This window comes from Pseudoalteromonas sp. P80D2 (genome assembly GCF_036680945.1).
In the GTDB taxonomy this organism is placed as follows: domain Bacteria; phylum Pseudomonadota; class Gammaproteobacteria; order Enterobacterales; family Alteromonadaceae; genus Pseudoalteromonas; species Pseudoalteromonas shioyasakiensis.
This window is the reverse complement of sequence record NZ_JAZDAR010000022.1, coordinates 1-57,671: the sequence shown is the minus strand read 5'-3', so window position 1 is coordinate 57,671 and position 57,671 is coordinate 1. Positions and strand designations below refer to the sequence as shown.

51 protein-coding genes and 1 pseudogene (1 of these 52 running past the window's edge) are annotated in these 57,671 nt (G+C 41.3%); 29 read left to right on the top strand and 23 right to left on the bottom strand.

The window, feature by feature from the left end; translation table 11 throughout:
* The 4 genes in view from VRK28_RS02860 to VRK28_RS02845 are tightly spaced (at most 34 nt apart) and all read right to left on the bottom strand, a layout consistent with a single transcriptional unit that may run on beyond the window.
* Positions 1-527: the 5' portion of a 3-keto-disaccharide hydrolase gene (locus VRK28_RS02860; RefSeq protein WP_253048733.1), read on the bottom strand. The gene continues 166 nt to the left of window position 1, outside the view; only the first 527 of its 693 coding nucleotides appear in the window; its start codon is at positions 525-527; the stop codon falls past the left edge of the window.
* Between the two features lie 24 nt (positions 528-551).
* Positions 552-1,772, bottom strand: coding sequence for an MFS transporter (locus VRK28_RS02855; protein WP_253048731.1), 1,221 nt, complete (start codon positions 1,770-1,772; stop codon positions 552-554).
* A 34-nt stretch (positions 1,773-1,806) separates the two neighbouring features.
* The gene (locus VRK28_RS02850; RefSeq protein WP_250660573.1) at positions 1,807-2,859 is read right to left on the bottom strand and encodes a sugar phosphate isomerase/epimerase family protein; all 1,053 of its coding nucleotides are present in this window, start codon (positions 2,857-2,859) and stop codon (positions 1,807-1,809) included.
* A 6-nt stretch (positions 2,860-2,865) separates the two neighbouring features.
* The gene (locus VRK28_RS02845) at positions 2,866-4,026 is read right to left on the bottom strand and encodes a Gfo/Idh/MocA family protein (RefSeq protein ID WP_253048729.1); all 1,161 of its coding nucleotides are present in this window, start codon (positions 4,024-4,026) and stop codon (positions 2,866-2,868) included.
* 162 nt (positions 4,027-4,188) lie between these two features.
* Between VRK28_RS02845 and VRK28_RS02840 the strand changes: the two genes are divergently transcribed.
* Positions 4,189-4,914: an AraC family transcriptional regulator gene (locus VRK28_RS02840; RefSeq protein WP_054552042.1), complete on the top strand. Its 726-nt coding sequence runs from the start codon at positions 4,189-4,191 to the stop codon at positions 4,912-4,914.
* On the opposite strand, the gene VRK28_RS02835 is transcribed toward VRK28_RS02840, so the two are convergent.
* Complete coding sequence (locus VRK28_RS02835; protein ID WP_253048727.1) at positions 4,911-5,771, bottom strand: BadF/BadG/BcrA/BcrD ATPase family protein; 861 nt, start codon at positions 5,769-5,771, stop codon at positions 4,911-4,913. The two genes, VRK28_RS02840 and VRK28_RS02835, sit on opposite strands and share 4 nt — an antisense overlap.
* A gap of 2 nt (positions 5,772-5,773) precedes the next feature.
* Entirely contained in the window at positions 5,774-6,502 is a 729-nt protein-coding gene (locus VRK28_RS02830; protein WP_130167599.1) for a copper homeostasis protein CutC, read from the bottom strand.
* A gap of 390 nt (positions 6,503-6,892) precedes the next feature.
* On the opposite strand from VRK28_RS02830, the gene VRK28_RS02825 reads away from it, so the two are divergent.
* Complete coding sequence (locus tag VRK28_RS02825) at positions 6,893-9,682, top strand: TonB-dependent receptor (RefSeq protein WP_332393223.1); 2,790 nt, start codon at positions 6,893-6,895, stop codon at positions 9,680-9,682.
* A gap of 73 nt (positions 9,683-9,755) precedes the next feature.
* Positions 9,756-10,172: a GNAT family N-acetyltransferase gene (locus VRK28_RS02820; protein WP_062565625.1), complete on the top strand. Its 417-nt coding sequence runs from the start codon at positions 9,756-9,758 to the stop codon at positions 10,170-10,172.
* Positions 10,173-10,211: 39 nt separating this feature from the next.
* Here the strand turns inward: VRK28_RS02820 and minE are convergent, their stop codons facing one another.
* Genes minE through minC form a run of 3 tightly spaced genes read right to left on the bottom strand, consistent with a single transcriptional unit; the run spans position 10,212 to position 11,996 of the window.
* Positions 10,212-10,475, bottom strand: coding sequence for a cell division topological specificity factor MinE (gene minE / locus VRK28_RS02815; protein ID WP_054552047.1), 264 nt, complete (start codon positions 10,473-10,475; stop codon positions 10,212-10,214).
* A gap of 1 nt (position 10,476) precedes the next feature.
* Positions 10,477-11,286, bottom strand: a complete 810-nt coding sequence (gene minD / locus VRK28_RS02810) for a septum site-determining protein MinD (protein ID WP_054552048.1) — start codon at positions 11,284-11,286, stop codon at positions 10,477-10,479.
* A 5-nt stretch (positions 11,287-11,291) separates the two neighbouring features.
* On the bottom strand, positions 11,292-11,996 hold the full coding sequence (gene minC / locus VRK28_RS02805) for a septum site-determining protein MinC (protein WP_054552049.1): 705 nt from the start codon (positions 11,994-11,996) through the stop codon (positions 11,292-11,294).
* Between the two features lie 156 nt (positions 11,997-12,152).
* Between minC and VRK28_RS02800 the strand changes: the two genes are divergently transcribed.
* On the top strand, positions 12,153-12,434 hold the full coding sequence (locus VRK28_RS02800) for a YcgL domain-containing protein (RefSeq protein WP_054552050.1): 282 nt from the start codon (positions 12,153-12,155) through the stop codon (positions 12,432-12,434).
* Positions 12,427-13,452, top strand: a complete 1,026-nt coding sequence (locus VRK28_RS02795) for a lytic murein transglycosylase (protein WP_062565624.1) — start codon at positions 12,427-12,429, stop codon at positions 13,450-13,452. The genes VRK28_RS02800 and VRK28_RS02795 overlap by 8 nt, the downstream gene beginning before the upstream one ends.
* A gap of 123 nt (positions 13,453-13,575) precedes the next feature.
* On the opposite strand, the gene VRK28_RS02790 is transcribed toward VRK28_RS02795, so the two are convergent.
* Both VRK28_RS02790 and VRK28_RS02785 read right to left on the bottom strand, forming a co-directional pair.
* Positions 13,576-13,989: a hypothetical protein gene (locus tag VRK28_RS02790; protein ID WP_062565623.1), complete on the bottom strand. Its 414-nt coding sequence runs from the start codon at positions 13,987-13,989 to the stop codon at positions 13,576-13,578.
* A gap of 297 nt (positions 13,990-14,286) precedes the next feature.
* Positions 14,287-14,844, bottom strand: coding sequence for a GbsR/MarR family transcriptional regulator (locus VRK28_RS02785; RefSeq protein WP_055021667.1), 558 nt, complete (start codon positions 14,842-14,844; stop codon positions 14,287-14,289).
* A gap of 250 nt (positions 14,845-15,094) precedes the next feature.
* Between VRK28_RS02785 and adhP the strand changes: the two genes are divergently transcribed.
* A complete protein-coding gene (gene adhP, locus VRK28_RS02780) occupies positions 15,095-16,105 on the top strand; it encodes an alcohol dehydrogenase AdhP (protein WP_054563854.1) in 1,011 nt (336 codons plus the stop codon).
* Between the two features lie 616 nt (positions 16,106-16,721).
* Here adhP and VRK28_RS02775 read toward each other — a convergent pair.
* From VRK28_RS02775 to VRK28_RS02750, 6 genes are all read right to left on the bottom strand, one after another.
* A complete protein-coding gene (locus tag VRK28_RS02775) occupies positions 16,722-17,624 on the bottom strand; it encodes a hypothetical protein (protein WP_062565622.1) in 903 nt (300 codons plus the stop codon).
* 128 nt (positions 17,625-17,752) lie between these two features.
* A complete protein-coding gene (locus VRK28_RS02770; RefSeq protein WP_062565621.1) occupies positions 17,753-17,953 on the bottom strand; it encodes a hypothetical protein in 201 nt (66 codons plus the stop codon).
* 25 nt (positions 17,954-17,978) lie between these two features.
* Positions 17,979-18,194 carry a hypothetical protein gene (locus VRK28_RS02765; RefSeq protein ID WP_062565620.1) on the bottom strand — a complete coding sequence of 72 codons (216 nt, stop codon included), beginning with the start codon at positions 18,192-18,194 and terminating at the stop codon, positions 17,979-17,981.
* Positions 18,195-18,468: 274 nt separating this feature from the next.
* Complete coding sequence (locus VRK28_RS02760) at positions 18,469-18,969, bottom strand: hypothetical protein (protein WP_062565619.1); 501 nt, start codon at positions 18,967-18,969, stop codon at positions 18,469-18,471.
* A gap of 405 nt (positions 18,970-19,374) precedes the next feature.
* The gene (locus VRK28_RS02755; RefSeq protein WP_253048721.1) at positions 19,375-21,786 is read right to left on the bottom strand and encodes a TonB-dependent receptor; all 2,412 of its coding nucleotides are present in this window, start codon (positions 21,784-21,786) and stop codon (positions 19,375-19,377) included.
* 196 nt (positions 21,787-21,982) lie between these two features.
* On the bottom strand, positions 21,983-23,251 hold the full coding sequence (locus VRK28_RS02750; protein ID WP_062565617.1) for a Xaa-Pro dipeptidase: 1,269 nt from the start codon (positions 23,249-23,251) through the stop codon (positions 21,983-21,985).
* A gap of 147 nt (positions 23,252-23,398) precedes the next feature.
* Here VRK28_RS02750 and VRK28_RS02745 point away from each other — a divergent pair, with 147 nt between their 5' ends.
* The 3 genes from VRK28_RS02745 to VRK28_RS02735 all read left to right on the top strand — a co-directional run bounded on the left by VRK28_RS02745 (position 23,399) and on the right by VRK28_RS02735 (position 26,309).
* Positions 23,399-25,222, top strand: coding sequence for a DUF885 domain-containing protein (locus VRK28_RS02745; protein WP_062565616.1), 1,824 nt, complete (start codon positions 23,399-23,401; stop codon positions 25,220-25,222).
* A 65-nt stretch (positions 25,223-25,287) separates the two neighbouring features.
* Positions 25,288-25,785, top strand: coding sequence for a YcgN family cysteine cluster protein (locus VRK28_RS02740; protein WP_054552059.1), 498 nt, complete (start codon positions 25,288-25,290; stop codon positions 25,783-25,785).
* Positions 25,785-26,309, top strand: a complete 525-nt coding sequence (locus VRK28_RS02735; protein ID WP_062565615.1) for an RNA methyltransferase — start codon at positions 25,785-25,787, stop codon at positions 26,307-26,309. The genes VRK28_RS02740 and VRK28_RS02735 overlap by 1 nt, the downstream gene beginning before the upstream one ends.
* Before the next feature lie 26 nt (positions 26,310-26,335).
* Here the strand turns inward: VRK28_RS02735 and VRK28_RS02730 are convergent, their stop codons facing one another.
* From VRK28_RS02730 to VRK28_RS02715, 4 genes are all read right to left on the bottom strand, one after another.
* On the bottom strand, positions 26,336-28,072 hold the full coding sequence (locus VRK28_RS02730) for a hypothetical protein (protein ID WP_062565614.1): 1,737 nt from the start codon (positions 28,070-28,072) through the stop codon (positions 26,336-26,338).
* Between the two features lie 75 nt (positions 28,073-28,147).
* Positions 28,148-28,915 (bottom strand): hypothetical protein, encoded by a 768-nt coding sequence (locus VRK28_RS02725; RefSeq protein ID WP_062565613.1) that lies wholly within the window; start codon positions 28,913-28,915, stop codon positions 28,148-28,150.
* Between the two features lie 288 nt (positions 28,916-29,203).
* The gene (locus VRK28_RS02720) at positions 29,204-30,157 is read right to left on the bottom strand and encodes a carbohydrate kinase family protein (RefSeq protein ID WP_062565612.1); all 954 of its coding nucleotides are present in this window, start codon (positions 30,155-30,157) and stop codon (positions 29,204-29,206) included.
* Positions 30,157-31,374, bottom strand: coding sequence for an AGE family epimerase/isomerase (locus VRK28_RS02715; protein WP_062565611.1), 1,218 nt, complete (start codon positions 31,372-31,374; stop codon positions 30,157-30,159). The genes VRK28_RS02720 and VRK28_RS02715 overlap by 1 nt, the downstream gene beginning before the upstream one ends.
* A 137-nt stretch (positions 31,375-31,511) precedes the next feature.
* Here VRK28_RS02715 and fucP point away from each other — a divergent pair, with 137 nt between their 5' ends.
* The 4 genes from fucP (at position 31,512) to VRK28_RS02695 (ending at position 36,724) form a co-directional block, all read left to right on the top strand.
* Positions 31,512-32,783 (top strand): L-fucose:H+ symporter permease, encoded by a 1,272-nt coding sequence (gene fucP / locus VRK28_RS02710; protein ID WP_062565610.1) that lies wholly within the window; start codon positions 31,512-31,514, stop codon positions 32,781-32,783.
* Between the two features lie 346 nt (positions 32,784-33,129).
* Positions 33,130-35,019, top strand: coding sequence for a methyl-accepting chemotaxis protein (locus VRK28_RS02705; protein WP_062565609.1), 1,890 nt, complete (start codon positions 33,130-33,132; stop codon positions 35,017-35,019).
* Positions 35,020-35,038: 19 nt separating this feature from the next.
* Positions 35,039-36,118 (top strand): diguanylate cyclase, encoded by a 1,080-nt coding sequence (locus tag VRK28_RS02700; RefSeq protein ID WP_240701533.1) that lies wholly within the window; start codon positions 35,039-35,041, stop codon positions 36,116-36,118.
* Positions 36,119-36,724, top strand: a complete 606-nt coding sequence (locus VRK28_RS02695) for a DsbA family protein (RefSeq protein WP_062565607.1) — start codon at positions 36,119-36,121, stop codon at positions 36,722-36,724.
* Between the two features lie 125 nt (positions 36,725-36,849).
* Here the strand turns inward: VRK28_RS02695 and VRK28_RS02690 are convergent, their stop codons facing one another.
* Positions 36,850-37,335, bottom strand: a complete 486-nt coding sequence (locus VRK28_RS02690; RefSeq protein WP_062565606.1) for a GNAT family N-acetyltransferase — start codon at positions 37,333-37,335, stop codon at positions 36,850-36,852.
* Positions 37,336-37,639: 304 nt separating this feature from the next.
* Here VRK28_RS02690 and VRK28_RS02685 point away from each other — a divergent pair, with 304 nt between their 5' ends.
* The 16 genes from VRK28_RS02685 (at position 37,640) to VRK28_RS02610 (ending at position 57,287) form a co-directional block, all read left to right on the top strand.
* Positions 37,640-38,392 carry a DUF3450 domain-containing protein gene (locus tag VRK28_RS02685; RefSeq protein ID WP_062565605.1) on the top strand — a complete coding sequence of 251 codons (753 nt, stop codon included), beginning with the start codon at positions 37,640-37,642 and terminating at the stop codon, positions 38,390-38,392.
* A gap of 10 nt (positions 38,393-38,402) precedes the next feature.
* A complete protein-coding gene (locus VRK28_RS02680; RefSeq protein ID WP_054552069.1) occupies positions 38,403-39,770 on the top strand; it encodes a MotA/TolQ/ExbB proton channel family protein in 1,368 nt (455 codons plus the stop codon).
* Between the two features lie 3 nt (positions 39,771-39,773).
* The gene (locus tag VRK28_RS02675) at positions 39,774-40,301 is read left to right on the top strand and encodes a MotA/TolQ/ExbB proton channel family protein (RefSeq protein WP_054552070.1); all 528 of its coding nucleotides are present in this window, start codon (positions 39,774-39,776) and stop codon (positions 40,299-40,301) included.
* A 45-nt stretch (positions 40,302-40,346) separates the two neighbouring features.
* Positions 40,347-40,760 carry an ExbD/TolR family protein gene (locus VRK28_RS02670; RefSeq protein WP_036971869.1) on the top strand — a complete coding sequence of 138 codons (414 nt, stop codon included), beginning with the start codon at positions 40,347-40,349 and terminating at the stop codon, positions 40,758-40,760.
* A 12-nt stretch (positions 40,761-40,772) separates the two neighbouring features.
* Positions 40,773-41,378, top strand: coding sequence for an energy transducer TonB (locus VRK28_RS02665; protein ID WP_054552071.1), 606 nt, complete (start codon positions 40,773-40,775; stop codon positions 41,376-41,378).
* Positions 41,379-41,395: 17 nt separating this feature from the next.
* On the top strand, positions 41,396-42,703 hold the full coding sequence (locus VRK28_RS02660) for a tetratricopeptide repeat protein (protein ID WP_062565604.1): 1,308 nt from the start codon (positions 41,396-41,398) through the stop codon (positions 42,701-42,703).
* A gap of 290 nt (positions 42,704-42,993) precedes the next feature.
* Positions 42,994-45,747, top strand: coding sequence for a hypothetical protein (locus tag VRK28_RS02655; RefSeq protein ID WP_062565603.1), 2,754 nt, complete (start codon positions 42,994-42,996; stop codon positions 45,745-45,747).
* 78 nt (positions 45,748-45,825) lie between these two features.
* A complete protein-coding gene (locus VRK28_RS02650; RefSeq protein WP_062565602.1) occupies positions 45,826-48,459 on the top strand; it encodes a TonB-dependent receptor domain-containing protein in 2,634 nt (877 codons plus the stop codon).
* A gap of 159 nt (positions 48,460-48,618) precedes the next feature.
* Positions 48,619-48,942, top strand: a complete 324-nt coding sequence (locus VRK28_RS02645) for a hypothetical protein (RefSeq protein ID WP_130167573.1) — start codon at positions 48,619-48,621, stop codon at positions 48,940-48,942.
* A gap of 370 nt (positions 48,943-49,312) precedes the next feature.
* Entirely contained in the window at positions 49,313-50,209 is an 897-nt protein-coding gene (gene yegS, locus VRK28_RS02640) for a lipid kinase YegS (protein WP_332393216.1), read from the top strand.
* A 119-nt stretch (positions 50,210-50,328) separates the two neighbouring features.
* The gene (asd, locus tag VRK28_RS02635) at positions 50,329-51,471 is read left to right on the top strand and encodes an aspartate-semialdehyde dehydrogenase (protein ID WP_062565599.1); all 1,143 of its coding nucleotides are present in this window, start codon (positions 50,329-50,331) and stop codon (positions 51,469-51,471) included.
* Positions 51,472-51,532: 61 nt separating this feature from the next.
* Positions 51,533-52,144 carry an FMN-binding negative transcriptional regulator gene (locus tag VRK28_RS02630; protein WP_332393215.1) on the top strand — a complete coding sequence of 204 codons (612 nt, stop codon included), beginning with the start codon at positions 51,533-51,535 and terminating at the stop codon, positions 52,142-52,144.
* A 285-nt stretch (positions 52,145-52,429) separates the two neighbouring features.
* Positions 52,430-54,388 carry a methyl-accepting chemotaxis protein gene (locus tag VRK28_RS02625; protein ID WP_062565597.1) on the top strand — a complete coding sequence of 653 codons (1,959 nt, stop codon included), beginning with the start codon at positions 52,430-52,432 and terminating at the stop codon, positions 54,386-54,388.
* A 159-nt stretch (positions 54,389-54,547) separates the two neighbouring features.
* A complete protein-coding gene (locus VRK28_RS02620) occupies positions 54,548-56,086 on the top strand; it encodes an EAL domain-containing protein (protein ID WP_082710908.1) in 1,539 nt (512 codons plus the stop codon).
* A 63-nt stretch (positions 56,087-56,149) separates the two neighbouring features.
* Complete coding sequence (locus VRK28_RS02615; protein WP_062565595.1) at positions 56,150-56,584, top strand: GNAT family N-acetyltransferase; 435 nt, start codon at positions 56,150-56,152, stop codon at positions 56,582-56,584.
* A 322-nt stretch (positions 56,585-56,906) separates the two neighbouring features.
* Entirely contained in the window at positions 56,907-57,287 is a 381-nt protein-coding gene (locus VRK28_RS02610) for a VOC family protein (protein ID WP_062565593.1), read from the top strand.
* A 74-nt stretch (positions 57,288-57,361) separates the two neighbouring features.
* Here VRK28_RS02610 and VRK28_RS02605 read toward each other — a convergent pair.
* A pseudogene (locus tag VRK28_RS02605) lies at positions 57,362-57,671 on the bottom strand (hypothetical protein); the annotation flags it as partial.

The following is a 57,671-nucleotide window of genomic DNA, read 5'->3' as shown; positions in this document are numbered from 1 at the left end:
ATACCGTTTTGCCAAACTTGTAAGTGGTTGTCTTGCATTTTTATACGCACGTGGTTCCAGCTATTTGCTGGCTTGTGCGCCGCAACTGGTGCAGCAAATAAATCGTAAATCGAACCTGCTAAGTGCGAGTCAATTTCGGTATCTGGGTGTTCTTCGTTATCGATAATTTGAATTTCAGGTGCATGAGAGTAAATCATCTGTCCGGTTTCATCAGCCAATACAAAAATACCGCTATTACCTTTGGTAGAGATTTTCCAATCGATCTTTAATTCAAAGTTTTGGTACTGCTTTTTAGTAAGCAGGTCGCCACCACCTTTGGTTAATGTCATAGCGCCATCTTCAACGACCCATGCAGGATTTAAAGATTCGCTTTTAAAATTACGCCACTGCGACATATCTTTGCCGTCAAACAACAACTGCCAGCCAGCTTGCTTTTCTTGTTGTGTAAGCTGATTGTCAGCCGCATTAGCGAGTGCACAGCTACTAACGGTGAGCATTAAAGTCAGTGCTTTAAGAGATTTAAACATAGTGTTCCTCGACGATTTACTTGCTTAAGACGCACATTTTTCGGTGCGTTTGTTGTTATTAATTACTAAATGCAACCCAATGAATGCGACGATTAAAATAATTGGGAAGATCAGTAGGTTTTGTAATACAGCCTGTCCGGCTAAAATTTCAATTTGTTCTGCGCTTGCGCCACTTGCTTCTGCTGATGAGCGTGCCGTATCTATCCAGCTACCAATTACAGGGTTCCAGATGCTCATAGCAAACATGCCTGCACCGCCCATTAACGACATACCCAGCGCCCCTGACTTTGGAATGTATTCAGCAACGCAGCCAAGCATGGTTGGCCAAAAGTAGGTAACGCCAAGTGCAAATAATATGGCTGCCATATAAATCATGCTGCCCTCGGCTTGGCTCATCATGAAGATACCTAAGCTTGCACAAATGGCAGAGCCAAGTAATACACCGGTAGGGTTGAGCTTATGCACAATAGGGCCTGCAAAGAAGCGACCAACCGCCATTAGGCCAGTGATCAAGGCTAATACCACCATAGGAGATGCACCCGATGAACCTAAAATACGCTCAATCCATTGTTGTGTGCCAAATTCAGTGGTTGCGGTAAACGTCATGCAGGCCATTAAAAAGATGTATAACGGCGTAAATAAGTGGCGAATATTGCTGCTGGTAGAGTGAGTGCGTGTATCAAAGCGTGGGAATTGTGCTTTGATCAGCATAGCGCCATAGATAACCGTAGGAACTAAAATTAACGCCACTTGCCATTGCCAGTTTAAACCCGATCCCGACATAAAATTCGACGCAAGTGCGCCTATCACAATGCCTCCAGGGAACCAAACATGAAAACGGTTTAGCATAGTGGTGGTGTTTTTAGGGTACATTTCTGCAATCAGTGGATTACAGCCCGCTTCAACAGCCCCGTTGGCAAAACCAATTAAAAAGGTAGAAACCAGTAAGCCCCAAAAACCATCAGCAGTGATAGTTAAAACAAGACCAAGTAAATGACAAATAAACGCTAAAGCCACTAATTTCTTAGCGCCAATGGCATTATAAATAATACCGCCGACCATAGTCGCAACGGGAAAACCTAAAAATGCCATGGCATTAACCCAACCTAATTCGGTGTCGGTTAAGCCAAACTCACTGCCAAGTTGACCCAAAATACCAGCACGAATGGCAAAGGTCATAGAGGTCACAATCAGTGCTATACAGCAAAGCCGAAAGACTATGCGGTTATAATTATTGTTGTCCATATTGTGTGTCCTGTGTGTTCAATTGTTGTCGGTTTTATAAACCTAAAATTCGATTATTACGCTCAGTGTTTGTTGCGCCACTGGCAAAATCGTCAAAGGCTTTGTCTGTTGGGTTTATTATGTGTGCTTTAATAAACTCAGCGCCTTCTCTTGCCCCATCTTCTGGGTGCTTTAAGCAACATTCCCATTCAAGTACAGCCCAACCATCAAAACCATATTGAGTTAACTTGCTGAAGATTTGCTTAAAATCTACTTGGCCATCACCTAAAGAACGAAAACGCCCCGGTCGGTCTTGCCAGTTCTGAAATCCGCCATAAACACCTGAGCGGCCATTTGCGATAAATTCGGCATCTTTGACATGAAACGCCTTAATGCGCGAATGATAGATATCGATAAACGCTAAATAGTCGAGCTGTTGCAATACAAAATGGCTCGGATCATAAAGAATATTCACGCGTGGGTGATTATTGGTTGCCGCTAAAAAGCGCTCAAATGTCACACCATCATGTAGGTCTTCACCCGGATGCAATTCATAACACACGTCCACGCCATACTCGTCAAAGCAATCTAAAATGGGTAACCAGCGCTTAGCAAGTTCACTAAAGCCTTGTTCAACAAGCCCTTGTGGACGCTGTGGCCACGGGTAAAAGGTATGCCATAAAAAAGAACCCGAGAATGTCGCATGGGTTGTTAAGCCAAGGTTTTTACTTGCTTTAGCAGCCATCATCAGTTGCTCTGTTGCCCACTTTGTTCGCGCTGCAGGGTTACCTTTTACATGCTCTGCGGCAAAGTTATCAAACATTTCATCGTACGCAGGGTGTACAGCAATTAACTGGCCTTGCAAATGTGTTGATAGCTCTGAAATTGTAAGTCCATACTCTGTGGCAATACCAGTGACTTCATCGCAGTAATGCTGGCTTTGAGCTGCTTTTTCTAAATCGAAAATTTCAGGGTTTGAGGTTGGCACTTGAATCGCTTTGTAACCTAAACCGCTTGCCCATTCACATAAACCTTGAAAGCTATTGAACGGGGCTTGCTCTGAAATAAACTGCGCCAAAAATATTGCTGGCCCTTTGATTTTATTCATTCTTTATTATCCAATCTGTAATTTGTGCCATTTAGTATCTTGTTTAGCTGAAGCAACAACATGCTCAATAAACGCCATACCACGCACAGCCTCATTGATGCCTGGCACATCAAATGCTGAATTTATTGCGTTATCGCCTTGCTTAAATGCATGAATTTGTGCTGCAAAATTGCTGTAAATGTTGGCAAATGCTTCAAGGTAACCTTCTGGGTGGCCGGCAGGGGCACGCAGGGCATTTTGCGTGTCAGGGTGTAATTCACCCACGCCTGCTCTAAGTAATGTTGCGGCTTGATTGTGGCCTCGTAGCCATAAGTTATTAGGCTCAAGTTGCGACCATTCAAGGCTGGCTTTATCGCCATAAATACGCAGGCGTAAGTTGTTTTCATCGCCAACAGCAATTTGGCTTGCCAGTAAAACGCCTTTACAGCCATTATTGAATCTAAGCAGCACAGTGCCATCATCATCGAGGGCTCGGCCTTCAACCACATGATTTAAATCGGCGCAAAGCTCGGTGATTTCGAGATCAGAGACATACTCGGCTAAGTTAGCTGCATGCACGCCAATATCGCCCATACAACAACTAATGCCAGCCTTACTGGTGTCTAGACGCCAGCTCGCTTGCTTTGAGCCCTCGTCTTCACTTTGAGATAACCAGCCTTGGGTGTACTCAACAATCACTTTACGTATTCTGCCTAGCTCGCCAGCTTTAACGCGATGCTTGGCTTCTTTGACCATAGGGTAACCAGTGTAAGTGTGGGTCAACCCATATAAAACTTGCTGTTTTGCAATAATGCTTTGTAATTGCTCTGCTTCTGCAAGAGTCAGCGTTGCAGGTTTATCTGATAACACATGAAAGCCGTGCTCAAGCGCCATTTTCGCGACCGGAAAATGCAAATGGTTTGGCGTGACAATAGCCACAAAATCGATACGCTCATCAGCAGGTAATTTTGCTTCTTCGGTAAATAGCGTTTGGTAACTGTCGTAGCAGCGGCTGCTATCAAGCCCAAGTAGTTCGCCAGTTGCTTTACATTTGTTTGCGTCTGAACTGAATGCACCTGCAACAAGCTCAATCATTCCGTCTAATCGCGCTGCAATTCGATGAATAGCGCCAATAAAGGCACCATCGCCACCGCCTACCATTGCCATGCGGATCTTAGCTTTGCTCATCTTAAGCGCTCCTAATTTAAATAGTGTTTGCTACTGTTAATATCATGTTATTGATAATAGGAAAGCTTAGCCAATAAGCGCTAATAAAAATTCGGTTGACAATGCAACAAAATCGGCGTTTAAAATATATAGGGCTGTTCTTTATTGAGACAAAATTAAGCGATGGATATTCAAGAAATAATAAAAAAAGCTGGCGTAAATCAGCTAATTGCTGCATTTGATTTACTGCCAGATATCCTCTTTTGGGTAAAAGACACAGATAGTAGAATCTTGCATTGTAATCAGCATTTTATTGAGCATCAGGGTTATAAAACACTGGAGCAAATATTGCTAAAAACAGACTTCGATTTTTCACCAAAACACCTCGCGTTTCAATACGTCAATGACGATAAACGGGTGATGGAAGGCTACATAGTAACCGACCGTTTAGAGCTTAACCAAACCCAACAAGGTGAGCTTGGTTGGTTTTCTACATCAAAGCATGCTTTAAAAGATCACGATGGCAATGTGATCGGCACTTACGGAGTGACCCGACATTTACAAAAAACCTCAAAAGCGCTTTCTCATGTAAGGGCAATTGAAGAGCCGGTAAAATTTATTCGCGAGCATTATCATCGTCAGATCAGCATTGATGAATTAGCAGAGCTTGCACACTTGTCGGTGAGCGCCTTAGAGCGTCGTTTTAAAAAGCACTTAGCAAAAACACCCAATCAATTTATTAACGAAGTGCGGCTAGAAAATGCCCGCAAGCTACTGATTGAAACGCAACTGCCCATTTCACAAGTGGCCTACCAGTGCGGGTTTTCTGAACCGAGTTACTTCAGTAAACAATTTCGGCGTTTGTTTGGTGAAATCCCTTCACAAATGCGCTCGCAATTAGGTGATTAAATTGCCTCTCTTGCCATTAAAATAGCCCCTTGCTCTGCACTGGCAAGGGCGCGGGTTAAATGCGCTTTACTGGCATCAGTTAAGTAAGGCGTGATAGCACTAGCAATACCGCCCATCAAAGTAACGTTTTCAATACCTTGCTTTTCAAAGTAAGCGATATAGCGGGTAATGTATGCGCACGCTTCATTGATTAATTGCTGGCAAAAAGCATCGTCAGAATGGCTAAAAACGAGCGGCGCAAATTTGGCAAGCTCAGCCGGGCGCGCTGATATTAAACGCTGACTTAACGCTTGGCTTGAGTGGCAGTTAAGTTGGGTGAGTAGGGCATCTATAGCCGCTGAACTATGCGCAACACCATCAAGTACTGCAAATGCTTTTCGGCAAAGTTGTAAGCCTAACCAACCACCACTGGCACCATCGCTCAGTAATAATCCGTAACCACCTAATTCGCTAAATTGGTTTTGTTGTTGGTAACCCGCACAAAAGCCCGTACCAAGAATAATCACTGCGCCATCATGGTGTTGATGTGCGCCTTTACAGGCAATTAGCATGTCTGTTGAGAGGGTAAACTTGGCAAAAGGATGCTCCCATTTGGTCATAGCTTGATAGGCAGAGTCGATATTAGCACCGGCAAGCCCTGCATGCGCATAAGTGTTTTTCAGCTCGCTTAAGGCAAGCCCTGCCTCATGAAAAGCAAGTTCAGTAGCGTGAAGTATTGACTCTTGGCTTTGTTGGCAGCTGGTGGCCACGTTTGCTGAGCCACTTATGGCTTCGCTAAGTAGTGAGCCATTTTCGTTTTCTAAACGAACTTTACACTTACTGCCACCGCCATCGATACCTAAAAAATACGTTGCCATGATTAATCCTTTGAAAGAAGCTTATTGATAGCCTCAGCGTTAATTGCACCGTTTTCGTTGTGCACACATGAGTGTACATGCACAGCTGCATTGGCTGAATGGTTTTTTATTAATTGCCAAAGAGCTTCAGCGTTTTCTATGGTCACACCACCCCCCATAACAATTTCTATCTGATTAGCGCTGTGCACTAAGTATGTGTTGAGCTGATTTAGGCCATCAACAGCACTTTGGCCGCTTTGCCACGGCGTGCCTGCTGTTAATACGCGGTCAACTCCTAAACTAATCAGTTTATCAAGTGCGCTTAACGGGTTTGTTAGGGTGTCGAATGCACGGTGAAAGGTCACCATCAGACCATGCTGTTTGGCTGTGGCAACTAAAGAGCGGGTCACTTCTAAATCAAGTTCGCCGTGTTTAACTGCCCCAAATACCACGCCATGCGCTCCCGCACTCGCTGCCATTGTTATTTGTTTTTGCATAACTTGGTGGCACTCAGCACAAACAATAAAATTACCTGCTTTGGGGCGTATCATCACCACTAACTCTGCACTATTAGTCAGGCTTTTTACAGCGCAATCAATCGCATTAACACTTGGTGTTAAGCCACCTAGGTGTAAATTACTGCACAATTCAAAGCGCTTTGCGCCTAAGTTACTAGCCATTGAAATGTTGTTAGCGAGCTGCTTAAAGCACCCTTCGTTTAGGCATACTTCAAGAAATTTACCATTTTTCATGGGCGTGTTTTTACCATATCTATTACACCTATTTTTTAGTCACTCAATTTCTGAGTCATCAATAAATACGCAATATGTTAAATTATTATTTATTATCAATATCTTAAATGTATTTTTGAGTTTGTTTTGCTGAGCCAGTTAACTCAGATTCGCTGAGCTTAACTATAATTCAGAAAGTATAAAAATGAATATAAAATATTCCTAACGCCGATTTTGTCATATCTCTCACCGAATTTTTATTATCACTTTTTGACCACTCACCCTATTCTGAGTTTGAGTTTAACAAGCTGTTAACTACCAATAATCAGTTTAAAAACCGACAACAATAAATCGTTTTTGCAGGGGCTAAAACCTCTTATACAAAAACAGAACACACAACTGGAGATAGGCATGGGCAAGCAAACTGTAATAAAAACAAAAGGGCAAGGAAGGCATTTTAAGCGTAATGCAATTTTGATTTCGCTACTGGCGGCAATCAATACAAGCTATGCAGCAGAGCAAGCAAATGATGATGTAGAAGTGATTGAAGTTCGAGGTATTCGTTCTTCAACCGCAGAAAACTTAGCAATAAAACGACTTTCAACGGCAACAGTTGATGCAATCACCGCAGAGGATATTGGTAAGTTTCCCGATAAAAACGTCGCTGACTCATTGCAACGTGTATCGGGCGTTTTGATTGACCGCGACGGTGGCGAAGGTAGCCGCGTGAGTATTCGTGGTACGTCACCAGATTGGACTCTCACCCAATTAAACGGTAACTATATTGCTTCATCAGGTTCAGGTACTCCTACCCGTAGTTTTAATTACACGTTATTGCCTTCAAGCATGATCAAAAGTGTAGAAGTGTACAAAAGTGCTGAAGCACGCATCGATGAAGGCGGTATTGGTGGTACAGTTATTTTACACACCCGTAAACCGCTCGAGATGGAAGCAAACTCAGGGGCGTTAAGTGCCGAGGTGACTTACGATGATGTGTCTGAGGACACAAAGCCGCAAGTTAACATGCTGTATTCATGGAAAAATGAAGACGAAAACTTTGGTGTATTGGCCGGTTTTACTCGTCAAGATCGCACCGTAACAACCATCACTAACAACGCATCACACTGGCGTTTTCACTCAGATACCGTTGAAGGCGCAGAGCGTCCAGCGCTGGTAGACCAAGCCACTGGCGAAGTTTACAACAATGTATGGGCGCCTCGTGCGATGAGTGTTAATAACTCAAACCAAGACCGTACACGCGATGGTTATCAAGTCGCTGTGCAGTGGGCACCGAGTGACAGACTTGATTTAAACTTTAACTATTTTGGTGCCAAGTTAGGCTACGACCAAACAGGGCAAAGCATTACCTTTGCCGAGTGGAATGATAACCACAACCCGTATTACGGCATTGTGCTTGATGGCGATACTGTGGTTGCCTACGGTAATGGCGATAATGGTTTACTTAATGATAATAACTGGGGTGATGCCGATGTAAATGGTGGTGTGGCTGTTCGCCGTGGTTTGTTATCACCGCAGTTAACAGGACGTGAGCGTTTTGGCGAGTCAAAATCAAACACCTATGATTTTGAAGGTACTTATTATGGCGACACTTACAGCATTACAGTAAAACTTGGTCATACTGAAGCTGAAGGCGGAACTTCAAAAGAAACCTACGCCAATATTGATGCACGTTTAGGCTCAGTAAACAGCTGGTTGTGGTCTATTGAAAACGGAAAACCAAGCTACGAAGTGTCGACTGATTTAGCCACCGATAAAGAAGCATACCAGTATTATGATTGGTTTGACTCTTACTCATCTGAAAATGAAGACTCAGAAGATTACATTCAAACAGATGTAAAATTTGACCTTGATGGCAACTTTTTCACCCGTGTGTATGTAGGTGCTAAATACCGCGACCACGAAATCAAAGGTATTCGTAACGACTTTCGTTGGGATGACGGTATAGCGGATAACGGTGGCTACCGCGGCTACTTACCAGGAACTGAGTGGTTCCATAATCCAGATTTTCACCCAGATGCACCAACATTGGTAAGCGACCATGTAGTTGATAACAGTGCAGGTGATACAGGTGCATTTAACTTCTTAGCATTTGATTTTGGAGCCCTTGATAACTACTTAAAAGAAAACTTTAGCCAAACAGTGGTGCCAACACTTTCGGGCACGTACGCCCTAGAAGAAAAAATTTGGTCCGTTTACACCCAAGCTGATTTTGAATGGCAAGACTTCCGCGGTAATGTCGGTGTGCGCTATGTTAATACAGAGCTTAGCACCTTGACCTACGATGATGTCATTGGTCAAGACGATGACGATACCGATCCAAATGAGCGCAGTAGCGATGGCAGTGAAGTACTACCAAGCTTTAACCTTGCATGGGATGCAACCGAAGATCTTGTGGTGCGCTTTGCAGCAGCACGCACCATGGCAAGAGTGAGCTATTCAGACTTAAGCCAAGCAGAGTCATACGGTCCTCCAGTTAATATTAACTCGCCAGATTCATGGACTGGCCGTGGTAATGGTACCTCGGTAAACACAGGCCTTGAACCTATGTTATCTGATCAATTCGATTTGGGTATTGAATGGTATTACGGCGATGGCTCTGCACTGGGTGCCACGTTATTCTCTAAAGATATTTCTAATTTACCAATTTCGACCGTAGAAATTGTAGAGCGTGAACACGATTGCTGTAACGGCCCAATAGAAGTCGAAATGAACACCAAAGTAGGTGGTGGTGATGCAAAGTCAGAAGGTTTAGAGCTGTTCTTCCAGCACTCATTTGATAATGGTTTTGGTATTTTAACTAACTATACCTACACAGATACCAGCACCAGCGAAGTCTCGACAGACGGGCAAAAAACAGAGGCCGAAATACCAGGTACCGCTAAGCACCAATATAATGTGTCGGTGTACTTTGAAAATGACGACTTTAGTGTTCGTGCGTCTTACAACTGGAAAGATGACCGTGCCAACGGTATTCACCAAGGCTACAACTTGTATACCAAAGATTATGGTCAGCTAGATGTGAATGCTTCGTATAACTTAACAGAGGATCTTTCGTTTACCGCGTCAGTGGTGAACCTAACAGAAGAAATAGAAGAAGGATATTGGAAACAAAGCAATCGTTTTACCTATAACCAATATTCAGGCCGCCGTTTTTACCTAGGCGCAAATTATAATTTCTAACCCAAGAGATGTTGTTTGTTGCAACCTAAAAAGGTACTTTTATTAAAGTACCTTTTTCTTTTTTAAGACAATAATGATTGAATTTGTAAAAACAACGGAGCAAGACAAAGCCTATTTACTCGACTTAAGATTAAATACCATGGTTGAGCACTTAGAAAATCAGGGGTTATTTTTATCACTTGAGCAGCATAAAGCAAGAGTAGCAGAGCACTTTGAATACAGTCATTTAGTGTTAAATGATGGGCAATGTGTAGGCGCAGCCAAATTCATCGTGAGTGACCAAGCAATCAGTTTATTACAGCTACAAATTGCACCTAAAGAGCAGGGCAAAGGGTTAGGCACTAAGGTGTTAGATGCACTCAAAGCGCAAACAGCAGAGATCAATTTAACGGTGCTAAAAGCGAATCCAGCTTATGGGCTATATCAGCGGGCAGGGTTTAAAACTCTAGGCGAAGACGACTATGAGTTTCATATGCAGTGGCAGAAATAAAAAAGGGCGCTGTTATAAAAACTAAGCGCCCAATTTTGACTATTTCTTTTCTTCGTCAGGTAAGGTGACGTTTAGCTCAAGTACGGCTAAGTCATCTTCGTTTTGGTCAAACTGCACCTGAACAGCATCAGTGTTTACATTCACGTATTTACGAATAACATCAAGGATGTCTTGTTTTAGCTGTGGTAGGTAATCTGGTGTACCACGCTGTGAACGTTCGTGCGCGACAATGATCTGCAATCGCTCTTTTGCTAATGACGCACTGCTTTTCTTTTCTGAGCGGAAGTAGTCAAGTAAAGACACATTAACCTCCAAAAATCCGTTTAAATAAGCCTTTTTTCTCTACGTCTAAGAAACGAAAATCAACAGTTTCGCCTAATAAACGATTGATTGCATCTGTGTATGCTTGGCCTGCATCCGATTCACCATCAAGGATAACCGGTTGACCAGAGTTCGATGCACTAAGTACAGCTTGTGATTCAGGAATAACGCCCAGTAGTTTAATCGCTAAGATTTCTTGTACGTCTTCTACCGAAAGCATTTCGCCTTTTTCAACACGCTCAGGATTATAGCGAGTTAATAGTAGATGTTCTTTTACGCTTTCTAGGCCTTCTTCAGCACGTTTTGATTTGCTGTGTAAAATGCCAAGAATACGGTCAGAGTCACGTACTGATGATACTTCTGGGTTCGTTGTTACAATCGCTTCATCAGCGAAGTACATTGCCATCATTGCACCAGCTTCGATACCCGCTGGAGAATCACACACAATGTAATCAAAATCTTTTTTCAGCTCGTTTAATACGCGCTCAACACCGTCACGGGTTAGGGCGTCTTTATCACGGGTTTGTGAGGCAGGTAAAATATGCAGCTTATCAACGCGCTTATCTTTAATAAGTGCTTGATTTAGGTTAGCTTCGCCATTGATTACGTTTACGAAATCATAAACAACACGGCGTTCACAACCCATGATAAGGTCAAGATTACGTAGACCAATATCAAAGTCGATAATAACGGTTTTAAAGCCCTTAAGCGCTAAACCTGTGCCAATCGCAGCACTCGATGTGGTTTTACCAACACCACCTTTACCAGAAGTAACGACAATCACTTTTGCCATGAGATTTATCCTTTAACCAAAGCTGAAATTTCTAATGAATCATTTTTTTGTTGGATTTGTACTGCGCTGCCCCAGTGTTCACCTTGTAGAGAGTCGCTGATCCAATAACTACCATTAATCGAAACAAGTTCTGCTTCTAATTTTTGGCAAAATATATTTGCTTCGTTGTAACCTTTAGCCCCTGCAATTGCACGGCCGCGAAGGGTGCCATAAATGTGCACGTTGCCATCGCTAATCACTTCGGCGCCATGACTTACAGCACCAATTACGATTAGGTCGCGGTCTTTTGCATACACTTGCTGGCCCGAACGTACAGTGCCATGAATAACTTGCGCAGGCAGGTGAACGGTTTTTTCAACGATAGATGTATTTGTTTGTTGTTTAGCGGTTGCACCCTTAACGTCTTGTGAATAATTTAACACCGACAGGCCCGCAGCTTTTGCGCTTTCGTTTTGCTCTTGAGAGCCATTACAAACCCCAACAGGGTTTAACGAAAGGCCGCTTAACATTGATTTTAAGAAAGAGAAATCAAGCGCTTCATCTTGTACGTCGCTTAAGTTGATTACGATAGGCGCACCGGCAAAGAACTTAGGTGCTTGGGCGATTTTCTCATCTAACTGCTTACTTAAAAGGGCTGTATCTGCTGAAAATAAATGTAAAACAGATAACGTAAAAAGGTTCCCTTTTAATTCAAAAATTTGTTCCGACATACACGCTCAATTGAATTGTCTGGATTAGCATTATTTAAGTATAAACACAGGCTGAACAAGGCATATACAGTAAAAATCTAATCTATTTTTTCTAACTTATTATATCACTCATGTTATAGTGTGCGCCTTCGTTAAGCAAGATATTATAGGGCCATAATGCTAACTGCGGTGTATAAAAGTATTAAAAAAGCGGATACATACCTTTTTGTAGAAAAAAGAGATGATTTCTCACGCGTACCTGAACCATTACTAGAAACGTTTGGTCAACCTAAGTACGTGATGATGATTAATCTAGCAAGCCGTGAAAAGTTAGGTGTGGCAGACTTAGACGCGGTTAAGCAAGCGTTAATTGACCAAGGGTTCTACTTGCAATTACCTCCGCCGGAAGAAAATCTGTTAACCCAATTTAAAAAAGACAAGGGAGTTGAGAGTGATTAAAAAACTTGCCGTCATTTTACTCAGTGCTTCACTAAGTACTTCAGTATTGGCAGAACAAAAAACACAAGCTGATTTTGACGTTTATGTTGCAGCATTAAAAAAAGAAGCACTTGAAAAAGGCTATGATGAAGCCTTAGTTGATCAAGCACTTGCAACAGCTAAATTCAAAAAGAAAGTGATCTCAGCTGATAAAAATCAGCCAGAAGTAAAAGAAACCCTCGAAACTTATTTACCAAAACGTGTGCCGCAATGGAAAATTGACCGCGCGCGTAAGCTATACAAAGAAAACCAAGAGGTTCTTGAAAAAGTAGCTAAAGAATACGGCGTTCAAGCACGCTTTATTGTTGCACTTTGGGGCCTTGAAAGTAACTTCGGTAAAATCCAAGGTGGTCACAGTGTAATTGCATCATTAGTTACACTTGCTTTTGATGGTCGCCGCGAAACCATGTACAAAAATCAACTTTGGGCAGCGCTTGATATCTTAAAAGAGGGCCACATTACCCTTGATAAGTTCAAAGGCTCGTGGGCTGGTGCAATGGGGCAAACCCAGTTTATGCCTACCTCATTTAACGCTTACGCTGTTGATTACAATGGTGATGGCCGCAAAGATATTTGGACCACAGAAGAAGACGCATTCGCTTCAATCGCCAATTACTTAAAGCAAGCAGGGTGGAACGATGATTTAACCTGGGGTCGCCAAGTTAAATTACCTGAAGGCTTTGATAACTCAAATATTCTTAAGCGTGGCACTAGAACACGCAGCCAATGGTTAGAGTATTGGAAAGATTCAGAGCGCAGCCTTGCTGATTGGCAAGCAATCGGTGTTCGTAAAATGGATGGTAGCGACTTACCAAACGTTGATGTTACTGCCGCAATGGTAATGCCAGATGACGTAAACGGCCGTATGTATCTAGCCTACGATAACTACAAAGCACTTATGCACTGGAATCGCTCGTATTACTTTGCAACCAGTGTTGGTTACTTATCAGATCGCATCGGTTACCCAGCGATTAAGTAATTGATTAATAAAAGTTAGCAAGGTCCAAGGGTAAAGCTACAAGTTTTACCCGAGCAACTTGCTAACTTATTCGGCGTTGAAACGCCTCCTACAAACTCGCAAACTTTCCCCTCGATACAATTTTTAAACCTTTACCTTGAGTGCTTGTTGCAGTGCATCAACGTCTTTACAGCCAAGGTATATGTTTTTTCCGTCAGTTAAAGTTATTTTAACGGCTTGTCCAACTGACGCATTGTATAACCAGCCATCATTTAGCATACGAATGCCAATTCCTTGATACCACTTTGTTTTGTAAGCTGAGGTCTCTGCAATCTGAGATAATTCAACATCTTTGCTAATAATCCCAAACCCAAAATACCAACGAAGCGTTTGCTCATTGATGACTATTGTTAGTGAAAAGAACAACAAAGTAACAAGCAGGTTTATCGATAATATAATTATTTTGAGGTCAGCCAGTTCAGGCGATAAAATTATAAAGACACTAATCACTAATAAAATAACAATTAACGAGTAATTTATTTCTGTCTGTTTATACATAGATTAATATCCTTTTAAGTCAGAACGTAAATAAACACTTAATTATTAGTATAGCAAAGGCAAGTGTAGTTATGATTGCCGCGTTCAAAACGCGCTAAAGCACGACCTACAAGAGAGCGCGCGAAACAAGTTTCACGCCTAAGATAGAAAACATTAGGCTCTAGGGTTTAGGCTCTGGGACGCGATATAAAATCGCTGCTTCATGTTCGGCGTTAAAACGCCTCCTACAAACTTTACTCTTGTAACTTGCAAACTTTACTCTTGTAACTCGAAACTTTCCCCTTGTAACTCGCTAACTTATTCCCCTTTCCCCGGCTTTTTCAAAATCTTGTCTTTAAAATCAAGCACTTTACCAATGCCAGAACCTAGTTTCATTAGGCTTTGAAGCTGCTCAGGGCTTAAGCGTTGTAGCTCTGCTGACCACTTGGTTACAGTTTCGAGTAGGTCGTGAATTTCTTGCATTTGCTGCTGAGCAAAGCGCTCATCATCAGTGTGGGCTTCTTCTAAAATGTTATCGCGAAGCAGGCTAAGGGTTGGGTCTATCTCGCGTTTTTTACGCTCTTCGAATACGCGGTTGGCCATATCCCAAATGCTGCCAGCAGGGCCGTAGTATTCTTTACGGTCACCGGGAATATGATGCACTTTAATTAAGCGCCAAGACTGTAGCTCTTTAATACCCATACTTACGTTTCCGCGCGAGATACTTAAGGTATCGGCAATTTCATTGGCGGTCATTGGCTCTTTAGTAATGGTTAATAATCCACACATTTGACCAATGGTGCGGTTAAAGCCCCAACGGCTACCCATTTCACCGCAGTGCATAACAAAAGCTAAGTTTTTTTCAGATAGGCTCATAATTTTTAGTATTCAAAAATTTCAGAAATTAAATGCTAGCACGCTCGGGGTATAACTAAAAGAAATAGCCACTATGCAATCTGCTACTACTAAAGTGTAGATACGCCATATTTTAAATTTAAACCATTGAATTTAAATAAAAGTTTAATTAAATGTCGCAGTGATTAGCTATTTGATGTGGATCAATAATAGTGACAGTTAATAAGTTTATCGTATAGGCTGAAATCTAATAATACCATGGAGGAACGTTATGAAAGCTGCAGTAAATAAAGAGTACAAGGGTAAATTAACTATCGAAGATATCCCATGCCCAGAGGTGGGAATTAACGATGTGCTAGTTAAAATTGCCGCATGTGGAGTGTGCCACACAGATTTACATGCTTGTCATGGAGATTGGCCAGTCAAACCAAAAATGCCATTAGTGCCGGGCCATGAAGGGGTGGGTACTATCGAAAAAGTAGGCGCAAACATTAAACACTTATCTGTAGGCGACCGTGTCGGTGTTCCTTGGTTATACAGCGCCTGTGGTCATTGTGAGTTTTGTTTAGAAGGTAAAGAAACTTTATGCCTTGAGCAGCACAACACAGGATATTCAGTCGATGGTGGTTACGCCGAGTACTGTGTAGCCCATGGTGATTACGTGGTGAAAATTCCTGAAGGATTAGGGTTTGCAGAAGCCGCACCACTATTTTGTGCTGGGGTTACTACCTATAAAGCGCTTAAAGTGACCGATGCAAAAGCGGGTGATTGGGTGGCAATTGTCGGTGTTGGTGGCCTAGGCCATTTAGCAGTGCAGTACGCAAAAGCAATGGGTTTTAATGTGATTGCCGTTGATACCGGCGAGAGCAAGTTGGCATTAGCCAAAGAGCTTGGCGCAGACATCACCATAGATTTTATGAAGCAAGTGCCTTCAGAAACCATTTTTGAGCAAGTGGGCGGGGCACATGGTGTTGTGTGTACAGCTGTATCAAAACCCGGTTTTGAGCAAGCTTATAAAAGCGTGCGCCGTGGCGGTAAATGCGTACTTGTAGGTTTACCACCCGAAGATATGCCATTGCCAATTTTCGATACCGTGTTAAATGGTGTGTCTGTTGTAGGCTCAATCGTTGGTACGCGTAAAGACTTACAAGAATGCTTAGACTTTGCTGCTAAAGGTAAAGTTAAGGCCATAATTGAAGAAAAACGCCTAGAAGATATCAACGATATATTTGACGACATGCTAAAAGGCGACATCACTGGCCGAATCGTAATGACGCTTTAAGCTAGGTTAATTAACTATTACTGTCAGGTTTGGTTGAGTGACTCAATTGAATCTGACAGTTTTTATAATGACAAATGAAGATCTTGTCTAGCATGTTACGTAACTGGAATTAGTAGATGCGCAAAGGTTTGCTTTGAACGATAATTCCGAGAAACTCGTTTTTGGACATTCATGAGTTTATGGTCAGGCATGGGTTATGCCCTTTAGTAATTGCTTCACATGGGTAACCACTGATTTGAGCAACCAAGGACTCAAGCTTATTTGACTAACTGTGATTTTCGGAATAGCTAATCTTAGTACTCCATTTTTTGATTTTGAAGGGGCACTAAATAAACGAAATTCACACTCATCACTGTATAGGGAGCGCTTTAAAAATGGCAAATCGTCTTTTGATAAGGATACACTATGCATTTCACTAATGGTTTTATATTTAAAAGGTTTGGCTGACACTCCATTAATCTTTCTATAGCAGCAATAAATTTTCTCACGGTCAAAGACTATACATGTTCCGTTAGAGCCAGAAGAAAATACCTTCCAATGATGATAGGTTTACGGGGCTTTCGTAAGACAGAGTGCATATACACCTTCAAGTTCACTAATTTAAATTGTTAGGACTTTATTTATTCCATTGATAATGTGAATGTATAGTTCCGTTTATATTAAAAAATCCAGAAGTAGCATTTACACTAGTTAAATCAATTTTAGAGAGGCCCGAATTACTATCTAAATAGCTTTCTTTATCAAACTCTAACAGCGTAAACTTTTTTATGTTATTTTTCGACCCCAAAAGCCATTTGAAAAAACTAGGCTTTTTATAGGACTGCTCCATAGCTTTATTATATTGATTAAGCTGGTGCTTCAATGTAGATTCTGAAGTGTCAATAACTACGACCTTTAAATTACGCATAATTGGCTCTTCATCTTTCATGTATAGATTCATAGTCAACTGTGTTGATGCAATAAAGTGAAAGGATAAATTTATCTCATTTTTAATATCCATAAATATTGGAAGTGCATCTTTGAGTAAGAAACCATCCTCAAAATTAACCGAAAGCTTAGGATTAATACTGTCGATATAAAGAGAGCTTATTTGGTGATTACCAGAATCATTATAGCTATATCTAATATTTTTCACCGTTGAAGATAACTTTACCCCCATATCTTGACTATTAACTACACGTAAGCTCCTATGAATTCGAGTCATAACTTCAATATCATTAACTGATTTAGAACCTTCATTAGTAACTTGAATCGGAAATGGTAGATATGAAATGGTATCTTTCCTTATCGGCCCTGCTATAAAGAGGTAGTCTAGGAAGCCACCATTTAAGTCTTTATCCAAGTTGAAAATAGAAAGCTTTATATCCCCTTTTTTAAATACACCTTGGGATTCTGCAATTTGTTTCTGATAGTTGTGAGTCTTCCTTGCGAAGTATATCGCAACAGCAATGGAAAGAACTCCGACACATGCTGAAAATATGGATATTAAATCCGAGTTTATGAAATCAAAATTTTGCATTCGTTGCCTTAAGCTATTTGAAAACTAAGTTAGCCCTACCTCCCCCTCTCACCAGAATTTGGAGAGCTTAGCGAATAAAATCTCTGAGATTAGTGATTTGTTAGCATTCTATTTGGAGAGGTCCGAAATTAAAAAAAAGCATTATTTGACTCAATTGCTGATTTAAAACTATCAGTGCCTGAGCCGTCACCAACCTCAGAGTTGATCAGTAAGATTACCTCATACCTTATGATATTGAGTTTAGATCCTATATCTTCATCTACAAACCACTTAAGTAATGCCGCTTTATCTTCGCCATATTCATTAGATTTAGCTTTGAAATTTATCATTAGCGTTACTAGCTGAGCGTTTTTTTTATTCTATTTTAACAGATACTAAATCTTTAGATACGACATGAAACTTATTTAGGGAGGCGATCATATTCTTGGTTGCTTCCATTAAATTAGAATGAAATGTTTCTTCTTTTACAGCGGGCTCAATCAAGTTAAGCAGAGCTGAACGGTACTCGCTAAAATATTTTATATACTCTAAAGTTGCATCTTTTTTGCGTGTTAAATTAAGGTCATCCAAGTGCTTTCACCTATTTAAAGCTACTGCCACAAAGCCACTAATCATGGCCATAAAAGTAACTGCGTATTGTGGGATAGAAAGGTCGGCTACTTGGCTTGATATAAAGCCAGCAATAAAGACCAGTATCAGAACGAATAATATTTTTTTGTCGACATTTTATTAAATACCCTAGTTAACTCGGAACTAAAAATAATGCTGACGCCCATTGAGAAGCAAAAAATCGTTGGTTAATATAAGCGAAGCAAGAGCGAGCCTAAAGCCAACTTTTTAAAAGTTAGTTATTGGTAATATTTGGATCAAGATTATTTATGAGTTCAGTCTGAGCTTTTTTATGTTCTTTATCTATTGTCTCGAAAGAAGTTGCTGCCAGTTTTAAATATTCAATTTGAAGATCAACAGTAAGTGGGTGCTGAAGTTTATAAATATGTTTTACACCTACTGATGAGATAAATTCGAATTCAGTCACCCCATCTAAATACTCAGATTCTTTCTCTAAATCGATATCAATATCAACACTGACCCCAGGTTGAATTTGTAAACTAGACTTTAAACTAATTTTTCTGTCTATTACTGATGATTTAGATGCGTACTTTACTTCAATGATATTTAAGGGCTTAGTACTTAGGTTTGTTAACGTTATTCTTAAATTCTTTGAGTTCAATAATAACCTATGTGTAAATGTAACATTCGCTCGAGCATCACGCTTTTGACTATACCACGTATAAAATGATAGTAGTAAGGCGAGCATTGAAACATAAATTGAATAATCTTTCATTTAAACCTCCGGTGTTTAATGTAACAACTAACATTCTTATAGCGAGCTAATTGCGCGCTTTTTACCTTAACTTAGCCCGCTGGTTAATTATTAACAAATTTGTCAACTAATTGCCAGTGTTAATAAAATCCAGCGTATCTTGCTTATCTTGGATGTATAAAACGCGCGATTGGGTCGTTTCCTTGACTATGTGAGCGATTGAAAATGAAAACTCAATCCCCTTATTTAAATTACATTGTAGGCTATATGTCCACTCGAAAGTATTCACTAAGAACTATTCTTGAACGCTCTAAGCCACCCTCTGAACATTTTCGTTTACTCATTTTGGCATATAAACGAGTTAGTACCGTAGTCGATTTGACACAAACCAGTCTTCTCTTCAAACTTTTTGCTATCAATTCACAATTAAAGTGTGTAGCTAAAGGTTAATTTAGCATTACGTTCTTCTCCTGGCATTCCGCCTAAGAACATTGCTTTTGAATAATAGGTTTTGTTAAACAAGTTATTTAGGTTTAACTGTAGTTTCCAATCATCTGTTTGGTATTTAATGGCGGCGTCGTAAACCGTGTAGCTTGGTACGTAGCCATCAGGAATACCAAACGAGGTTGAGTTTGTGCTGCGGTCATCAACATATTGCACGCCTGCGTTAATTGTCAGTGGCTCGGCTAAATCAAACCATTTAGCGTCATAGCTTAACCAGCTGCTTGCTGTTACATAAGGCACACCTTTTTGACGAGTATCGAAAGATGATGAGTTAGGGTTTTTCTTATCGCGGGCGTCTTGATACACCGCGTTTACGTTAAGTTTCCACTGCTCGTTTAAATCAGCATTTAAATCAAGCTCAACACCTTTGGTTTGCTCTTCACCATCGTAAAAGCTTTTTGGTACTGAAGCATCAGATACACCGGCTTCGTAATCTGGGTTGGCATACTCAAGGTTTGTACGGGCACTATCAAATACCACCAGTGAGGCTAGTAGTTGATCGTCAAAGGCTTTTACACGCATACCAATGTCGTTACTGACTGACTCGGCGTCATCGCGGTCTGCTTCGTTACCCGATACACTGCCAAGTACGCTGTAAGCTGTACGACCTTTAGAGTGGTTTACAAAGAACGAAATATCATCGCTCAGTTTGTAGGTTGCACCTAGGTTGTAGGTCATACCGCTGTCTGATGTATCTGCTTCTGGCGTTGGCTCGGCGGCACTAGCGCGGTAGCGCGCATCAACACCAAAGTGTTCGTAGCTTTGTTTAATACGGTTAAACGCAACACCTACACGGGTAGTGAATGTGTCGTGAATATAGGCAACATGTTGAATACCTACACCCCAAGCCTGAACCTTTTTGTTGTAATCGCTGGTTTTTAGCGGGTCGTAATCAAAAAAACTACCTTCGCCCCAGCTCGGGTTACGAATATCAAAAATGTAAGGTAATTGACCTTGGTAAATAACCTCTCCATCTTTGTTTTTAATAACCTTGTCGGCATCGTAAATTGAGTATTGTTTAAAACGAATATCGCGGTCTTCGTAGTTAGCGTTTACAAGTAGCTCGTTATCAATTCCGGCAAAGCTAAAGTCATAACGCAAGTCAGCAAAGTATTGCCATGATTTTTCGTCAGCTTCTACTTGGCGGTATTCTTGGCGACGAGCGGCAAATGGGTAAAGTTCGTCATCAACCACTAAAGGAGCGCGTGGGTCGGCATTGATCACGCCTCTGCGGTTCCAATAAACATAGTTATAAGCACCCGTTTGGCGGGCAAAGCTTGATTCGTAATTACGGTATTGTAGTTGCTGATTTAAAAATAAATTATCAGTAATGAAGTAGTTATGGGTTAACTTAAAGCGCAGCTCTTCGCCTTCGTTATCATTTGCCATTGGCGAGATAATACCATTATGACCAAAGGTATAAGGTGTTAAACCATCATTTGCTGCCAGTGAGTCTGCTAATTGCTGACGTTGCTGATCGGTTAGTTGCAGGCCTTGTGCCGTTGCGTCGTTAATTAAATCGGCAGCGGTTACTTCACCTGCGGTTTTGCCATTCACTGAGTCGCTGTTAAAAATACGAATAGGGTGGCCAATTGAATCAACGGCAATGGCATCTTTGATATAAGCGGCAGAAATCATGATGTCTTGTTTGTCGCTTAATACGTATTTTAACGCGCCATAAATTTCATCACGGTCGTCTTTTAAATCGCGGTAACCATCGCTGCGTGCGGTTTTTGCGTTAACGCGATAAGCAAGATTGTCGGTTAATGCTGCTGTGCTATCAAAGCCTAATGAGTAGCTATCCCATTGACCAAGCTCGGCATTAACGGTGTGTTTTTCAGTAAATTGTGGTTTCTTTTCAATAAGGTTGATAACACCACCTGCGCTACCCATACCATATAAGCCAGTTGCAGGGCCTTTAAGAACTTCTACAGATTCAACATTGGTCATTGAGCGTGTTGGGTTAAAAGTGTTACCTAGGCCTGCACCGCCGTACATGCCATCGTATGTATAGTTTGCACCTAAACCGCGGATCACTAAGTTATCGCCAATACCGTAGTTATTACCGGCTTGGGTTACACCACTGATGTTACGCACTAAGTCTTGTAAGTTTGTTGCGCCTTGCGAGTTGATAAGCTCTTGATCAACAACTACAACCGGGGCTGGCGTTTCCATTAGGGTCATATTTGATTTAGTGGCAAGGCCCGAATCAAGTACTACACGGTTTTGTTTGTCGTAAACGGTGATACGTTCAACTGAGTCTAAATCGTTGGCGTTTGCATTGAATGCGCTTAAGCAGGCAAGGGCTAAAATTGAGTATTTATGTGTCGTCATTATAGGTAAATTGTCGAAATTTTTCGGCAATGATAATGCGAGCTATTTTCATTTCAAGTTTTATTTATCTGTTTTGGGTAATTTCTTTATTTAGATACAAGTTGCTAACAATTGGTTTTATGATTGGAAATTTTGTTTACGATATAGATACAAGGAAGGGTTGCTGGCTCCACTCATGCAAAGCCAGCAAAATAGCTTATTTAAAAACTTTACCGTCTTTCATAACAAATTGTACATCTTCAAGTACTGCAATGTTTTCAAGCGGATTGCCTTTAACGGCGATAATATCGGCTAAGAAACCGCTTTTGATTTGCCCAAGTTGATCATCCATTTTTAGCAGTTTAGCGCTATTGATGGTGGCAGACTGTAAGGCTTGCAGTGGTGTCATACCAAATTCAACCATACGCGAGAACTGCTTCGCGTTATCGCCATGAGGGTAAATCGCTGCATCAGTACCAAACACCATGTTTACGCCTGCTTTTACTGCACGACTAAAGCTATCACGTTGCTTTTTAGATACTTGGCGTTCTTTGTTAAGGTTTTCTTCTGCAACCCCGTTTTGTTCGCCAAAGGCAAGCGTGTACTCAGTGTTGTAAATATCCATTGAGAACCAAGTGCCGTGTTTTTTGGCAAGTTTAATGGCTTCGTCATCGACAAAGCTAACGTGCTCAACACTGTCTACACCAGCAACAATGGCTGCTTTAATACCACTGGTACCGTGCGCATGGGCTGCAACGGTTAGGCCACGTAAATGAGCTTCGTCAACAATGGCGTTCATTTCGTCTTGGCTATATTGTTGAATACCGACTTTTGTGCCTTTTGAAAATACCCCGCCTGTAGCACAAAACTTAATAGCATTGGCACCGTACTTAATGTTTTCACGCACTTTAGCGCGCACAGCCCATGGGCCATCAGCAACGCCTTCGGCGGTGTATTTCATTTCTGGTGGTAAACGGTTGTTATCGCAGTGACCGCCAGTAACACCTAAAGACGGGCCAGCCGCCCAAATACGTGGGCCAACAATGTCGCCTGCGTTAATGCCATCGCGTACTGCAATCACGCTGTAGCCTTCTGCGCCTAAGTTACGCAGCGTTGTAAAACCTGCATACAGTGTTTTTTCGGCAAAATGCGCCGCTTTAATTGCTTTGCGCGGAATCGATTGACCAATTCGCTCACTGCGCGGCACGGTAGGGTCGCTCGTTAAATGCACATGCATATCCATTAAACCTGGCACCAAAGTCAGTTCTGGTAATTGAATATGCTTATCGCCGTCTTTTAAGCTAGGCTGTTTATTGCTTTGTACAGCTGTAATTTGACCGTTATCTATACTGATAAGTGGTGATTTAATCAGTTTACCTGAATTTACATCTACCATGGCTTTTGCCGATAAGTAGGTTGTTGCGTAGGTATTTAAAGAGGTTAGGCAAGCTAGGCCTAGGCTAATAGCGAGAGCTGTCTTTTTCATTTTTATTCAAAATTGGTAAGTCGAGGCGTCACTCTAGCAATCAGCTCACAAAGTGTAAATAAACTGCGATAAGTTGCAGCGCTACTTGCTAAATAGGGAACTAAACCCTCATAATTTACGCGTACTTAATATAAGGGCAGGGAAAGAATGAAAAACGTAAAACTAGCACTACTTAGTTCGGCGGTGATGTTTGCATTACTTGGTTGTAATGAATCAACGCCAAGCAACGAAAAAACAACTCAGGCAGTAAGCAAACAAGCACCAAGCGCAACGTCAGCCACAGAGCAACTTGATACATTACTAGCAGACTACTTTGAAGCAGGCTTAAAGTTTAATCCAATTGGCGGTACTTACATTGGCCGTAGCGAATATAACGACCAATTTATTGCACCTATTAGTAAAGCAAACCGCGACGAGCAGCTTAACTTTGTTAAAGAATACAAAAACAAACTAGCAAATATCGACAAAGCGCAATTAACGGGTCAGTCATTATTGAGCTACGAAATTCTAGCCCGCGATTTAGACCTTGCGATTGAAGGCGCTCAGTTTCCAAGTTACTTAATGCCAATTAACCAAATGGGCGGGGCGCATAATACCTTTGCTGCGTTAGGCTCTGGGCAAAGCGCACAGCCTTTTAATACGGTTGAAGATTATCAAGCATTTGAAAAACGTGCTGATGGTTTCATCGCTTGGTTAGACAGTGTTGAGCAATCAATGCGCCAAGGCATGAAAGACAAAGTGGTTCTTCCTAAACCGCTTGCTGAAAAACTGTTACCGCAATTTCAAACTCATATTGTAGAAAAACCAGAAGAGTCATTATTCTGGGGCCCAATTGCTCAGTTACCTGAGTCTTTCAGCGACGAACAAAAAGCACAGCTAACAAGCGCGTACATGGCGATGATCAGTGAGCGTTTAGTGCCTGCGTATCAAAAAATGGCTGATTTTTTAGCGAATGATTACATTCCAAATGCCCGTGAAAGCATTGGTTACAGCGACCTGCCAAATGGTAAAGCATGGTATGAGTATCAAATTAAACAGCATACAACGCTTAGCTTAAACGCCGATGAAATTCATGATATTGGTTTAAGCGAAGTATCGCGCATTTTATCTGAGATGAAAAAAGTTAAAGAGACTGTCGGTTTTGAAGGCGACTTAAAAGCGTTTTTTGAACACCTAAGAACCTCAGATGAGTTTTACTACGATACGCCAGAAGAGTTAATTGCCGCGTACGAAGCAGTAAAAGAAAAGATTGATGCTAAGCTGCCGCAAATGTTCGATATTGCGCCAAAAGCGCCATACGTTGTAAAAGCAGTTGAAGATTTCCGCGCTGAATCAGCTGCGGGTGCATCTTATCAGTCGCCAGCACCAGATGGCTCACGCCCAGGTATTTTCTATATCAATACCTTTAACCTAAAAGCACAGCCTAAGTTTTTACTAGAAACCCTGTCTATTCACGAAGCCGCGCCGGGTCACCACTTTCAAATTGCCTTGCAACAAGAAATTGAAGGATTACCGCTGTTTCGTAAATTTGGTGGCTATACGGTATTTGCAGAAGGTTGGGCATTGTATGCAGAAAGCTTAGGTAAAGAGCTTGGCTTATTTACCGACCCTTACATGTGGTACGGCCGTTTATCAGATGAGCAATTACGTGCAATGCGCTTAGTGCTTGATACAGGTTTCCACGCGAAAGGTTGGACACGTCAACAAGGTATTGATTACATGTTGGCTAACTCATCAATGGCAGAAAGCGATATTATTGCCGAAGTTGAGCGTTACATTGCATGGCCGGGCCAAGCGTTGTCGTACAAGTTAGGTCAGTTCAAAATTCAAGAACTACGTGACTACGCTAGCAAAGAGCTAGGCGATAAGTTCGATATTAAAGCTTTCCATACGCAAGTGCTGATTGATGGCGCATTACCTATGCCAATTCTTGAAGAGAAAATTAAGCGTTGGGTTAACGAGCAAAAATAACCGCCTTTGCGCGCATGCTGGCTTTACGCTAGAATGCGCGCTGTTTAGGGGCTTTGAGTAATACCATGTTAGAAGATCAATTTTGGCTTAAGCGCTCGCTTGAGCAAATGTCACAACCCGAATGGGAAGCCATTTGTGACGGCTGTGGTAAATGTTGTTTAAACACATTTATCGACAGTGAAGACGAAGATGAATTTACCGCTACGGATCAACTTCGCGAGGGTGAAGAACTCATCTTCACTAATATCGTTTGCCAATACCTAGACAACGACACCTGTGGTTGCAGTGAATATGCGAACCGCCAAACCTTGGTGCCTTCATGTGTAAAGCTCACTAAAGAAAACCTCAAAGATATCTTTTTTATGCCGCAAAGCTGTAGCTACCGCCGCCTTTACGAAGGCCGTGGCCTTGCGTCTTGGCACCCGCTACTGAACGGTGGTAGTAAAGACATGATGCATGAGTTGGGTATTTCTGTGCGTGACAAAACAGTAAAAGACTGTGATGTAGACCTAGATGACTTTGATCTATACGTGGCCGAGTGGCCAACTAGAGACATTGATTAATGAGCGCCCTTCAAGCAAGCATTGGCCTGTTAAACCCAAAAAGCCCAACCAATGTGGGGGGCGTATTACGTGCCGCGGGTTGTTACAACGCCAAGCAGGTGTTTTTTACTGGTAGCCGCTATTTACGCGCTAATAAGTATCACACCGATACCAAAAATGTGCTTGAGCATATTCCGCTCACGCAAGTCGAAAGCCTTGAGCAAGCAAAGCCTGAAGGTGCCACAACGGTGGTGATTGAGCTTGTTGAAGGTGCAACGCCACTGCCTGAATTTAAGCACCCTGAAAACGCATTTTATGTATTTGGCCCTGAAGATGGCTCGGTCAGTAAAGACGTGCTGAAATGGTGTGATGAAGTAGTGTATGTGCCAACCATAGGCTGTATGAACCTAGCCGCAACCTGCAATGTTGTGCTGTACGACCGACTTGCCAAACTCGGTGGTATTGAGAGTTCAAACGACACCATTTGTAATAGTCGAGACACTAACAACTCACTTAAATGGCAACAAAAAAAGAGCGCTAAATAGCGCTCTTTTTAGATTCAAACTCAAAACTACTTTTTAGTAATTTGTACGTTACTTTCAAGGCCAATGCCGTTGTCGGTAATGTCTGTGGCAAAATAAACACCCACAGGTTGGTCGCGTAGCGAATCAAGCTCAGCCATTTCTTCATCACTTAATTGACCCGTTGATGCAATCGTATCAAGCAAAGGTAATAAGATTTTTTGTACGTCGAATGCCATGTTCACAAAGCCATTTTTAGTGACACTTTGCGACTCTAAAGTCTCGGCAATCTGCGCTGACTTATCACCCGTGAAAATCACAATATGATTTCCTTTAAGGGCCATTTTAATATCAAAGTTAAGTGGCACAGGCGATGGAATGTATTCATTGATCAGTACGGCATCACCATTGGCTGGTAGTTTTATGTTCGCAAGTGGCGGCACAAAACCTTGCGCAATTGAATACAAGCCATGGGCGTCGGTCGCAGATAGGGTAACGATGGCATCAAGTTTGTCTATTTGTGGGCCGTTGTAGTCATCAATGGTCAATGCAGCGTCTTGAACACTCACACTCATACCTTGCACGCCGTTTGCAAAACCCGACATCATAGCAAGGCCAGCGGTGCTTACTTCTTGCATTTCATTTTGTAGTGCGACAATTGGGCCACAGTTAAACTCAGCTGACTTAATTGCACCGGTTAGTGTGTTGGCAAGCGGCAGTACTTTTGCTACATCAATACCATAGGCAACACTCATCATTTGCCCGTCAAGCTCAGTGGTATGTTTTGGTACAAAACCACGCACGGCTTGTAGCGTATTAAGTAAGTCTTGATCTGTGCTTTGCAGTACCGCTTTTACGTCAAAGTCGGCGTAGTCGGCGGTAATACGGGTTTTTGTTGTGCCTGATACTGTTGCAGGCCATTTAGCGGCAATAGCTGCAATATCATCTTGACACTCAGGTGTTGAAATCATTGCTAATGCGTTGGATTGCTGGGCTTTATCAAGTAGCTCTTTAAGCATCTGGTGTAAGCGAGAGTCCTCTTTGCCTGTTACAGCATTAGCGATACGTTGATGATCAACAAAGCCAACCGAGTTGCCATCAAGTGAGAAAGTTTTAATAAGCTCAGGTAGTTTTTTAGTTTCAGCCAGTGATTGAGCCGGTTTTTCTACGCCAAGGGCAATACGTAAATCTTGATCATTAGAAAGCGCAGTGGTTAGCGTGATGGTAGCCCAATTGTTGTGAGTTGATGCAATTAGGTTGAAGTTATCTAAGCCTTCAAGTTCAATGGTAAAGCGCGTGTAACTTACGCCTTCAAGGCTTTCTGTTGTATACGCAATACCTGCTTCATCAGCAGATTGCTTAATGCTATTGATAATGCTGCTTTGATCAGCGACCTGAAAACGTACAATCGGCATTAAACCTTGCGCATACATCATGCCTTTGTAGTCATCACCAAAGCCCCAAATCGATTTGAAGGCATCGTAAGAGCTCAGTGATTGTTGGTATTTTTCCATCAGTGATGCAAGGAATAGGGCATTCTTATCATCAACTGTTTTAAGCTCAGCAATGATGGGAGTTAAATCGCTCGTGCCTTTCATTGCATCTGGCATAAGCGCAAAGTATTTGCTGTACGGAAACGGTTTAAGTTGACCATAAAAAACCGCCGTGTCGGCAGGTACGTAGGCAAGCTCAGGTAAATCTACATCAACACTGGCTTTATTTTGTGAGTACAACAACGCACCTGCAACAATAGCAATTGCGCCCCCAGCAAGAAGCTTATTATTCATAGGATGAATTCCTTTTTCTTTAATTAGTTAAAAAACATACCATGAAATAGAAACAAATTACTAGCAGGCTAACGACTAAAACTGATAGCTCACGCTTATTTGCGGGCCGTGGGTAAATGTATCATAACTAAAGAAGTTTTTATTTCCGCGTTGGCCTGTTTGGTAATCTACATAAGTGGTTTTATAGCTCATACCCAGATCCCAATGCGGGTTTATTTGATACACCGCACCTAATTTAAAGCTGCCAGTCAATTTAGCATTTAAGTTAAAGCCACCGAGATCCCCAGCAGTTGTTAATTGCCAATGTTCGCTTAATTGTTTGTTAAAGTGAAAGCCAAAAATGAGATCAATCCAATCTTCATCTCTGTCGACTACGGACACTTGTGACATAAAGTTAGGATCAAGATCGAATTCGTAGGTGTTATCCCAACGACGAATACCCACATAGTTAACCCAATCACCCATCGAAGGACTAGAAAAACGGTAAGCAACACTTAATTCGAGCACCGCTTGACGCACCCGAGCACTGAGCACGCCAAGTTTTGGGGCGTTATGAGATTTACTTAAATCCATATAGCCCCAGTCAGCAATAAAACCCCAGTTTGATTGATGATATCCCTCAAGATGGAGCATAAATGCGCTGTCGAGGTTGTTTAAAATGGTATCAAATTCGACTTCAAGGGGGGCTTCTATAGTGCCAATTGCCGAGCTGCCATCAATCGCAGTGGCCATTAAATAAGGCTCTACAGAAAATTGCCATTGGTCGGCATAAACAGTTGGTGAGGCGAATACTAAACCGAAAGATAAAATCGTTAACATACGAGGTTGTTTTAAAGTGAGCATAATCAAATCCTTTTAAGTAAATCACAGTATTAATTATAGAAACGCTGGGCTTTTTTGCATTGATTTTATGATGAAATATTTTCGTTTTGTTATTCAATCAGTGAACAACTTAACATTGAAATGGCGAGATTAGCATTGCTTTAAAAGCGGGGGATCATGTGGTGGTCGATCCAAACATGAAGGTGTTTAGGTATTTACCAATTATCGATAAATGTAAAACGGAGCAATAGCGAATGAGCCCGGCATTAATTACTGATGCCGGGCTTTTTACTCAACCTAAACAAAGTTCTAGGCTAAATCGGCTGCGCTTGGTAAAGACGCAAATGCACCATAACGGCTTACAGCAAAAGCGCCGGCTTTAGCTGCATAAGCAATGGTTTGTTCGATATTAGCTGGGGTTTGGCAAAACGCTTTAAAGCTTTGTTTGTTTTCACAGTGCTGACCAATCTTTGATAGCATGCCGCCAATAAACGCATCGCCTGCGGCGGTGGTATCAACCACTTTCGTAGCTGGTGGGTTAACTTGGCCTTTAAAGTCTGCGTGGTAAAAGCTGATTGCTTCGCCGCCATTGGTAACTAGCAAACAGGTTACACCGGCCTTTAAAATGGCATCAATGGTATGCTCAAGTGGCATTTCTTGATGGCTTTTTTGATTTAAAAACTCAAGCTCTTCAAATGAGAGTTTTACGATATCTGCCAGAGAAATAACATGCCACATTCTATCAAGCGTATGGCGCATACTTGGCCATAGGTTTTCGCGCAGATTCATATCGAAGCTACAAATTGCACCGGCTTTTTTCGCCTGAGTTAAACCATAAATAGTGGTTTGATAAATGTTGTGCTCAGTCAAACTGTTGCTGCATACATGCATGATGGCGTGATTTGCAAACATTGCATAGTCAAAATCGTCTACGCGATATAGTAAATCGGCGGCTGGTGGGCGATAAAAGCTAAACGAGCGTTCGCCACTGTCATCAAGAGATACAAACGCCAATGCTGTTTTAGCCGCATCGGTGAATGTACAGTACTGGGTGTTTACTGCATGCTGGTCAAGCTCTTGTTTAATAAAGTGACCGAACATATCATCGCCTAACATGCCGCAAAAGCTGGTGTTTAGGCCTAGTTTTGCTGCTGCAACAGCAACATTGGCAGGTGCGCCACCTGCGTATTTGGTAAATGACTCTGGTTGTTTACCATCTGATAAAAAGTCGATTAATGCTTCGCCAAAACACACTAAACTCATTATGCATTCCTCAAGGTTAAGGTTCTTAATACTTCGTAGCAGGCACCCATAGTATGGTAGTCGGTTTTGCCTGCTGGCGATTTTTCGTCACTGTATGGTTGGTTTTGTGCTGATAAAATGCGATACCAGGCACCATATTGGTGATCTACCATATGTTGCCAACTGTATTGCCAAATTTTTTCGTACCATTGCCAATAGCTTTCGTCATGTGTGGCATCAGCGAGTAGGGCCGCTGCGGCTAATGATTCGGCTTGCACCCAAAAGTATTTATCGCTATCACAAATTTGTTTATCTGGTGCAAAGCCATAGAAAATGCCTCCATGTTGCTGATCCCACGCGATGCTCAGGGTTTCATCAAACAGGCTTTTAGCGCGCGTCACCAACCAAGGTTCATCAATATGGCGGTTTAAAATAAGTAACAGTTTTGCCCACTCAGTTTGATGACCTGGTTGAAATCCCCAAGGCCTAAATAAATGCTGCGGGTCATCTTTGTTGTAATCTAAATCGATTTGCCAATTTTTAGAGTAGTGCTCCCACACTAACTGCTGACTCTGAGCTGCCAGTTTTACCGTAAAAGTTTCGGCAAGCTCTGTAGCGCGTTTTAAATAACGGGTCTCGTTAGTTGCTTCAAAACACATGAGTAAGGCTTCGCATAAATGCATATTGGCATTTTGACCGCGATAGTCATCTGCACAGCTAAAATCGGCATTTTGCTCATCTAGATAGGCATTATGCTGTGGTTCAAAGTAGTGCTGCTCTAATAAATCCCATACCTGTGAAATAGTTTTTTTGCAGTCGTTCACCCCTGCTTTTAAAGCAACCGCGTTTGCAAGCATTACAAAAGCGAGCCCGTAGCAATGGTTGGTGTCGTCTAACACGGTTACTTTGCCGTTATCATCTTGCTCAATAAGCCAAGCATAACCACCAGATGCTTGTTTATGCGCATGTTCAAGGTGAGCTAAACCATGTTTAGTGAGGCTTAAATATTCTGGGTCTTTAAACTCTATGTACGCCATTGCATAGTTAAAAACAAAGCGGGTGCTCGAGACTAAATGGCGAGTGTGTTTATCGTAAATCGCGCCATTATTTTTAAAGAACTGATAAAAGCCAGCTAAGCCATGGGCTGAATGATCAACACAATGGGGGTGATAAAAAGCAAGGGTATCTTGAATATGCTGCTTAAGAAAATCGGGGCTTTTAAAGTCAACTTTGGCCATGGGTTATTAATAAATCTGTGTACATCTTGCAACTATAGCAGGAAATAAAAAAATTGGAACGTTCCTAGTAAATCTTTGTGCTATTTTTACTTCAATGTGTAGAATCAAAGGTAACTTGTTAACGGAGTGAAAACCACGTGAGTGAAATAAATACAAACCAATCGTTTGTCGCCGATGGTTCGCAGCAAAATAAAAACTACCTGCTACCACTGACAGCAATGACAACCCTGTTCTTTTTATGGGGTTTCATTACAGTTTTAAATGACGTGTTGATCCCGCGCTTAAAAGGGGTATTCGATTTAACCTACACAGAGGCAATGCTGGTTCAGTTTTGTTTCTTTGGTGCTTACTTTATTGTTTCGCTACCTGCGGGTATGTTGGTTAAAAAAATGGGCTACAAAAATGGCGTACTAACCGGCTTAGTCGTGGCATCAATTGGCTGTATGTTATTTTACCCAGCGGTTGTTGTGCATGAGTACTGGTTATTCTTAGGTGCGTTATTTGTTCTAGCAGCAGGTATTACCGTATTACAGGTATCTGCTAACCCGTATGTTGTGGCGTTAGGTCCTGAAAAAACGGCGTCGTCACGTTTAAATTTAGCTCAAGCACTTAACTCACTAGGTACCACCGTTGGTCCATATGTGGGTGGTATTTTATTCTTTGGTACAGCAGGCACACTAGCTGCAAACGCAGCAACTGCAGAATCTGTAAAAGTGCCTTACCTTATGCTTGCAGCAGCACTACTGACCATTGCTGTAGTATTTGCTTTCTTTAAATTACCAGTGATTGCAGAGCATACAGAAGAGCAAGACTGTAAAGCGAAAGGCCACAGCCTTGCCGAAGCACCTCATTTAATGATGGGTGTTATAGGTATCTTCTGTTACGTAGGTGCAGAGGTTTCAATTGGTAGCTTCTTAGTTAACTATTTTGGCGAAGAACACATCGCTGGCCTTGAAGAGCATGCGGCTGCAAGCTTAATTGCTTATTACTGGGGCGGTGCAATGGTAGGTCGTTTCATTGGCTCTGCAGCACTGCAAAAAATTGCGCCTTCAAAAGCGTTATTCTTTAATGCCATGATGGTTATTGTATTGCTGTTAGTGACTATATTCACTGAAGGTGATGTGGCGCTTTACTCTGTACTTGCAATTGGTTTATTCAACTCAATTATGTTCCCGACTATTTTCTCTGTTGCTATTGAAGGTTTAGGCTCACTAACCAGTAAAGGTTCGGGTTGGTTATGTTTAGCAATCGTTGGTGGTGCCTTAGTACCATTAGTACAAGGTGTAGTTGCTGATACAGTAAACATCCAACAAAGCTTCTTTGTACCAGTGATTTGTTATGCATTTATCGCTTGGTATGGCTTAAATGTTGTACGTTTAGCTGATAGCTGGAAAAAACGCATCGGCTAAAATTACTATCAATAAAAACCCCGCACTGAGTTGCGGGGTTTTTTTGTGCCATTTTTTTGCTATACCGAAAAAACTAGATGACAGAATGATTTAATGAATACGTATTCAGGGACGGTTTAAGCAATAATTTATAGGAACGTTCCAAGTGGTTTTTTGCTGCTTTTTTATTAATACGACTTAAGAAGTGAAATTGGCTGCCGTTAACAAAGTAATTGATTTTCAAAGAAAGCGTACTTTAATAAAAGGAACGTTTTTCTAGTTTTAGCTTAATTTTATAAGACAAAGAGCTTTAAATTTGTTAAATATAAAGAGGCTAACAACGAAAAAAATAACAAACAGGTTTGTCATGCAAAGCACTCTTAAATTTACCACCAAGGTAACTGTGGCTGCATCACTGGTTTTAGTGATAGTGCTCGGTTTATTCACCATTAATAACTTCATCTCTATGCGCAGCCAAACGCAGGAGCAGCTTTCGCTTGTTCTTCAAGAGATTTCTCAGTCAGTGTCGCAAAATATAGCTAACTGGTTAAATGCTAAATTAGCCATTGTTTCGTCAGTTGCTGATACCTATCAACTTGGTGATAGCAAAGAGCTTACACTTACTCAGCTGAACACTGCCGACAAAGCGGGGAGCTTTAAAAATACCTACATCGGTATCACCGACGGTACCTTTGTATTGAATGACCAATCTGTTGTCTTACCACCTGACTACGATGCAACAACACGTCCGTGGTACAAGCTTGTTGAAAACAAAACAAACACAGCCTTTACTGCCCCGTATATTGATGTAACCACCAATGAACTGACTATTTCGGCCGTAGCGCCAATGCAAGCTAACGGTGTGTTTAGCGGTGTTGCAGGTGCCGACATCGACATGAAAACCATCACTAAAATCGTCAACGAAATTGACTTTTTAGGGTTTGGTTATGGCTTTTTACTAGATAGTGAAGGGCGCATTTTAAGCCACCCAGAAACTAAATTTAACGACAAAAACATGAGTGACTTGTTCGGTAAAAGCTTGTCGTTACAATCTGAGTTTGTTGAAGTACAGGTAGGTGGCTTAGATAAATTAGTATCGTTTACCAAAATCAAAGGAATTCAAAACGTTGATTGGTATTTAGGTGTGGTGATCAACGAAGAAATTGCTTACTCATCAGTTGCCTCATTTAGAAATATGGCGGCTATTTACATGCTATTAGGTATAGTTGCGATTGTATTAATGATGCAGTTTTTACTTCGCTATTTAATGCGTCCAATGCAGCGCTTAAACGATGCAATTAAAGATATTGCAGAGGGTGAGGGGGATTTAACCCGCCGTCTTGAGGTTGAAAACAATGACGAGTTTGGCGAGCTAAGCCATTACTTTAATGCGTTCATCGAGAAAATTCATACATCAATTGAGCAAGTTAAAAATACCACCGTTGAGCTTGAGCGCTTAGTTGAGAGTTTAGTTAATCAAACTCAAGGCACGCTCGACATGTATGCTGACCAAACAAAACGTACTGATAACGTGGCAACTGCAATCAATGAGCTGACATCGAGTGCGGTAGAAATCTCAAATAGTGCAAGTAATGCGTCAACGTTAGCAACCAGTGCTAACAGCCAATCATTACAAAGCCAATCTGCATTAGCTGACAACTTATCAGCTATTAATGCTTTATCTCGTAATATGGAGCAGGCGCAAAAAACCATTAATAGCTTAGATGCACACACTGTAAGCATTGGCCAAGTACTTGAAGTGATCAAAGGTGTGAGTGAGCAAACTAACTTGCTAGCACTTAATGCAGCGATAGAGGCAGCACGTGCAGGTGAAGCAGGTCGTGGTTTTGCGGTTGTAGCCGACGAAGTACGCCAACTTGCGCACCGTACACAACAATCAACACAAGAAATCGAAGACACCATTTCTCAGTTACAACAAGGTTCTGCGTCTGCCGTTGAAGTTATGACGGCCAGTATCCGCGACAGTGAAAAGAGTGTTGAGCAAGCTCATGTAGCAGGCGATAAAATGGCTGAGGTAACCCGTGCCATTGAGTCAATTGATGAGGTGAACCACAGTGTTGCCAATGCCACGACTGAGCAAAACCAAGTGATTCAAAGCCTAGACAGTGATATACACTCAATTAGTGAGCTTTCAAATCAAGGTCAAAGCAATCTTAATAACACCTTGAATGAGTGCACTAAATTGAAAGCCCAGTTCTATGAGCTTGAGCAATTGGTACTTAAATTTAAAGTTTAGTTGTTAAGAGACTGCAATTTTGGATCAAAATTGGCTTAATGCCATTACTTTAAACAGTGTCGACACGGCGGATAAACAGCGTCGTGCCTTCACGTTATTTGCCATGGCTTTTTTTGCCATCGTATTAATCACTTCGTTAGTGTTATCTAACTATCAAATTTACGCCTTACCGCTCACTATTATGTTAGTGGTGAGCGATATAACTATTGTGCTGTGCATGCTCTATTACTTTCGCACTGGTGCTTTAGTCTCTGTAAGCTGCATTATTTTATCGATCATTTTGCTGCTCTGTGTAGCATTGGTATACACCGGCGGCAAAGAAAACACCGCTTTATATTGGCTTATGTTTTACCCTATTGTGGCTTATGTCACCTTAGGGTTAAAAGTGGGCAGTGTGTTGGTTGGGATTATGTATGCTAGTGCAGTTGCACTGCTGTTTAGCCCCAACTTCGGGCAAGCGCATTACGGGCAAGTTGAAACCTCACGCTTTTTAGCCTCTTTCTCTATGGTGATTTTGTTTTCTGGGATCAGTGAATACTTTAGGCAAAAAAGCCATCAAAAAATTGCTGACATTACTTTAATAGAAAAACGCGATGCATTAACAGACCCGCTAACAGGTCTTGCCAATCGTCGTTACATTTATGAGCATATTCAGCCGCGCCTTGAAGCTGAAGCGGCTAATTATTTACCTATGTCGGTATTATTAATTGATTTAGATAACTTTAAATCACTTAACGATACTTATGGTCATGACTTTGGCGATCAGGCATTAATAGCCTTTACCTCTATGCTGCACGATAAGTTACGTGGCACAGATATAAAAGCCCGTTATGGCGGCGAAGAGTTTATTATTTTGCTACCAAAAGCGGGGCTTAATATTGCCCATGCCGTGGCTGAAAAACTGCGTAGTTATGTCGCCGAGAAACAGATCCCTTATGATGTGGGGCAGTCTGTGACTATTACCTGTAGTATCGGTATTGCCAGCCTAGAACGTGGTAGCCAATTTAGTAAAGCGATTAAACAAGCTGACGACAACCTCTATAAAGCCAAAGCAAAAGGGCGTAATGTAGTGGTCTCTGATCTAACTGAGATAAGCTAAATGGCAAAGTTAATTTATGTATACGACCCAATGTGTAGTTGGTGTTGGGGCTACAGAGAAACCTGGTTAAAACTCCAAGCAGCCCTTGGCGATAAACTTGCTATTGAATATAAAGTGGGTGGCCTCGCGCCTGATTCAGATGAGCCAATGCCAAAAGATATGCAGCAGTTTTTACAGCAAACATGGCAACGTATTGAACAGCAGCTTGGCACGCCATTCAATCATGAGTTTTGGCATACCGCGCAACCACGACGCTCTACTTACCCTGCATGCCGTGCTGTGCTTCTTGCAAGGCAGCACAATAAAGAGCAAGAGATGCTACACGCCATTCAAAAAGCCTACTACTTAGATGCACAAAATCCATCTGACATCAGCACCCTTACAAGCCTTGCAGAGCAAATTGGGTTAGAAAAAAACGTATTCATTAAAGAAATTGAAAGTGAAAAAATAAATTCATTGCTTATGGCCGAAATAAACCAAGCGAGAAGCTTACCTATTCAAGGTTTTCCATCTTTAGTCCTTGAAAATAAAGGGAAGTATGCTGCTATCCCGGTTAATTATTTAGATTGGCAAAGCAATTATCAGCAAATTATAGACGTTATTTAATTTGGTTGCTGGTTAAGCCTATTGAATTAAAAAGTTTTAAGCCAAACGTGATAATTAACCTCGTTTTGGCTTTGTAACGAGCCCGAAGATGAAAATAGCTCAAATAAAGATCATATATCAGGGAGTTAGGCCAAATGTATATGCTCAAAATTAAAAATCAATTCAATCTCATCATCTAGTCTTCTTCCTGTTGGAGCAAATCCAAGCTTTTGATAAATTGAAAGTGCATTACCATCTTCTTTATCCATTGTGGTTAGTGACACACCTTGCAAACCTACGAGTGAGGCGTATTGCTTACTAAAATTAATTGCTTGTTTTCCCAGCCCAAGACCTTGAAAATTATAGTCAACCATAACGCGCCACAAGTAGAGATAATCTTTTTGAAAATGTTCATCGAAATCTTCGAGTATTCTTGGATCGATTAAAGATATTAAACCAGCAGGTTTATTATCTACATAAATGCCATAACTGATACTATCTTCGTTGAAAATAGCTTGAATAATCCACTCGGCATTGTTGTCGATAAGATGCTTTTGAGATTCTTTAACTTTGAGGTTGATAACTTGATCTGCAATATTACCGTTTAATTTTAAGAAGCTGACTTTACCCATACTGTTTATCTCAGATATATTTTGAGTTGTAATATATCAAAGAAACTTTTTAGTATTCTACTTTGTTAGTATTTTACCCTTCTTTAGGGTAACAAACCGAACCCAAAGCTAAAAATTGAAAATTAATAAGGACACAATTCTGCAACTTTTGCCTTATTCTTGCCCAATATAAACTAATTGTTACAGCTGTCATATTTTTGTATTTTTTGCGCAACATGCTTGTCATTTTTCATCGTTATCCTTTCGCACAATAAAACAACCCAACTAGCAAATTAAGCTAACTTAACGAGTAAAGGTGTATGCGATGAAAGGCGTTAAACCACTGATTTTAGCAGGTATTGTAGCGGCATCTGCAGCAGTACATGCAAACGATCTAGATAAAGTAATTGATAAAAGCAGCGAGATAAACAAATCTGCAGCGCAATCACAAACTAAAATCGACAAGATTGCAGATTCAATGCAAGGTCGTTTACAACAATTCAAAGCCCTTAATAAAGAAATTGACGGCTTAACTGTTTATAACGCGCAACTTACTAAGCAATTAAACAACCAAATTGCTGAAATGGACGCGTTAAACGAGTCAATGGATCAGGTATCGGTTATCGAGCGTCAAATCACGCCGTTAATGATGCGTATGATCACAGGTCTTGAGCAATTTGTTGCACTAGACGTACCTTTCTTAACTGAAGAGCGTAGCAAGCGTATTGCATCATTAAAAGAAATGATGGACCGCGCAGACATCACTTCAAGTGAAAAATTCCGCCGCTTACTTGAAGCTTACCAAGTAGAAGTTGATTACGGTCGCACTATCGAAGCGTACACAGCATTACTTAATGTAGATGGCCAAGAGCGCGAAGTGGATTTCTTACGCATCGGTCGTTTAGAACTTATTTATTTAACACGCGACGGCAAAAAAGCAGGTAGCTGGGATAAAGAAACAAAATCGTTTGTTGAATTACCAGATTCTGCAATCAGCCAAATCAACAAAGGTTTACGCATTGCACGTAAGCAACTTGCCCCAGATATGTTAACACTGCCAGTCCACGCTGCTGAATAAGAGGTTTGAGATGAAATTATTAACGAAAATGACAAAAATGGCCGTGTTTGCAGCTGGCCTTGGTTTTGCTGGTAGCAGCCTAGCGGCTGAGCCAATGGATTTAGACTCATTACTAAAAACATTAGAGCAAGGTAAAGCACAACAAAGCGCTGAGAATAAGCAACGTGAACAAGAGTTCATGGCGCGTCAAAACGAACAAGTACAAATGCTTAAAGATACACAAGCAAAACGTACTGCAATGCTTAACGAATCTGAGCGATTAGAAACTCAGTTTGAAGAAAACGAAGTAAAGCTAGCTAACTTAACAGACACGCTTTCAAACCGTATGGGTTCACTTAAAGAGCTATTCGGTGTGTTACAACAAGTAGCGGGCGATTCAAGCAATAAATTCATGACGTCAGTTGTTTCTGCAGAGCTTCCTGGTCGTAGTAACTTCATGGATGAGCTAGCACAAAAAATGGGTTCAACGTCAAAGCTTGCTTCTATCGATGATATCGAAAAAGTTTGGTTTGAATTACAACGCGAAATGACTGAACAAGGTAAAGTATCTCGCTTTACAACAGATGTAATCGTTGAAGGTGGCAGCAAAGCACAAAAAGAAGTGGTGCGTGTTGGTGCATTTAACTTAATCGCAGATGGTAAATACCTTGAGTACACACCGGCTACAAATACAATCAGCCAGCTTACGCGTCAGCCAAGCAGCCGTTACACAGCAACTGCAGCTGATTTACAACAAGCAAACTCAGGTGTTGTACCGTTTGCACTTGACCCAACTGGCGGTTCAATCTTAGGTCTTTTAGTACAAGCACCAGATACTGAAGAGCAAGTTCACCAAGGTGGTACGGTTGGTTACATCATCTTAGGTGTTGGTTTAATCGCTTTACTAATTGCACTTGAGCGTTTTGTATCTCTGATGATTATGGGTAGTAAAATCCGTCGTCAGCTTAAAGACACAGTGGCACGTGATGACAATCCACTTGGTCGCGTAATGAAAGTGAAAGATCAGTACCCAGATGTAGCGTACGACACGCTTGAGCTTAAATTAAGCGAAGCAATCATTCGTGAAATGCCAAAAATTACTCGTAACCTGACACTAATTAAGATTATCTCTGTGGTAGCACCACTACTTGGTCTACTAGGTACGGTAACCGGTATGATTAACACCTTCCAAGCAATTACCTTGTTCGGTACAGGTGACCCTAAACTAATGGCGGGTGGTATTTCTCAGGCACTTGTAACAACGGTACTTGGTCTGGTTGTGGCTATTCCAACAGTATTCTTATACACACTTCTTAACACGCGTTCTAAAAATATGCTGTTGATTTTACAAGAGCAAAGCGCAGGTATCATCGCAGAGCGAAGCGAGAAAGGAGCATAAATCATGGTGCTATTGATTGATGCAATCAATGCTCTACGTGATTTCCTCGACACAGGTGGCCAAGTTCTCTTGGTCATCGGGGTCCTCATCTTCGCGATGTGGTTATTGATACTTGAGCGTTTTATGTATTTCTTTGGTGGCTTTAAACGCTACAAGAAAGACGTAAAAAGCACTTGGAGCAATAGAGCAGAGCGTAACAGCTGGAACGCAGAGCAAATTCGCCAAGCGATGATTTCACGCGCTGGCATGCAACTAAATAATAACCTTGCGCTAATCAACGTAATGGTTGCGTTATGTCCACTTTTAGGTCTGTTAGGTACCGTAACCGGCATGATCGAAGTATTTGATGTAATGGCAATCACAGGCACAGGCAGTGCACGTTCGATGGCATCAGGGGTGTCTAAAGCCACTATCCCAACAATGGCCGGTATGGTGGGTGCACTTTCAGGGGTTTTCGCATCAACGTTCTTACAACGTCGTGCAAAACGCGAAGTGCAATTACTTGAAGACAACATGGTCTTAGACCACTAAACGAATTTTAGGGTGATGTGAGCATCACCCATTAGGAGACTAACAATGAGAGCGCCACTAGGTAACTTATTTCAAGAAGACGACGCAGAAGAAATCAACATGACGCCAATGCTAGACGTTGTTTTCATCATGCTTATCTTCTTTATCGTAACAGCATCATTCGTAAAAGAAGCCGGTATTGATGTAAACCGCCCAGAAGCAGCAACGGCAGTGAAAAAAGAGCGTGCCAACATCTTAGTTGCTATTTCTGACAAAGGTGAAATTTGGATCAACAAACGCCAAGTAGATGTTCGTGCAGTACAAGCAAATATCGAGCGCTTAAAAGCTGAAAACCCACAAGGTAGCGTGGTTATTCAAGCTGATAAAAAAGCCACAACCGATGTACTTATTAAAGTAATGGATGCATCGCGAGCTGCAGGCGCATTTGATGTGTCGATTGCTGCGCAAGAAGCATCATAAGGAATGTGAGCGATGCGTTATATAGTTGCATTAATCATCGCTGGTATCGTGACTGTCATGCTGTTTTTAGGCATGCAGGCACTGATCACCGGTGGTGAAGGGGCCATGTCTGAGCCCGTAAAAGGAAACGTACTTGATTTTGTTCGTCTGAAAAAAGAAGAGACAGTGCAAAAGAAAGAACGTAAACCGCAAAAGCCACCAACGCCAAAAGAGCCACCTCCGCCAATGGAATCACCGCAAATGCAAAACAGTGATCCTAACGCGAGCAATGCCAATTTTGACTTTGGTGCTAGTGTTGAAGCCGACGTTAACTTAGCTGGCGGCTTAGCCCTTGAATCAAGCGACGGTGAATACTTACCGATTGTAAAAGTAGCGCCTGTTTATCCGCGCCGAGCTTTATCGCGTGGGATCGAAGGCTATGTGATTGTTGAGTTTACAGTAACCAAGCAAGGCACAGTACGTGACCCGAAAGTTATTAAAGCTGAACCAGAGTCATTGTTTGACCGCGCTGCGATGGATGCAGCACTTAAATTTAAATATAAACCGCGCGTTGTTAACGGTGAAGCTGTTGAAGTAGCGGGCGTACAGAACAAAATTTCTTTCCAAATTAACGGTTAGAAAAGAGGAATGCGATTATGAAACCTTTAAAAGTTGCCGTGATTTGCGCGGCTGCTTTCACAAGCAGCCTTGTAGTCCCAAGCGTTGTTAGCATGTTACCAGGTGTAACACTGGCAACAGCTTACGCACAAGAACAAAAAACTAAACGAGTACCTGCACTGCGCGAAAAAGTGTATAGCCAATTAGCACGAGCACAGAAGCTGGCTGATGATGGTGATGCAAAAGCAGGGCTAGAAGCTCTTGATAGTATTCAAGAGCGCTCTTCGAGCATGAACTCGTATGAAATTGCCATGATGCATAATTTCTATGGTTTTATTTACTACAACGAAAACGACCTTGATAAAGCAATTGCATCGTTTGAAAAAGTAGTGAACGAAGATGCGATCCCAGAAACATTACGTGTAAGCACCACCTTTAGCTTAGCGCAACTTGCAATGGCTAATAGCGATTACGAAAAGGTAATCAAATATTTAGCACAGTGGGATGTGATTAACGACAAGCCTAAAACAGATGCTTATTACGTATTGAAATCTCAAGCGTATTATCAGCTTAAAGATTACCAAAAAGGCATTGAGAACATTAACCTAGCTATCGCAGAAGCCGACAGCAAAGGTGAAATGCCAAAAGAAAACTGGTTAATCTTACAACGTGCAATGTACTACTCACTTAATCAGTCTGACAAAGTGGTCGAGGTACTTGAGCGTTTAGTTAAGCTTTACAACAAGCCAGAGTACTGGGTTCAGTTAGGTGGCATGTACGGTGAAACAGGCGCAGAGAAAAAGCAATTAGCGATTTTAGAAGCGGCATACCAACAAGGTTTCATGAAATCTAAATCAGATTTACGTCAATTATCACAAGTGTATTTATACAACGGCCTGGCTTTTAAAGCGGCGAACGTGATGAGTAAAGCTATGCAAGACGGTGTCGCTGAAAAATCAGCGAAAAACTATGCCTTTGTTGCAGAAGCAATGGTACAAGCAAAAGAAGCTGAAAAGTCACTTGCTTACTTTGCAAAAGCCGCTGATTTAGTAACGCATGGTCAGTACGAACAACGTATTGCAGAGGTAAGTATTAATCTTGAAAAATACGAAGAAGCAGCGGATGCAGCACGTAAAGCTCTAGATAAAGGCGGCTTAGAGTTCGAATCAAATGTATATGTTGCCTTAGGTATGGCGCAGTACAATTTACAAAACTTTGATGCCTCGATTTTAGCGTTTGAACAAGCGGAAAAACACAAAAAGTCGCAGCGTTTAGCTGAGCAATGGATCAAGTATGTGAAGCGTGAAAAAGTGCACGCCGAAACATTACGTACCGCTTTACTCTAAATCGTATTCAACAGGTAAGCGTACAAAAGAACTAATTTATAATCGCAACACCAAAGCTGCCTTCGGGCGGCTTTTTTCCGTTTCAAAAATAAACTAACTTACTCTTTTTTAAATAATTAATATTGTCATTTTATGTTTATTAAAGTGTAACTAGTTTGTCATACAGCTCCCGTAAGGTAGTCGCAGTTTAAAACTCAAGTGACCCAAAAGCATTAAGTTTCAGTGCTTTTTGGTGACTTGAGTTTATGCGCTAACACAATAATTAAATATCTATCTTAACGGAGTGAACAATGAAATTATCTGGCTTATTCAAGGTTAGTCTTGTAGCTACAGCAATCTCACTAGCAGGTTGTGGCGGTGGTGATATCAACATCAACGTAGAAGAAACAGTTGAGCAACCAACTACACCTACTAACCCAACTACACCACCAACAACTGAAGAGTTACCGGGTGTATACAGCCAAAGTCTTTCGAATGAAGTGTCTGCTGCATTAGGTCGTGATGTGACAGTACAAGTTCTTTCAGGCGTAATCACTGAAGATACAACATTATCAACAGACGCATTCTGGGCACTTGATGGTGCAGTATTTGTTGGTAACGATAAAGCAGACAGTGCAACATTAACGATTGAAGCAGGTGCGGTAGTATTCGGTAACAGCGGTTCTGATTACCTAGTTGTTAGCCGTGACTCTAAAATTGAAGCTACAGGTACTAAAAACGACCCTATCATCTTTACTTCTAAGCAAGACGTAGTTGGTGAAGAAACATCTGCAGGCCAATGGGGCGGTATGGTGCTTCTTGGTAATGGTATTTCTAATAAGTGCCCTGCTGAAGGCGATTGTGCTCTTCAAGTTGAAGGTGTTGAATCAGGTGCTGTATTTGGCGGTACAGACAATACAGATAATTCAGGTACATTAAAATATGTTGTTGTTAAAAACGCTGGTTATGAAATTGCCCCAGATAATGAACTAAATGGTATTACGTTCGGTGCTGTAGGTTCTGGTACAACAGTTGAATACTTACAAGTTCACAACAACTCAGATGATGGTGTTGAATTCTTCGGTGGTGCTGTAAACCTTAAACACGTTGTATTAACAAGCATCGACGATGATAGCATCGACTGGGACAATGGTTACCAAGGTAAAATGCAATTCGTTTATGTTGAACAAGATCCAGATTCAACAGATGCAAACCGTGGTATCGAAGCAGATAACGACGGTAGCACACCGTCTAAAGAACCAAAATCATTACCAATCATTTCTAACTTAACAATCATCGGAAACAACTTTGACGGTGAAGATGATGCAGAGGGTATCTACCTTCGTGAAGGTACAGGTTTACACCTTTACAACTCTGTGATCACTGGCTCTGACGAAATGGGTGAGTGTTTAGAAATTGAAGGTGCGGAAGACGGTGCTAGCGAAACAGTTAACAACGCTAACGATGGCACTATCTTAATGCAAAATACGTTTATGTCGTGTACTAATGGCGAAAACTTCAAAAACCCAGTTGATGGTAGCGGCAACACGTTACTTGAGCTTGAAACATGGTTTACAGCTCAATCTGGCAACGTAATTAATGATAAGCCAATGCTTGGTGCAAACGGTCAACCAATTGCAGGTTCTCCATTACTAGGCGCGGGCCAAGATGTAGCGAATACTGTTGATGCGTTCTTTGATACAGTTGACTTTGTTGGTGCATTAAATGACTCAGATGATTGGCGTGAAGGTTGGGCATTTGGTTACGGTGGCGGTGAAGTAACTGCACCACCAGCAGTAGCAGGTTGCCCATCAGGTACAACGTCAATTTCTCCAGTTGATGGCAGCACAACAACATGTGAAGTGTCTGGTCGTATCACCGCAGATTTAACACTTACTGCGGGTAACTACTACGCATTAAGCGGTGCAGTATTTGTAGGTGATGATAATGCAGATTCAGCTACTTTAACAATTGAGCCAGGTGTAACAGTATATGGTCGTACAGGCGATGATTACTTAGTAATTAGCCGTGGTTCAAAAATTAATGCTAACGGTACTAAAGATGAGCCAATCTCATTCACTTCAAGCCAAGATGTTATGGGTGGTACTACAGCAGCTGGTCAGTGGGGCGGTTTAGTTCTTCTTGGTAACGCACCATCAAACAAGTGTCCAGCAGAAGGCGATTGTGCGCTTCAAGTTGAAGGTGTTGAGTCAGGTGCCGTGTTCGGTGGTACTGATACAACGGATAACTCAGGTACGCTGCGTTATGTTCGTGTGATGAATGGTGGTTACGAAATCGCACCAGATAACGAATTAAACGGTATCACGTTCGGTGGTGTTGGTTCTGGTACAACTGTTGAGTATGTACAAGTACACCAAAATGCGGATGACGGTGTTGAGTTCTTCGGTGGTAACGTACAAGCGAAGTACTTAGTACTAACAAGCATTCAAGATGACAGCATCGACTGGGACAATGGTTTCCAAGGTAAAATGCAGCACATTCTTGTTAAGCAAGCAGCTGATAACTCAGACGCCAACCGTGGTATTGAAGCAGACAACGATGGTTCTACACCGTCTAAAACACCTAAGTCAAACCCAACAATTGCTAACTTAACAATTATCGGTAATACCTTTGATGGTGAAGATGACTCAGAAGGTATGTACTTCCGTGAAGGTACGGGAGCGCAAATCTATAACGCAATCGTAACGGGCCCTGAAGGTATGGGCGAATGTCTTGAGATTGAAGGTGCTGCTTCAGGTGAAAGTGAAACAGTGAACAATGCCCAAGATGGTACTTTAATGATTAAATCATCAGTGATTGCATGTTCTGAAAACTTCAAAGACCCAAGCGGTGTAGATTTCAGTGTTGAGAACTGGTGGACAAACACATTAGGTAACTTAGTTGCTACAGGTCAAACGCAAGTTGTAAATGGTATCTTTACTATCGATACAACAACAGCGACAGACGTTAAAGCAATCGACGGTTTCTTCGATACAACAACGCACATTGGTGCAGTATCTGCTGATAACAACTGGACTGAAGGTTGGACGGTAGGTCTGGAATAACACAGTAAGCGAGGTGCTAAACAACGTGTTTAGCACCTTTAAACAACTTTCTGTAACTTATTTCAGATAGAGGTAAACATGAAACAATATTCAAAACAGTTCAGCTTAACAGCACTAAGCGCAGCTATCTTATGCGGCTTGAGTGTCTCAGCACACGCAGCTGAAGTAGACGAAGAAGCTGTTCTTGAAGAAGTTGTTGTTAGTGCAAGTCGTTTAAAAGGCACTGCAACAGCTGTTCTAGAAGAGCGTAAACAGCAAGCATTCGTTGCTGATATTATGGGTGCAGAGCAAATTTCACGCAGTGGTGATAGTGACGCTGCTGCAGCGCTACGCCGTGTAACAGGTTTAACACTTGTTGATGGTAAGTTTATTTATGTTCGTGGTTTAGGTGAGCGATATTCAAGTACACAGTTAAATAACTCTGCTGTACCAAGCCCAGATCCAACGCGTTCGGTATTACCACTGGATTTATTTCCATCAGGTATTATCGAAAGTTTATCAGTACAAAAATCGTATTCACCGTCAATGCCAGCGTCTTTTGGTGGTGGTAACGTTGATATTCGTTTGAAATCAATTCCAGATCAATTTGTATTTGATGTGACGGGTCAGCTTGGTTACAACACCAATAACTTTGATGATGGTCTTGAATACAGCGGTGGTTCGGATGACTGGTACGGTGTTGACGATGGCACACGCGAAATTCCACGTCCTATCCTTGATGTATACCAAAGTGGTCAATCGCTTGATGATTTAACACCTGAGCAAAGCCGTGCTTTAGCACTGTCGTTAAATCGCGAATATGATCCAAAATCAGCAAAGGTTGATCCGAATACGAAGTTCACTGCCACATTAGGTAATAGCTTCGAATCAGATAAATGGCGCTATGGTTTCTTATCGTCGCTTAGTTATGATAATAAGCATGTTGTTGCAGATGAGTATCAAGGTCAAGGCTTCTTGATTGGTGAAAACTCAACAACCATGATCCGTGGTTATGACCAAGTACTAAGTACAGAACACACGGTTAAAACATCAGGTATGGTTACTGTTGGTGTTGAGTATGACAAAGCGCATAAAATTGACTACACAGCATTAATCTTACGTGATACTGAAGATAAAATTTCAGACCGTTTAGGTATTGACCAAAACAACAATACCTCAGACAACAAGCGTGTACGCTCGTACGATGTTCGTTATGAAGAGCGTGAGCTGATCGTTAATCAGTTAAAAGGTATGCATACTTTTGATTGGTTGAATTACGCGGGTTTTGACTGGAAGTATTCAATTGGTCGCTCAAACCGTTACGCACCAGGTAACATGGAAACTCGTTTCATCGTTACTGATGCTAACGAAGATGGGTTTTACGATACAGTAAACGAAAGCGCATTAACCAATGCAACAACAGCTGCACGTTACACTTTCCAAGATTTGGATGATGAAGTAGAGAACTACGGTTTTAACTTTACGTTGCCTATTATGTTAGATGGCGTGGATGTTGAGCTTAAATCAGGTGCTGACTTTATATCTAAAGAGCGTTCAGCAACTAACCGTCGTTTTGATATCAATACACGTGCATTCTCAGATGTTGACTTAAACGGAAATGAGTTAAACACCATTTTATCTGATGATGTACTTACAAACGCGTCACTAACGCAGCCAATCTTAAACGACACAACGGTTTCAGGCGATGACTATAAGTCAGCGCAGAAAGTGGATGCATACTACTTCGAAGCTGATTTCTTCTTCAATAACACATGGCGTATTACCGGTGGTTTACGTTGGGAAGATTTCCGTCAAGTATCTGTTCCTCTTGACCCATTTACTGGTGGCCTTGCATCTTCAATCGATTATGATGAGTTAGATCAGCTCGCATTCCGTGAAGATGACGTTTATAGCGCACTTGCTTTAACTTATGTGCAAAACGACGAAACGCAGTGGCGATTAAGCTATGGTGAAACAGTTGTTCGTCCAGATTTACGTGAGATTTCTGATGCAACTTACATCGATCCGCTTACTGAATACCCTGTAGGTGGTACGCCTGGTTTACGTACAACGCAAATCAAAAACTATGATTTCCGCTGGGAAAACTATTTTGATACGGGCGAGAACTTCTCTGTTGGTGTGTTCTATAAAGACATGGTTGATCCAATTGAGTCTGTTCAATCACCTGCACAAGATGGTCCACCATTGGTACGTATTGCTAATGCAGAAGATGGTTATGTTGCTGGTGTTGAATTTGAATACCTGAAAGATTTCGCTTTCTTAGGTGGATTCTGGCAAGACGTGTTCATGACAGGTAACGTGACTTTAAGTGACTCAGAAATCAACATGGACCGTCAGGCGATTGTTGAACAAACAGGGGTTTCTGCAGCGGTTACAAATACAACACGTCGCATGACGGGTCATTCAAAATATGTTGTGAATATGCAGTTAGGTTATGACGCACCTAGTGGGCAACATGCTTCAACACTAATCTATAACGTATTTGGTGAGCGAATTATAATTCCTGGCATTGAAGGTCAAGAAGACTGGATGGAGCAACCTTTCCACTCTCTAGACTTTAACTACACCTATTTCCCTGATTTCAACTCAAGCTTGAAGTTCAAAGTGACGAATATCTTGGGCGCAAAATCTGAAATAGAGTCAGCGGGTACCTTAACTCGTTCTAAAGAGAAAGGCACTGAGTTCTCAATTGAGTACAAATATCAGTTTTAAATCTCTGACCAAGGAAGGATACAATAATAAATCCTAACGTTGATTTAGCCCTGCACTAGCAGGGCTTTTTTAATTTTTTTGTAATTTAAATAATATACAACTGTCATGGAAATATATGAGTATTTATAGCTGATTTAACAAGGAACAATGGAGTTAATTATGAAGAACATGTTATCAGTAGTGATTTTAAGTGCTTTATGCTCATTCTCAGTTAATGCAACCCAATGTGAAGGATATGTAGATAAGCTGTATAAGCTTTCAAATGGTAAGGTAAAGGTTTCACTAGCTCAATTTTCAAATACTTATGATATTAAAGATGAAAGTGATTTGATTTTAATTACAAATGCAGCATTGGCTAATAAGATTTTAAAATTATCCGTTGTTGAGATGGATGGAAGCGTTATTACTAATTCAAATGCAAATTGCGGTGATAATGATGCTGATGATCAATTAACAGTAATAGCTACATCTTTAGATTTTTAATTGTATAAATCCTAACGTTGATTTAGCCCTGCACTAGCAGGGCTTTTTTGTTTCTATACCCAAACCACCTCAAGATGCAGAATTCAGCGTTTCACAGGTGCTTAATATCAAGGCGTTACTTTGCAAGAATGGCAGTCCCTTTTAAGAAGTAACAACGATGAGAGTAAGTGCCTGTGAAGCGCCCAAAGGGTTGGTTTAAAAGCGATTTATACTGCGTTATTGATTTTAACAATAGAACCACTATTACTTGCAATCAATGCCTTGCCTAAATCGCTTTTAATTCCAACTGAAACTCGCATCTTGAGGTAGTTTGGGTATATTAAACCATTGCGTGTTATGGTAGTTCTAAGTGTTAAAACAGGGATTAAAAATGGACTTACGGTTAATTATAAATGGCAAAAAAGCGGCTGATGAGCAGCTTCGTGACGCTATCGGTCAATTTCGAACCAGTCAGCCACTTGCAGTGCGTGTTACTTATGAAGGCGGTGACATTGAGCGCTTTATTAATGAAGCCGTGGCAGAGGGTGTAAAACGTGTTGTCGTAGCTGGTGGTGATGGCACCGTTAATGAAGCCGTTAATGCATTAATGAAACTGGAAAAGTCACAACGTTTAGAGCTTGCTATTTTACCTATGGGCACAGCGAATGATTTTGCTACAGCCGCTAATATTCCTCATGGGTACTTGCCAGCACTGAAACTTGCCGCAGATGGTCAGCCGCATGCAATTGATACCGTAGAGGTTGATAAGCGTTATTTTGTGAACGTAGCCAGTGCTGGCTTTGGGGCAAAAATTACCGCAACCACACCGCCTGCACTGAAAAACTTACTCGGTGGTGGGGCGTATACCTTGGCTGGTCTTGTACAAGCGCTGAGTTTTGTCCCTTACAGTGGCGAGTTAACGCTGCCTGATGGTGAACGTACTTCGGGCGATATTATTGCCGCTGCCGTATGTAATGGCCGCCAAGCGGGCGGTGGCCAGTCACTTGCGCCACATGCGTACATAAATGATGGCTTGGTTGATTTAGTGGCGTTTACATCATTTGCAATTTCAGATGTACCAGCGGTTATCGAAGAGCTAAGCAATTATCCTAATTCATCACAACAGTGGGTAAAACGCTTTCAAGTGCCATGGCTCGAATGGCAAACACAAACAGAAATGCCAATAAACTTAGATGGCGAGCCAATCACCTCAAAACAACAGCGTTTTGAAGTGCATGTTGGTGCGCTTAACTTAGTGCTGCCAGACGCATGTCCAATGCTAAGATGAAAATTTTTGATGTTACTCGGTTAGCGCTGGTTTTGCTTGGGCCGCAATGCTAGATTACTTCTGTAAAAATTAAACTCTCACGCAATGGACTTTAATTTTTAACAGTTTAGGTAATTTGAATGAATCAAACAGTGGAACAAACAATGAAAAAAGTAGGATTAGTCGGTTGGCGGGGCATGGTTGGCTCTGTGTTATTAGAACGTATGCAGCAAGAAAATGATTTTTCTAATATCGACACGACTTTTTTCACCACCTCACAAACCGGTCAATTAGGTCCTGATCTTGCGGGTCCTGCTAAACCGCTTTTAGATGCCAATGATATCGCTGAGCTTGCGAAGATGGATATTGTTGTTACTTGCCAAGGCGGTGACTATACCAAAGCCGTTTACCCGCAATTACGTGAATCAGGTTGGCAAGGTTATTGGATTGATGCGGCATCGGCACTGCGTATGAGTGACGACAGTATTATTGTGCTAGACCCAGTAAACAAAGACGTTATCAGTGCAGGCTTAGAGCGAGGTGTTAAAACCTATGTGGGCGGAAACTGTACCGTATCACTTATGCTATTAGCCCTAGGCGGTTTATTTGAGCAAGACTTGATTGAATGGGTAAGCCCAATGACATATCAAGCGGCTTCTGGTGCAGGCGCACGCAACATGAAAGAGTTAATTGCGCAAATGGGTGCAATTCACGAAACAGTGGCAGACAAGCTTGCAGATCCAAATGCTGCGATTCTTGAGATTGATAAGTTAGTCACCGAAAAAATTGCCTCAAGCGATTTACCACAAGACCAGTTTGGTGTTCCTCTAGCTGGTAGCCTTATCCCTTGGATTGATGTACCAATGCCAAGCGGTCAAAGTAAAGAAGAGTGGAAAGCGCAAGTTGAAGCGAACAAAATTTTAGGTAGTAGCGAACAACCTGTCCCTGTTGATGGCTTATGTGTTCGCATTGGCGCAATGCGTTGTCACTCACAAGCAATGACAATTAAGCTGCGCAAAGACATTAGCGTTGAGAAAATTGAAGAAATTCTTGCTTCTCACAATGAGTGGGTAAAAGTGATCCCGAATGATCGTGGCATTACATCAACTGATTTAACGCCTGTAAAAGTAACTGGCACACTGTCTATTCCGGTAGGTCGTATTCGTAAATTAGCGATGGGACCAGAATACATCAGTGCATTTACAGTGGGTGACCAACTGTTATGGGGTGCAGCTGAGCCACTTCGTCGTATGTTACGCATTATTGTTGATGGTCAACATTAATCACACAACTCAATATTAAGGCTAGCAGTTTGCTGGCCTTTTTTAGCACTAAAGGAAAGTAATGCACACCCCTAATAAATGGAAAATGACACCAGAGCGAGTATCGCAGTTCATCAAAACCTACAGCTTTGCATTGATGGTTGATAGTGAGTTTGAGGCAACTCATTTACCATTAGTGTATAAACCCGATGAGGGCGAGTTTGGTACCTTATATGGTCATGTGTCACGAGCGAATCGTCATGGCAAAAGCTTGCAAGATACCCGTGTATTGGTGGTTTTTAATGGCCCACATAGTTATATTTCACCGACTTGGTATAGTGAGAAGCCAGCTGTATCGACTTGGAACTACGCTGCGGTGCATGCCAAGGGCAAAGTAGAATACCTCGATGATGACAACACCTTAGCCTGCCTAGATGAACTAATTAGCCAATACGAGCCAAGTATTTTAAACGACACCAGTTTGTTGCCAGCTGATTATCAAGCTAAGTTACTCCGTGGCATAGTGGGTATTAAAATCGAACTTGATTCAATTCAGGCAAAAGAGAAGTTAGGCCAGCATAAATCGGCGGCGGATCAACAAGGTGTTGTAACAGGGTTAAAATCAGATAAACACCCAGATGCCCAAGCCTTACTTAGCTATATGCTTAAACATGAAGTAGGAATAGGCAGCTAATTTGCATCCCGCAAATGCTGCCAATTGGTTGGAAAGTATCAAGCACTGCCTTGTTAAAAGCATGTTAACTACTTAAACTAAAGTTAGTACATTCCATGTATCTGTCAACTAAATGTCATATTTTGAGAAAGTAAGATTCGAGTTAAAGCAATCTTAGAAGATATGTAAAACTGATTGATTTTATTTATCCTAATCTACTTTGCACCGAAAAAATAAACACTTAATTATTTGCCGAACTTCCAAGGCCTCACTATATTTTCTTAAGTGCTTAGTTGGAAGTTGGCTATGAACATTTCAAAAAAATTAAAACTCGCCTTTGCGTCAGCAATTGTGCTGCCACTCATCATCATTGCTGTGCTTGTAATTACACAAACAAGACAGCAAGCCCTCGATAGTTTTGCCGAGCTTAGTCAAAGAGAAGCAAGACAAGTCGATAATGGTATCAGTATGTTTTTTGCCGAAATCGAAAAAAACGTCGATTACCTTGCATCCCATGCCGCTATCTTAGACGCCAAGCAAGGCGTTAAAACCCATATACAGTCACCTAGTGCAGAAAAGCTTGATCATTTAAGTGGTAGTAGCACCGAACAAAACGCCTTTAGTTTGTTTGATCACTTTGGCGCCACCCACCCGGGACTTGCTTATATTTATATGGGTAATGAGCAAGGCGGTTATATTCAATGGCCAGAGGGTGAAGTTACAGCGAATTATGATCCAAGAGTAAGGCCTTGGTACGAAACAGGCAAAGCAGCAGATGGTAAAACGGTAAGAACCAATGCCTATTATTGGGCAGCCGATGACATGGTCATTGTTTCTACTGTTAAAGCGATTAAACAAGCAGGAGAGTTTATTGGTGTGCAGGGCATGGATGTATCCTTGCAGGGCCTTACCGATATTATTGCGAACATTAAACTTGGTGAAACTGGCTATTTAATGTTGATTGAAGATAGTGGCAATATACTCGTTGACATTAAAAATGCTGATTACAGGTTTAAGCAGCTAGCACAAGTCAATAACGGAAAATACAAACAGCTCGCTGATAATAATCAGGGGCAATTTGAAATTGACATTAATGGCAAAGATTACTTAGCGAATATTTACACCTCGCAAGAACTAGGCTGGAAATTTATAGGTTTAGTTGAAAAATCTGAAGTGATGAGTGCTGCAAACGCAATGACGATTACTATTTTAGTCATCAGTGCAATCTTGATTGCTGTGTTCATTTTAGTTGCTAGCTATATTTCTAAATTAATTTCTGCACCTATTGTTGAAGTAAGTGATGGTCTTACCGAGATATCGCAAGGTGGTGGTGATTTAACTAAACGTTTAGTGATTAAAACACGCGATGAAACGGCCAAACTGGCTAACAGCTTTAACTTATTTTTGAATCTAATATCGGATTTAGTCACGCAAATTAATGATTGTGCGCAAAATGTTAGTGATACCTCAGCGCAAACATCATCACAGGCGGCACAGTTATCTGGCTCAACATCACAGCAACAACAAGCCCTTGAAATGGCGGCCACAGCAATTAATGAAATGGCAGCGACTGCTAATGAAGTATCTGCTAGTTGTGCCAATGCAGCCGAGCTTGCATCGCAAACACAGCAGGCCTCTGAGCTTGGGCAAAGTGTTATATCTGAAACGGTTGATAGTGTTGTGTCTTTGTCTGAGGTGATCACCAAAGCAACCCAAGATATAAACCAACTCGACGCTGAAAGCGAAAACATCATGTCGATATTAAGCGTGATAAGAGGCATTGCAGAGCAAACCAATTTGTTAGCCTTAAATGCAGCAATTGAAGCGGCGAGGGCAGGCGACCATGGTCGAGGGTTTGCGGTAGTTGCAGATGAGGTGCGTGCGTTATCACAAAGGACCTCAGAATCAACAGAAGAAATAGCAAGTCAGTTAGATACGTTACGTAAAATGTCTGATCAAGTGTCTAAAGAGATGACAACCAGCTTAAACCGTACAAACAAAACAGTTGATTTAGCTCATTCAGCACAGCAACAATTTAGCGAAATAACCGCGTCTATCGTCAATATTAGCGATTTAAATACACAAATTGCCACTGCAGCCGAAGAGCAACAGCATGTAGCCGAAGACATTAACCGCAATGTTGTTGAAATAAAAAATGCGGCTGATGATGTAAGCGAAATTGCCGATAGTGCAAGAGGCAATGGAGAGAAACTAAACCTGTTATCGAATACACTGACAGATTTAGTGGGTAAATTTAAAGTGTAAGTGAGGCATTATTGAAACATTGTTGCTATTTGTTTTTAAGTAGACTTACGAGCTGGATCAATTTATCAAATAATAATTACCTGTTTTAGGTTCTAGGACTTGATTTAATAATACAATATGATTAATTTTTAACAGCAACCAACAACACAGTAATGAGCTATGCAGGGAAGAACATTCAACTTTAACAAATTGCCACTTATTGTTTGTTTACTAATGTTCTTTCTAACCTGCGTTTTTCATGTGTCTGTAAGTTATTTTCAGGTAAGACACCAAAAGCAATTTTCGAACGTTTTATTAAATAAGGCTGAGCATATATCTGCAGATATCTCATCAGCAATAAATGCCGCGTCACAGATATCATCTCGTCAATGTGACACTCAAACCATTAATAAATTACGGGTGATTTTGGCAAATTATGAATACGTTCATGATCTAGGTTTAATTAGAAAAGGTAAGGTTAAGTGCTCTGCAAATTGGGGTAAGTTAGATAAAACAACTTTACTTACTCAGCAATTATATAATTCATCTTCAGGATATGATTTTGCAGCAGAGGTTGCGGGTGTTTTTCCGGTAGAAACAAAGTATGACGTCACTAAACGTGACGATATCATCGCATTCACTGTAAACAAGCCTTTTAAACATATTGATGAATTAAATAAGCACTTTGAATTTAAAATTATTTCTAAAAATAAAGAGTATGTTTTTCATCACTATGAAACCCAATATCAATTTAACAGCAAAACATTTTTACCAACGCAACAGGTAGAAACGTGTAGTACACAATTTTCTTATTGTGTTGTCACTGAGAATAATCGCCCAGGTATTTTGTATTTCCCGCTGTATATATCTGTATTGATCATATGTATGCTTGGTTTAATTAGCTTTTTAATAGCCTATTCTTTGAGCTCATATTTTGATATGCAAAACTCCATGGAATTCAGACTTCGAAGTGCAATCAAAAATGCACAGTTGTATCTTGAGTATCAACCCATCATAGATGTTAAAACTAACAAAATAATTGGTGTTGAGAGTTTAGTCCGCTGGAAAGACGAAATACATGGCCAGGTTTCACCGGAACTATTTTTAGGTGTTGCTGAGCAGTTATCTTTGTATCCTATGTTGGCCTATGAATGCGCGACGAAGGCCCTTCAAGAATTAGCACCAATTATGAAAACCGATCATGGTTTTTCTGTCGCAATTAATGTTAATGCATATGAAATTGAAAACCCCGAGTTTTTAGATTACTTACATCAGCTTTGCAGTAAGCATGAGCTAAGGAGTGAGCAAGTAAAGATAGAGATCACAGAGCGCATTGGCCTGCCATTAACTTTATTAGCTTGCTTCGCTTTAAAGGCTAAAAAATATGGCTTTAAAATAGCGCTCGATGATTTTGGAACCGGGGTATCTAACCTTGTGTGGCTTACAGAAATCAACTTTGATGTAATCAAGATAGATAAGGTATTTACCCAATCAATTACAGATGGTGTTAAGCAAAAAATGATTTTGGCGATAATGTCATTAGTCTCAGAGTTGAACCGAACTGTTATCTTTGAAGGGGTTGAAACTGTGGACGAGTACAATTTTATCGAGAGTCATAACCAGGATTACCAAATACAAGGGTGGTATTTTTATAAATCATTGTCTTTGCAAGAGTTACAAAGTGCTTTAGTTGGTAATGACAATGCTCAAACGCTCTAGACTTATTTTGCTGTTACACATTAGTATGTAACCGGCAATCAATGTAGAACAAAATGGCAAATAATGAAAATAGACAATGTGAACGCTCAAGATTACCCAGAGCTACTTGCTGTATGGGAAAACTCAGTACGAGCAACTCATGATTTTATAACAGAAGACGACATAGCCTTTTTTAAGCCAATCATCATTGAGCAGGCGTTTCCTAATGTGACTTTAAAGTGCATTAAGGATGAAAATAAAACAATTTTAGGATTCGTTGGCGTACATGAGTGCAAAATAGAAATGTTGTTTATTTTAAATGCCGCAAGAGGTAAGGCCATAGGTAAAGCCCTACTTAACTTTGCGGTTGAGCAATTAGCCGCCAACAAAGTGGATGTAAATGAGCAAAACCCACTTGCAGTTGGGTTTTATCAGCATATGGGTTTTAAAGTTGCCTCACGTTCCCCTTTAGATGATATGGGCAAGCCTTTTCCAATATTGCATATGGAGCTCGTGTAGGAACGGCTTCAGCCATGTAGGTCGCCATTTATGGCGACAAAACCTTGAACATTTTTCAAATTACGCGCTAAAGCACGACCTACAAACGCGCGAAACAAGTTTCACGCCTACGAAAGAAAACATTAGGCGCTAGGATTAAGGCTCTAGGACGCGATGTAAAATCGCTGCTACTTGTTCGGCGTTGAAACGCCTCCTACAAACTTTGCTCTCGTAACTCGCTAACTTTACTCTCGCAACTCGCTAACTCATAACTTATCTTTTGCTTAATTTAATGAACGCGATATGCTGATGTAACGAATAAAGCATTACATGGGAGTAGCAAATGAATCTCAATCAGGTGACGTTACCTGTAAAGGATATGAATGAAGCGGTAGCTTTTTACTTAACACTAGGAATGATTCAGATAGTAGATACACCGCATTACGCACGCTTTCAATGCCCAGATGGTGATGCTACATTTTCGCTGTCATTAGAAACTGAAGAGTTTAGTAATAGTGCGGTCATTTATTTTGAACATGAGCAGCTCGATGAGCTCTATGCAAGCCTTGTTAAAAAAGGTATTAGCTTTGAACAGCCGCCAACAGCCCAGCGTTATTTATGGACAGAAGCAATTCTAAAAGACCCATCAGGGAATAAAATTAAATTATATTGGGCCGGAGAAAACCGCTTAAACCCACCATGGAAGGTAGAAAAGCGAGGGTAAAAAAGGCGCTAGGGTCTAGGTCCTAGCGCCTAATAGCTAAAAACTATTATCTAAAAAGCTTAGCTCCAAAAACGTCACTGCTTTTCTTTCAGTAGTTGTTTGAGTTCAGCCATTTCAGCTTGTAGCTGAGCAATTTGCCCTTTGGTTGCAGGCATGTCGGCATCAGATGTTTGCTCTTCACGGGCGTTACGATGCTCTTCAGACATAACTTCTAAAATTGCACCAACCATCATGTTTAAAAATACAAAGGCTGTTAAGAAGATGAACGTTAGGTAGAAAATCCAGCTGAGTTCATACACAGCCATGGTTTCATACATAACATATGTCTTATATGCGTATATATTTGTTGACGAACTGACGGTTGGCTTGCAACTAATTGTATTT

Bases quoted from the DNA above. Each gene is read 5' to 3' on its own strand.
- VRK28_RS02615 (WP_062565595.1), top strand. From the start codon at position 56,150: ATGAAAATAGACAATGTGAACGCTCAAGATTACCCAGAGCTACTTGCT.
- VRK28_RS02610 (WP_062565593.1), top strand. From the start codon at position 56,907: ATGAATCTCAATCAGGTGACGTTACCTGTAAAGGATATGAATGAAGCG.
- asd (WP_062565599.1), top strand. From the start codon at position 50,329: ATGAATCAAACAGTGGAACAAACAATGAAAAAAGTAGGATTAGTCGGT.
- VRK28_RS02745 (WP_062565616.1), top strand. From the start codon at position 23,399: ATGAAAAACGTAAAACTAGCACTACTTAGTTCGGCGGTGATGTTTGCA.
- VRK28_RS02690 (WP_062565606.1), bottom strand. From the start codon at position 37,335: ATGGGTAAAGTCAGCTTCTTAAAATTAAACGGTAATATTGCAGATCAA.
- VRK28_RS02760 (WP_062565619.1), bottom strand. From the start codon at position 18,969: ATGAAAGATTATTCAATTTATGTTTCAATGCTCGCCTTACTACTATCA.
- VRK28_RS02675 (WP_054552070.1), top strand. From the start codon at position 39,774: ATGGTGCTATTGATTGATGCAATCAATGCTCTACGTGATTTCCTCGAC.
- VRK28_RS02800 (WP_054552050.1), top strand. From the start codon at position 12,153: ATGCTAACTGCGGTGTATAAAAGTATTAAAAAAGCGGATACATACCTT.
- VRK28_RS02755 (WP_253048721.1), bottom strand. From the start codon at position 21,786: ATGACGACACATAAATACTCAATTTTAGCCCTTGCCTGCTTAAGCGCA.
- yegS (WP_332393216.1), top strand. From the start codon at position 49,313: ATGGACTTACGGTTAATTATAAATGGCAAAAAAGCGGCTGATGAGCAG.
- VRK28_RS02645 (WP_130167573.1), top strand. From the start codon at position 48,619: ATGAAGAACATGTTATCAGTAGTGATTTTAAGTGCTTTATGCTCATTC.
- VRK28_RS02660 (WP_062565604.1), top strand. From the start codon at position 41,396: ATGAAACCTTTAAAAGTTGCCGTGATTTGCGCGGCTGCTTTCACAAGC.
- VRK28_RS02750 (WP_062565617.1), bottom strand. From the start codon at position 23,251: ATGAAAAAGACAGCTCTCGCTATTAGCCTAGGCCTAGCTTGCCTAACC.
- minC (WP_054552049.1), bottom strand. From the start codon at position 11,996: ATGTCGGAACAAATTTTTGAATTAAAAGGGAACCTTTTTACGTTATCT.
- VRK28_RS02790 (WP_062565623.1), bottom strand. From the start codon at position 13,989: ATGTATAAACAGACAGAAATAAATTACTCGTTAATTGTTATTTTATTA.
- VRK28_RS02715 (WP_062565611.1), bottom strand. From the start codon at position 31,374: ATGGCCAAAGTTGACTTTAAAAGCCCCGATTTTCTTAAGCAGCATATT.
- VRK28_RS02850 (WP_250660573.1), bottom strand. From the start codon at position 2,859: ATGAATAAAATCAAAGGGCCAGCAATATTTTTGGCGCAGTTTATTTCA.
- VRK28_RS02730 (WP_062565614.1), bottom strand. From the start codon at position 28,072: ATGAATAATAAGCTTCTTGCTGGGGGCGCAATTGCTATTGTTGCAGGT.
- VRK28_RS02775 (WP_062565622.1), bottom strand. From the start codon at position 17,624: ATGCAAAATTTTGATTTCATAAACTCGGATTTAATATCCATATTTTCA.
- VRK28_RS02770 (WP_062565621.1), bottom strand. From the start codon at position 17,953: ATGATAAATTTCAAAGCTAAATCTAATGAATATGGCGAAGATAAAGCG.
- VRK28_RS02650 (WP_062565602.1), top strand. From the start codon at position 45,826: ATGAAACAATATTCAAAACAGTTCAGCTTAACAGCACTAAGCGCAGCT.
- VRK28_RS02630 (WP_332393215.1), top strand. From the start codon at position 51,533: ATGCACACCCCTAATAAATGGAAAATGACACCAGAGCGAGTATCGCAG.
- VRK28_RS02845 (WP_253048729.1), bottom strand. From the start codon at position 4,026: ATGAGCAAAGCTAAGATCCGCATGGCAATGGTAGGCGGTGGCGATGGT.
- minD (WP_054552048.1), bottom strand. From the start codon at position 11,286: ATGGCAAAAGTGATTGTCGTTACTTCTGGTAAAGGTGGTGTTGGTAAA.
- VRK28_RS02620 (WP_082710908.1), top strand. From the start codon at position 54,548: ATGCAGGGAAGAACATTCAACTTTAACAAATTGCCACTTATTGTTTGT.
- VRK28_RS02835 (WP_253048727.1), bottom strand. From the start codon at position 5,771: ATGGCAACGTATTTTTTAGGTATCGATGGCGGTGGCAGTAAGTGTAAA.
- VRK28_RS02705 (WP_062565609.1), top strand. From the start codon at position 33,130: ATGCAAAGCACTCTTAAATTTACCACCAAGGTAACTGTGGCTGCATCA.
- VRK28_RS02725 (WP_062565613.1), bottom strand. From the start codon at position 28,915: ATGCTCACTTTAAAACAACCTCGTATGTTAACGATTTTATCTTTCGGT.
- VRK28_RS02825 (WP_332393223.1), top strand. From the start codon at position 6,893: ATGGGCAAGCAAACTGTAATAAAAACAAAAGGGCAAGGAAGGCATTTT.
- VRK28_RS02655 (WP_062565603.1), top strand. From the start codon at position 42,994: ATGAAATTATCTGGCTTATTCAAGGTTAGTCTTGTAGCTACAGCAATC.
- VRK28_RS02625 (WP_062565597.1), top strand. From the start codon at position 52,430: ATGAACATTTCAAAAAAATTAAAACTCGCCTTTGCGTCAGCAATTGTG.
- VRK28_RS02785 (WP_055021667.1), bottom strand. From the start codon at position 14,844: ATGAGCCTATCTGAAAAAAACTTAGCTTTTGTTATGCACTGCGGTGAA.
- VRK28_RS02820 (WP_062565625.1), top strand. From the start codon at position 9,756: ATGATTGAATTTGTAAAAACAACGGAGCAAGACAAAGCCTATTTACTC.
- VRK28_RS02720 (WP_062565612.1), bottom strand. From the start codon at position 30,157: ATGAGTTTAGTGTGTTTTGGCGAAGCATTAATCGACTTTTTATCAGAT.
- VRK28_RS02740 (WP_054552059.1), top strand. From the start codon at position 25,288: ATGTTAGAAGATCAATTTTGGCTTAAGCGCTCGCTTGAGCAAATGTCA.
- VRK28_RS02685 (WP_062565605.1), top strand. From the start codon at position 37,640: ATGAAAGGCGTTAAACCACTGATTTTAGCAGGTATTGTAGCGGCATCT.
- VRK28_RS02840 (WP_054552042.1), top strand. From the start codon at position 4,189: ATGGATATTCAAGAAATAATAAAAAAAGCTGGCGTAAATCAGCTAATT.
- VRK28_RS02665 (WP_054552071.1), top strand. From the start codon at position 40,773: ATGCGTTATATAGTTGCATTAATCATCGCTGGTATCGTGACTGTCATG.
- VRK28_RS02735 (WP_062565615.1), top strand. From the start codon at position 25,785: ATGAGCGCCCTTCAAGCAAGCATTGGCCTGTTAAACCCAAAAAGCCCA.
- VRK28_RS02670 (WP_036971869.1), top strand. From the start codon at position 40,347: ATGAGAGCGCCACTAGGTAACTTATTTCAAGAAGACGACGCAGAAGAA.
- VRK28_RS02680 (WP_054552069.1), top strand. From the start codon at position 38,403: ATGAAATTATTAACGAAAATGACAAAAATGGCCGTGTTTGCAGCTGGC.
- VRK28_RS02695 (WP_062565607.1), top strand. From the start codon at position 36,119: ATGGCAAAGTTAATTTATGTATACGACCCAATGTGTAGTTGGTGTTGG.
- VRK28_RS02855 (WP_253048731.1), bottom strand. From the start codon at position 1,772: ATGGACAACAATAATTATAACCGCATAGTCTTTCGGCTTTGCTGTATA.
- VRK28_RS02830 (WP_130167599.1), bottom strand. From the start codon at position 6,502: ATGAAAAATGGTAAATTTCTTGAAGTATGCCTAAACGAAGGGTGCTTT.
- adhP (WP_054563854.1), top strand. From the start codon at position 15,095: ATGAAAGCTGCAGTAAATAAAGAGTACAAGGGTAAATTAACTATCGAA.